Genomic DNA, 53,494 nt, shown 5'->3' on the forward strand with positions numbered 1-53,494 from the left:
CCTTGTCCCCCTTGTCCCCCTTGTCTCCCTTGTCCTCCGACTCCCGACTCCCGTACGGACGGGTTTGGAAACCCCCCCCTTCCGCCTCCCGTCAAAACTGCCGCAAAATCCCCTTGACCAATCCCTTCAATCCGGCCAAACCATTATTTTTCGCCAATTCCACTGTTGTGTTTACAGCGGCAGAGGAGGGGATTTGAGTCAGATAACATAGCTGGTATAAGCCAATGTGCAGAATTGTGCGTAAGTCGGGGGGTTGTTGGTGAGATTTTTTTTTGGCTAAGCGATCGATCAGAACGTCGAGCGATCGCATTCTTCTGACGCTACCGTAGACTAATTCTGTTACCAAACGGCGATCGTTAGGATTTAAATTCGATTGACTAAGTACCCGATCTAAAGCGACATCTGCATATGCATCGCGATGTACTGCCTTGAGAGCGATAAAAGCTAGTTGGCGAGGATTTTCCATGCGCGATTATAAGTTAGCTCGATCGAATACACCAACTCATTTAAGTATAGGTACTAGTATGCAGCGACTTGGCGATCGGAGAAAAATTTAGTGCTTTCTTCCTTTAGTCAACCCGCAGCACGATTTTACCGCGCGTCCGTCCGCTTTGGCTTAACTGGTGTGCTTGTGCGGCTTCGCTCAAGGGTAGTACGGTTTCGACATACGGTTTAACTTGCCCTGAGTCGATGAAAGTGGTAATTTCATCTAATTGCGCCGCATTTGGTTGTACGTGGGTAATCGCAACTCGCACGCTGGCACTTTCTGGTGGTGAACCGACAATTGAAACGAGTATCCCATCTGGTTTGAGAACTTTGAGCGATCGCGCTCTTGTTTCACCACCAATTGTATCTAGAACCACATCGAGATCGCGCACGACATCTTCAAATGGTGTTGCCTGATAATCTATGACTTCGTCTACTCCCAATTTGCGGATAAATTCAGTATTCCGAGTAGAAGCCGTACCGATAACACGCGCACCCTTGGCTTTTGCTAATTGCACGGCGATCGATCCGACTCCACCAGATGCGGCATGAATCAGAATTTTTTGTCCTGCTTCTAAGTGCGCCGTATCAAACATTGCCTGCCAGGATGTCAGCGCTGCCACTGGTAAAGCTGCTGCTTGAATAAAGTCGATACTTTTAGGTTTTAGCGTGACTTCCGATGCTTTAGCAGCGATGTATTCAGCATACGTACCTTCCCGCCGCAAGCTAGCGTAACCGTACACTTCATCTCCTGGCTTCAGTCGCTGCACGGCATCACCCACAGACTCCACAACTCCCGCAACATCAGCACCGAGAATATGGGGCAAATTGAAGGTTTTACCCACATATCCCTCGCGAATCTTCCAATCTACAGGATTAACTCCTGCTGCATAGATCCGAATTAAAACTTCATCTGCTGCGGGTTGAGGTAGCGGCACGTCTTCGTACTTCAAGACATCTGCGCCACCATAAGCGTGCATCCGAATTGCTTTCATAAGTTGTATGGAGTATGTATAGAACAGTTAACCTCCAATCGCGCCGACAGCTGCCCCTTCATAAGCTGTATTCACGGCTACGTCTTTCCAAGCCTCCATCTCTGCCTTGACTGATTCTAGTTTTGTTTCAATTGCATCCACGGCATCTGCACCTAAAGCGAGTCTTAAAGGTGGGTTGTCGCTATTTACGGCTTGAATCATTGCCTCGGCTGCTTTAACGGGATCGCCTGGTTGCTTGCCATCCATATCTTGCAGCCACTGACGGAAACCACCAACTATAGGTTCGTAGTCGGCAATTTGAGTATCGGCTAAAACGAGCGATCGCCCATTAAAATCCGTCCTAAACGCCCCTGGTTCGACAATGATAATTTTAATCCCTAACGCCTCTACTTCCTTGACAAGTGCTTCAGACAAGGCTTCTAGAGCAAACTTAGTCGCGCAATAGATCCCAGCGCCAGGAAAAGACACGAAACCACCTACCGAAGAAAGGTTGAGAATGTATCCACTGCGGTGCTGTCGCATCGAGGGTAGCACTGCTCGCATCATGTTCAGCGCCCCAAAAACATTCGTTTCAAACTGGCGGCGAGTTGCTTCATCGCTGAGTTCTTCCAACGCCCCCATCGTACCGTAGCCAGCATTATTTACCAGTACGTCAATGCGTCCGAATTTAGCGATCGCCGTTTCTACTGCTGCCTTGACTTGTGCTGGCTGAGTCACGTCTAGCTGCACTGCTAGAGCGCGATCAAGATATTTTGTCTGAATATCTTCAACATGTTGGGGATTTCGTGCCGTTACTACGACTTTCTCGCCCCGATCTAATACTGCTTGGGCGATCGCTCTCCCGAACCCACTAGAACTACCTGTAATCAACCACACGCGAGAATTTTGCACAGATGTCATAAAACTCTCCAATTGCTGAATTGGTTTACTCTATGGCGCGATTGAATTGTCAGTTGTACGTTTTGGTTTGAAATTTTTAACCAAACTCAATTTGGTGCGATACAGCTAGCTGAGAACAAGAAAAGTATCCCTTAATTCTTACACTCGCTACTTTCTTAATTTCTGCTTTGTATTTTCAACGAGCGATAGTTCCTCATGCATATTTCAAGGTAGAACAATGAGAGCTATATTGTCAACTCAATTGCAGACCTATCGATCGTCAACTCGATTAAATCATATATTGATAAATCCCAATTAAGTTTCCATCAGGATCGCGTATATAAGCAGTTTTGAGATCGTAACTAGGATTAGCCATTGGCTCTCTAGTAAATTTAATTCCCTTTTGTTTTAATTCGTGACAAACTGTTTCTACATCGGCAACCACAAAAACTAACACGGCACGATCTTGACATTCTGCGTGAAGTGGGAGGCGATCGCTGCCAATTATTTCTGCCATTTCTTGCCGTTGCGAGATTGCTAGTTTCATATCTCCAGCGGCAAATTCAGCGTACCCTTCCTGAGTAGCATCTACTATTACCTTAAATTCCAAAATATCTCGATAGAAAGCAAAGCAAGCTTTCAGATCGGTAACTAAAAGTCTAGTGTAAGAGGTACGAACTTGCATAATTCAGTTATCAGTTGTCAGTTGTTAGTGTAGAGACGTTACATTTAACGTCTGTAGAAAGTTATCAGTTATCAGCAATCGCTCTATGAGATTTTGACTTTTAACTTTTAATTTTTGACTTTTACTCATGAGGTTCGGTGAAAACGACTTCGTACAGGTGAAATTCGTTTTCTGATAAACCTTGCCAATATTCTCGCACGGGGGCAAATTTTGGTTCTTTGACTAGTAGTTCAAAATTATCGAGAGTTTGCCAAAATCCATAATTCATCGTGCGCGTTCCGTCAAGCGAACGGTGAAAATTTGCAGATAATAGATCGGGGTGTTCTAACGCAATTGTGACGTTTTCTCGCTCTAGCTCTATCAAGCGAGACTGATTTTCTGGCTTCATTCTAAATTCTCCCAGGTGAATTAAGCGCCCTGGAGAAATTGTGAGATCTGCTGATTCCGGTAAAGAAATCGTTACCTCGTATACACGGGAGTCTAGTAAATGAAAATTGGCTAATTTAGCTGCTCCCCGCGCTTGTATTTCAGAGTTATTGAGGAAAGCTTTGTAATCTTCTAGAGTTTTCCACTGAGCGTAGTTTAGGACTCTGATACCGTCTAAACTTTTGTGGAGACTCGATGAAACAAAACCAGGTTGGTGCTTTACATCTGCCTCCACGAATTCCACAATTGTATTTATTAGTTCCTGCTGTTGTTCTGGTTCTACAGCAAAAATAATGATGACTGTAATAACCTCGTTGTGTTTGGCAATAGAAGGCATTTTTAAACCTCTACTCAGCTACAGCAATCCTCAATCGATCGCACCTTCGGTTACAGTCAGCTTTCTACACTGATAAGTGTCAACTGTCAACTAACTACCAATTGACGCGCCTCTATCGGTTCTCCTGTCAAACTAAAAGCCCGTACTTCGGTAATTTTGACTGTGACTAATTTACCTTTGAGCTGGATAATATCGCCATCAAAGAACGTCAGACGATTTCCTCTGGTTCTTCCCATCACTTGCTGGGGATTTTTGGGGTTTTGGTCTTCTACTAAAACTTCCTCAACTCTACCTAAATAACGCTGCGATCGCGCTTGGGCTGTGGTGGCAACTAAATGATTTAATCTTTGCAGGCGATCGCTCTTGACTTCTTCACTTAATTGTGCATCCCATAAAGCAGCGGGAGTCCCGGGACGTGGGGAATAAGCGGCTGTATTCAAATGGTCGAAACCAATATCTGCCACTAATTTGAGTGTATTTTCAAATTGCGCTTCAGTTTCCCCAGGAAAGCCGACAATCGCATCAGCGCTAATTGAAGCATCGGGCATCAGTTGCCGAATTTTATCGATAATCCGCCGATATTTTTCGTGGGTGTAACCCCGTGACATCCGTTTGAGGACTTCGTTATCGCCCGATTGGAAGGGAATGTGAAAATGCTCGCATACCTTGGGTAACTCCGCACAAGCACGAATTAATCGTTCGGTGAAATAACGCGGGTGACTGGTAGCAAAACGGAGGCGATCGACTCCTGGTACGTCGTGGACGTAGTAGAGTAAATCTGTCAGCGTGTGTAAGTGTCTGCCTTCTGGGGTTGTTCCTGGTAAGTCGCGCCCATAAGCATCGATATTTTGACCGAGTAAGGTAATTTCTTTATATCCCTGTTTGCCCAACTCTACCATCTCGGCTTTAATCGCCTCCGGCGTGCGAGACTGTTCTACACCACGCACGTTGGGAACCACGCAGTAAGTACAGCGTTCGTTGCAACCGTAGATAACGTTAACCCAAGCTGTGACGGTGCTATCGCGGCGCGGTTTCGTAATATCTTCGACAATTTGAATCGGTTCTGTTGCTACAACTTGATTGCCGTCGAATACTTGTTCTAACAATTCTTCTAAACGGTTGGCGTGTTGGGGTCCCATGACGAGATCGATTTCCGGTACTCGTCGCAGCAGTGTTTCGCCTTCCTGCTGTGCCACGCAACCAGCAACAACTATTGTCAAGTCTGCTTGTTCCTGCTTGCGCTTCGCCTGTCTGCCTAAGTAGGAATAAACTTTTTGCTCGGCGTTGTCCCGAATCGTGCAAGTATTGTAGAGGAGTAAACTTGCTTCATTCGGGTCTTCTGACCACTCGAAGCCCATATCCTCAAGGATGCCAGCCATGCGTTCGGAGTCAGCCTTGTTCATCTGGCAGCCAAAAGTGGTGATGTGATAGCGGCGGTTAGAAGCGATCATTACGTGCAGACAAGTTCGGATTTAGCTTTACATTTACCCATTATAGATTTTTGAACTATAGATTTTTGCACGGATTTTTACGGTTCTAGCTCGACTCGCAGCTAAGCCGCAAGCTATTTTAGTAAAAAATATTACTGCAAGGAAGTTTTTCTTACGCAACATTACCGTATGATAAATCTTACTACCCCTAAATTGGGTGCAAAGCTCAAAGATGACAAAAGTTTCTGTTATTGTTTTGGTTTACAAGAGTGAGCCATATATTGCAGCGACAATTCATTCAGTGTTGGCACAGACTTACAAAAACTTTGAAATTCTAGTCATTGATGACGGTTCGCCCGATCGCAGTGTACAAATCTGTCAGCAATTTGACGATCCAAGAATTAGAATTATTCGTCAAGAAAATCGCGGCGTACCAGCGGCACGAAACACGGGAATTCGTCATGCAAAAGGAGAATATATCGCCTTTTTAGATGGAGACGATTTGTGGCTGCCGCAAAAATTAGAAAAACAAATCGCGCATTTAGAATCATCTCCTTTTGTTGGCATGAGTTTTTGTCGTTCTAGTTTTATCGATGAACGTGGTAAGTGTTTAGGAACTTATCAAATGCCAAAACTAAAAGGAATTAACTTATCATATCTAATTCGTTGTAATCCAATTGGAAATGGTTCGGCAGGAGTCATACGTCGTAAAGTTTTAGAAGACATCAAATTTACGCATCAACAACATGGCAATTTTGAAGATTGCTATTTTGACGAACAATTTAGGATATCGGGAGGAGAAACCGATTTTTTACTACGGATTCTGATTCAAACTCAATGGAAAATTGAAGGTATTCCCGCAGCTTTGACGCTATATAGAGTCAATTCTGGAGGGATGACAGCAAACTTATTGAAGCGGTTAGAATCTGCCAGCCAAGAAATTGAAAAAACTCGTTTGTACGCCCCAGAATTAAACTTGCGTTGGCGGGGAGTAATAAAATCTTATTACATCAGGTATTTAGCCCGCAGTGCCGTCCGGTTTCGGAAAGGAAAAACAGCTGTTAAATTAATTCATCTAGCTTTAGCTAATTATGGGAAATTAATATTTGAGGAACCCTATAGAACTCTCTCAACCCTAATAGCCGCTTACTTGCTCCTGCTACTACCGCAAAAATTATATAATCGAATTGAGACTTTAGCTATAAAGGCAATCGGCACTATCCAAGAACGAAAAATTAAACAAGATACGTTAAATATTCGTCATTGAAAATGACAAAAGTGAAAATCATCAATTACCAATTATCAATTACCACTTACCAATCGCAAAATGAATACCAGAGAAAAAATTATCCAAGAAATTGATTCCCTCAGCGAACCTCAGTTGCAGGCAATTTTAGAATCGATCTACTCACTGAAGCGAAAGTCGGAAACAAATCATAGCAAGGCAGTACAAGCTTTCTTAGTTTCTCTTGAAGAACGTCAGGAGGTTTACCGTCGCCTTGCAGAATCCTGAATTTTTAGAACTAAATGATATTTTGATTATTCACCAAATTTTACTCGAACAGTTTGGTGGTCTGCCTGGTATCAGAGATGAAGGCTTACTTGAATCTGCCATCTTCCAACCAAAAGCAACTTTCTTTGGTGAGTTACTGCATCCTACGATTCACGCACAAGCAGCTGCTTATCTCTATCATATTGCCAAAAATCATCCATTTCTAGATGGCAATAAGCGTACTGCTTTTGGTGCAATGGAAGCGTTTTTGCGTTTAAATGGCTGCAATTTAAGCTTTTCTGATGAGCAAGCCTACCAAATAGTACTACAAGTAGCTCAAGGTGAAATTAGTAAGGAAGAACTTACCTTACTATTAAAACAACACATAAAGCCACAGTAAGCGATCGCCAGATATTTCTCGCTCGATTTGTCATATTTTCTCATAATTATAAATAATAGTGGGAGGTGCGATCGCAGACCAACAGACAACCACTCACCACTCACTACTCACTTTCCATATGAGAAATTTGCGGGGATTCATCAAACTTCTAGAAGAAAGAGGACAATTGCGGCGAATTACCGCATTAGTCGATCCCGATTTAGAAATTGCCGAGATTTCTAACCGGATGTTACAACAAGGTGGTCCTGGTTTATTGTTCGAGAACGTCAAAGGTTCGCCCCATCCCGTAGCAGTTAACTTGATGGGGACGGTAGAAAGGATCTGCTGGGCGATGAACATGCAGACACCCCAAGAATTAGAAGAACTGGGGAAAAAGCTGAGTATGCTGCAACAGCCAAAACCACCGAAGAAGATTTCTCAAGCGGTAGAATTTGGCAAGGTGTTATTTGATGTTGTCAAAGCCAAACCAGGAAGAGACTTTTTTCCCGCTTGTCAGCAAGTCGTGATTCAAGGCGACGAACTCGATTTAAATAAACTTCCCCTAATCCGTCCCTATCCAGGGGATGCAGGCAAAATTATCACGCTGGGTTTAGTCATTACCAAAGATTGCGAGACAGGTACGCCTAACGTCGGCGTGTATCGCTTACAACTACAATCGCGTAACACGATGACCGTACATTGGTTATCGGTACGGGGTGGGGCAAGACATTTGCGTAAAGCCGCAGAAAAAGGTAAGAAATTAGAAATTGCGATCGCCCTTGGTGTAGATCCTTTAATTATCATGGCGGCGGCTACTCCTATCCCTGTCGATTTATCAGAATGGCTGTTCGCCGGACTTTATAGCGGTTCTGGAGTGAACTTAGCAAAGTGCAAAACCGTAGATTTAGAAGTTCCCGCCGACTCCGAATTTGTCTTAGAAGGAACCATTACCCCAGGGGAAGTTTTACCCGATGGTCCTTTCGGCGATCATATGGGTTATTACGGTGGATTGGAAGATTCGCCCTTGGTGCGTTTCCACTGCATGACTCACCGCCAAGATCCAATCTATTTGACCACATTTAGCGGTCGTCCGCCGAAAGAAGAAGCAATGATGGCGATCGCGCTCAATCGGATCTATACTCCTATTCTGCGGCAACAAGTTTCTGAAATTGTCGATTTCTTCCTCCCAATGGAAGCTTTAAGCTACAAAGCCGCGATTATCTCCATTGATAAAGCTTACCCTGGGCAAGCGCGGCGGGCAGCTCTAGCTTTTTGGAGTGCCTTACCCCAATTTACTTATACTAAATTCGTGATTGTGGTGGATAAAGACATTAACATCCGCAATCCGCGTCAGGTAGTATGGGCAATTAGTTCTAAAGTTGACCCTACCAGAGATGTGTTTATTTTGCCCAATACACCCTTCGATAGCCTCGATTTCGCCAGCGAGAAAATTGGTTTAGGCGGACGCATGGGAATTGATGCAACTACCAAAATTCCCCCTGAAACAGAACATGAATGGGGCGCACCTTTAGAATCCGATCCTAATGTAGCAGCAATGGTAGAAAGGCGTTGGAGTGAATATGGTTTGGCAGATTTGCAACTAGGAGAAGTCGATCCAAATTTGTTCGGTTACGATATGCGTTAAATCGGTTTCGTAGGGGCACACAGCTGTGCGCCCCTACAAGTTATGGTGTAGATTGCGATAGCTAAATTGAATTCAATCAAAATTTTTATTGGAAAAAGCGATCGTAATCATAGCTTGTCGTAATCTAAAGGCTGTGCTAATCCTTCAGCAATCTCTTGTCTAGCCCGTTTAGCAGCAGCAATCAGTTTAGGTTGAGTTTTCGCAACTAAATTATCCCACTCAAGCTTATCTTCTGAAGGCTAGTAAGTATCTACAACTAATAGTTAGGATGAGCATTGCCCATACGATCTTTACTTCTCATCACCAGAGAAATCTATACATTTCTTTGCGCCTTTGCGTCTTTGCGTGACATTAATAGCTTAAATCTATGCAAGTAGAAAATATGTCTGAGGAATTTAAATCGCAACTTCAGCAAATGACAAACGAGGAACTGATAGACTTTGCCCTAGAACACGTAGGAGAAGAACACGACAGCATTCGCAAAGCCGCACTACAAGAACACTATTTGAGAATTAAAGACGATCCTAATACAGTTACCGCTCCACCGGGAGACATTAAAATTTTAAAATCATACCTATCGCGACTCCAAAACAAATAAAAAAAGTTTCCCCACCACTTGCTAGCAACCTGACATAAAACCTGCCACAGTCACTACCAAGAGTGGGGAGACATTTGCTGATATTAAACCAAAACAAATTTGAGCTAATTTAGCAAACTCAAAAACTATGACATCGCCTGAATGATATAGTCAAAATAAGGTGCTGCTTCTGCTGCTTCTTCCGCACTCAATAGAGACAAAGAAGCATTCTTCAAACAGCGAATTGACTCAACCATACCAGGAACGGGAACGCCCAGAGAATTATACATTTCTCTGACACCGACCAAACCGATCTTTTCAATCGGCTCTTTATCCCCAGCTAGCACGCCATAAGTAATTAGACGCAGATACCAGCCGTAGTCCCGCAAACACAGCGCCCGCTGACGTTCGCCATAGGCATTTCCACCAGGGGCGATAAAGTCAGGACGTTTTTGCCACAGTTTTTTACTTGCTTCCTGAACGATTTTCTTTTCGTTTTCGGCTAGGGTTGCGGCGATGCGCATCCGCTGTATGCCTGTTTGCAAAAAGTTTTTAATGTTTTCGAGTTCGCCAGCGCTGGGATAGCGCAGCTCATCATCGGCTTTGAGAATAACTTGGCTTACTACACTCATGATTATAGGTAATGAGTCAGAATATCATTTGTAGTTTAGCGATTTCATGTCCCCCAAATAAAGGGATCTTTTCAGTTATGTCTGTTACAAGGGGACAAAATTTACAAAACATGATCGATCGCACTCCCGACCGCTGGCAACAGGGCGACTTAGTAGAAGTAACCATTACCGACTTAAATGATAGTGGTGATGGGGTGGGGCGTGTCAACAGTAGGGTTGTTTTCATTCCCGATACGACCCCAGGCGATCGCGCTAAGGTGCGTTTGGTGCGTGTCAAGCCGCAATACGCCTACGGTAAACTCCAAGAACTCCTCGAATCTTCTAGCGATCGCATTCGTCCGCGCTGCATCGTAGCTGATAAATGCGGCGGCTGTCAGTGGCAGCATATCGCCTACGAACATCAACTGGAAGCCAAGCGCCATCAAGTTATCCAGACATTAGAACGAATTGGCAGCTTTGTTAATCCCCCTGTCGATGCTGTTTTAACAGGGAATGCCGATCTCGGTTATCGTAACAAAGCTACATATCCTTTAGGAAAATCGGCTACAGGACAAATCCAAGCAGGCTACTACCAAAAAGGCAGCCATCAGTTAATTAACCTAAATCAATGCCCCGTCCAAGATCCTCGCCTCAACCCTCTACTAGCAGAAGTCAAACAAGACATTCAACAACGGGGATGGCGGGTATATGACGAAAAACACCACAGAGGACAAGTACGCCATTTAGCCTTACGAATCGGTCGCCGTACGGGAGAAATGCTGCTAACTCTAGTAGTAAAAGATTGGGACTTACCTGGAATTGAAACCCAGGCGCAAGAATGGTTAAACAGGTATCCGCAGCTAGTCGGAGTCTCGTTAAATCGCCAAAGCGATCGCACCAACGTTATTTTTGGCAGTGAAACCCGATGTATTGCCGGACACCCGTATCTACTAGAAATTTTTGCGGATTTAAAGTTTCATGTGCTACCCGATACATTCTTTCAAGTGTATACGGAGGTGGCTGAGGCACTCTTGCAGGAAATTACTCAACACCTGAATTTACAAGGTGACGAAATCTTAGTAGATGCATATTGTGGCATTGGCACTTTAACCTTACCCCTAGCCCAAAAAGTGCGACAAGCAATCGGTTTAGAAGTTCAATCCGCCGCTGTTGAACAAGCCCAAAACAACGCCCGACTCAACCAGATTACCAACACTACATTTCAAGTCGGAGAAGTCGAAAAACTGCTGCCCCAACTCGAAACGACTCCAGATATTGTACTGCTCGATCCACCCCGCCAAGGATGCGATCGCGCCGTCATTGAAACTCTACTGCAAACCCAGCCGCAGCGGATCGTCTACGTCAGTTGTAAAGCCGCCACCCTTGCCCGCGATTTAAAATTGCTCTGTCAAAATGGCAAATACCGCCTTACCAGAGTCCAACCAGCCGACTTTTTCCCCCAAACCGCCCATGTGGAGTGTGCAGCCTTCTTGGAGAGGGAGAGTGGGGTGTAGGGTGTGGGGTGTGGGAACAAGGAGGACAAGGGGGACAAGGGGGACAAGGGGGACAAGGGGTCCCCGCGACCGAAGGGAGTGGGGATTAGGGGGCGAAGGGGGACAAGGAGGACAAGGGGGACAAGGGGGACAAGGGAGACAAGGAAGACAAGGAAGAATTTCTAGTCACTAGCCACCAGCCACTAGCTACTGATAACAATTACCCATTACCCATTACCCATTACCAACTCCCCTATTAGGTATAATTACGATAGATCCGCATAAATGTGTAGGATAGAAGATAACAAAGATGCTAATATTGATTAAGAGGCAGCTGCCAATTTTAATCTCGATCAATACAATTCAAGTGAAAATACAGTCAACGCATATATAACGCATATATAAGGTTGGCTGTTGTTTTTGAAGGTTGGCAGATATCCAAGGGGCTATATGCTGTTGAGGAAGAAAGGCTGGATTCGCTCGATTGGTTGTCTATATGGAGTGGCGATCGCAGATCGTACGCACAAGTTTTTTACAGCTTCGCAGTAGTTCTTTCAGCTATTGCACGTCAGCAACGTTTGCTTTGACTGCACACAAACGAAGTAAATCGTACCTAGCGTTTGTTAATTCGTTATGTTTGTCGCTCAGCAAGTTCGTGTCATTAATAGCCGGAAGCTACGGAGTTTTTTGTAGTGATTACTATCTCATCGCGTCCAGTTGGGCGTAACTGGAGTACGATTAGCTTTGCCTCTACGCTCTATTTGTGTTCTATCCTCGATTTACTCTTAGCAGAAGTACCGTGTCGGTTACAAGCAGAACTACGCCTGGGTTTGCAGGAAGCACTAGTTAATGCAGCTAAACACGGGAACAAGCTAGATCCCGGTAAGGTTGTCATCGTCCGATTTTCTTACACGGACGACCATTACTGGTGGATTATTTCCGATCAAGGTTGCGGTTTTGAGCGTCCTTGCTGTGAGTGCGACACTCTCGATCCTGAAGCGTATTTGCCTTCAACAGAATCGGAAAACGGTCGCGGTACTTGTATTTTATACAAAATATTCGATCGCGTCATTTGGAACGCAGCCGGAACAGAACTCAGACTTGGTAAGCAAATGGGTAGCCGCTTCCGATTACCCCTGCTTAATTAGGGGCAAGGAGTGAGGAGCGAGGAGCGAGGGGAATTCAAAATTCAAAATTCAAAATTTGGAAGTCGGAAAACCTCAGAAATTTCTCCTCTGCTCCCCTGCACCTGAAGAAGCTCCTTTGTCCCCCTTGTCTACCCTGTCTCCTGGTTCTTTCTCCCTTACTCCTCACTCCTCACCCCTTTTTGATGAGTAGGGCAAGGTGGAGCAGAGATCGAGCGGTCTAACCAGCCAACTGCCTGTTGTAACCTTGGTAATGCTTCTTCTGGTTGGTCTTTAAGTAAAAAGACGATCGCCGCCGCTGCTTGTTCGTTGGCTCTAGCTTTACGATTAGACTTAAGCTTGTGCCACTCATCAGGGGAAATTGACAACCTTTCCAGCAAAGCTTGGGCTAGTTCCTGCGTGCTAAATTCGCTTAACGATGATTTTCGATCCAACTTGGTAGGTTGAAGCATACTGGTGGGCATATTAGTTTCGATCGCTAATCTAACAAATATCGATGCAACCGCCACAGCCATCAGAATCACCTGCACCATCAGAGGATGAGTTGGAAAACTCGATCGCCGAAGTTGAGCGATCGCTTGTTGCCCTGAAACAACGCTACGCTCAAGTAAAACAAGACAAACAGCAGCAAGCAGAACTCCAGCAGCAATTAAAACAGGTTAAGCGAGACATCGAACGATCGCGATCGCCACACTCAAAAGTACAGTTAAAGGCAGAACTAAAGCAAATTCAAGCACAACTAGAAACCATAGAAGTCAACCTCGAAAGCCAATTATTTTCTTGGGGAAGCCTGAAAGCCCCTTTCTGGCAAGCTGTCCGCTTCGGTGGGTTAGGAGTTATTGTAGGCTGGATATTAAAGTCATGTACTGGGTAATGGGTAATTGGTAATGGGTAATCGGCAAGTCAAAAGTCAAAAATGAACGGTTAAAACGATTGACTACCCACTACTCCCTACTCCCTACTCCCTACTCCCTACTCCCTACTCCCTTTTATGAAGCGACGCATTATTGAAATTTTACGCAACGGACAATCAGATGAGTCTGTGACAGTTCAGGGTTGGGTACGCACCAAACGCGATTTAAAAGGGTTTGCGTTTGTAGAAGTGAACGATGGATCGTCCCTGGCAAGTTTGCAAGCGGTACTGAAGGCGGAAATGCCAGACTACGAAGCAACTCTGAAGCAGATTAATACAGGCGCTTCGGTGGAAATTAGCGGGGTGCTAGTGCCTTCGCAAGGTAAAGGGCAAAGAATTGAATTGCAAGCCGAAACCGTAAAAGTGTTCGGTGATGCCGATCCCGAAACATACCCATTGCAGAAAAAACGCCACTCATTTGAATTTTTGCGGACAATCGGACATTTGCGATCGCGTACCAATTCGTTAGGGGCAGTTTTTCGCGTCCGTAACGCCTGTGCGACGGCAATCCATCAGTTCTTTCAAGAACGGAGTTTCTTGTGGGTTCACACCCCTGTGATTACCCGTAACGATTGCGAAGGCGCGGGGGAACTATTTACAGTTACGAGTTTGGATCTGAAAAAGATTCCGCAGACTGAAAATGGCAAAATCGATTACAGCCAAGATTTTTTTGGCGGACAAGCTTTTTTAACTGTCAGCGGACAATTAGAAGCTGAAGTCATGGCGATGGCGTTTAGCAACGTCTACACATTTGGTCCTACATTTCGGGCAGAAAATTCTAATACATCTCGACATTTAGCAGAATTTTGGATGGTGGAGCCAGAAATGGCTTTTTGCGATTTAGTGGGAAATATGGATTTAGCAGAAGCGTTTTTAAAGCATATTTTCAAATATGTTTTGGAAACTTGTCCAGAAGATATGGAATTTTTCAATCAGCGAATTGATGATTCTGTGTTGGCAACGGCTGATAATATTATCAACAACCAATTTGAACGAATTACTTATACAGAGGCGATCGCGCAGTTAGAAAAAGCCACAAAAACCTTTGAATATCCGGTTGAGTGGGGATTGGATTTACAATCGGAACACGAACGCTACTTAGCAGAAGAATTATTTAAAAAGCCGGTTATCGTTACCGATTATCCCAAGCAGATTAAAGCCTTTTATATGCGGGTAAACGATGACGATAAAACCGTTCGTGCTATGGACGTTCTCGCGCCTAAGATTGGCGAAATTATTGGTGGCTCTCAACGGGAAGAACGGTTAGAAGTTTTAGAAAAACGGATGCAATCTCAAGATATCAATCCTGACGATTTGTGGTGGTATTTAGACTTGCGCCGTTATGGTACTGTGCCTCATGCTGGTTTTGGTTTGGGGTTTGAAAGGTTAGTCCAATTTATGACGGGTATGGGCAATATTCGCGATGTTATTCCCTTCCCGCGTGCGCCATTGAGTGCCGAGTTTTAATTTTGTGGTGGGCATTGCCCACCCTACAGCTAAGCTGTCTATAAACATGATTGAGGTTGAGCAAGTGGTTAGTGGCTACTGAGATTTAGATACATTGTTTGAGTAAGACAGATGCTGATAAAATATATTGAAACTGCAATGCATCAAGCAACATATGAGTTGCTAGAAGATGGAACTTTTTACGGTAGAATTCCTGATTGTCAAGGTGTGTGGGCAAATGCAGAAACTCTAGAAGCTTGCCGAGACGAGCTACAAGAGGTTTTAGAAGGCTGGATTCTTTTGGGGTTACAGCTTGGACATCAGCTTCCCGTGCTAGATGATATCGATCTTTCTTTTAAAAAGGAAGCTGCTTGATGCCTCTTTTTGAACCAATTAGCCGCAAAGACTTAATTACCTGCTTGCGTGCTTTAGGTTTTGATGGATCTTATTCAGGCAAAAAACACCAATTCATGATAAAAGGAACCCTGCGCCTACGAATACCTAACCCTCATAGAGGTGACATTAGTAAAGGGTTGCTGGCTCAGATTTTACCTGAAGCAGGTATTAGTCGCGACGAATGGGAAAGTATTTAAAGTTAGCAGTAGAAGTAGGCAGCGTTACCAACCTACTCGCTGCGATCGGGCAAAATAGCAAAAGGGATGGCAGAATAGCAAAATGCCGCGATCGTACTTAAACTAAAACGCAAGATGAAGTTTCAACCGCCTCTGATTGGCATCACCACATCGGGACAGATGCTTACAGGCAATTTCTCTCTATCTAAATTTTATGTGGAAGCAATACGCTCGGCAGGAGGTGTACCGATACTAATTCCAGCAGGAGAACCTAACCTCGCTGCTATGTTTGCTCAGTTAGATGGTTTAGTTTTCTCTGGTGGAGGTGATATCGATCCCGACATGTATAATGGGGTGTGTCATCCTACAATTTACAATATCGACCCAGAACGCGATCGCTCGGAAATTTCTCTAGCGCAATTGGCTTTGGCTACTGAAATACCAATTTTGGGTATTTGTCGCGGCTTAGAAATACTAGTGGTAGCTACTGGTGGTAGCCTGATTCCTCACTTACCCGATGAGTTTGGCGAAGTTATAGCCCATCGAGCTGACCAAGCGCTTTCAACTGAGCATACTGTAAAAATTGCTCCAGATACTCACCTAGCCCAAATTGTCGGTACGTTAGAAGTACCTGTCGTTTCTTGGCATCATCAAGCAGTTGGTACTATTCCCTCTGAGTGGCGGATTGCGGCAAAAGCACCGGATGGAGTCATCGAAGCTTTAGAACACGGAAATCATCCTTGGGCGATCGCGCTACAATGGCATCCTGAAATGTCTATTCAAGATTCATCCCAATATCGGATCTTTCACGCTTTTGTCACTGCGGCAAGAACGAGAATGGGAATGTGGAAAACTGCTTAATCAACGAATAGGGTGTGGGGTGTTGGTAAATGGTAATTGGTAATTGGTAATTGGTAATTGGAAAGTCGTAAATTGAACTTCACTGGTAACTGGTAACTGGTAACTGGTAACTGATTAGCGGCGGCGCTGTTGGAGTTTGCGGTAAACGTCTTTCAAATCAACGTGGTGATGTGCTAGGGCGACTAAAGTATGGTATAGCAAATCTGCTACTTCCCCCGCGATCGCATCTGGTTCGTCGTCTTTAAATGCCATCACTACCTCAGCCGACTCCTCGCCAATTTTCTTTAAAATTTTATTGTCTCCCCCTGCTAAGAGCTTGCAAGTGTAAGAACCTTCTTGAGGATTATCGCGGCGATCGCTAATGATGGCAAATAATTGAGACAGAGTGTCTGCTGGTGGTGGAACAATCTGTCCATCTTCGCGGTGAAAACAACTCCGTTCCCCTGTATGGCAAGCAATATCACCGATTTGTTCGGCACTGATGAGAATTGCATCGCTATCGCAATCGTAACGGAGCGATCGCACTTTTTGGATGTGTCCTGATGTCGCTCCTTTATGCCATAGTTCTGTACGGGAACGACTCCAAAACCAAGTCTCGCCAGTCTCCAAAGTTTTTTGCAACGACTCGCGATTCATCCACGCCAACATCAACACCGTACCGTCTAAATAGTCCTGGACGATGGCTGGTACTAATCCGCGTTCGTCATAGCGAATTTTGTCCAGCGGAATAGCTTGAGCAAAAGAATTTAATTCTGGATTGGAGGACATATAAAAACCCTGACACGATCGACAGTGGCATACTCAATTCAAGATACCACTGCCGATCTATTATCAGTTGTTGATTGTCAGTTATTGATTGTCAGTTCTCAGCCAGCAGCGATCGCTGGCTGGAAGAGTTGGGAGTTAGAGTGTTTCACCCACCACGCACCACTCACCACTGAATGATTAAACACTTGTGACTAAATTTCTGGCAGAATAGATCTTTACGGCAGTTAGAGCTGCTTTATGAGCTTGTGCTGTTTCTCCATACCATTGAATGGTTGAATTATAAGCAGCTCGATACAAATCTTGTGCTGCTTCAGGTAAGCGATCGCGGATTTCCGCAGGTAAATCTTGATTGGTTCGGTATAACATAATTTTATTCTTTTTTTATCGTGTAATTTATTACCTTAGGTGTTTTGAATTGAACCCACAAACCCCAAAAGACAGAGTTTTAATATTCAACTTAGGAGAGAACCTTGGTTAATACCAGCATTAAAACCACCAAATCAGAAGAGATTTTTGCCGCTGCTCAGAAACTCATGCCCGGGGGCGTTAGTTCTCCAGTTCGAGCTTTTAAATCTGTAGGCGGACAGCCGATCGTATTCGATCGCGTTGAGGGGGCATATATTTGGGATGTCGATGGCAATAAATACATCGATTATGTCGGGACTTGGGGTCCCGCCATTTGCGGACACGCTCATCCAGAGGTGATCGCTGCTTTACACGCCGCCTTAGAAAAAGGTACGAGCTTCGGTGCGCCTTCTGTTTTGGAAAACGTGCTAGCGGAGATGGTGATTGATGCCGTCCCTAGCATTGAAATGGTACGCTTCGTCAACTCTGGTACGGAAGCTTGTATGGCAGTCCTGCGCTTGATGCGAGCTTTTACAGGACGAGATAAGATTATCAAATTTGAAGGCTGCTATCACGGTCATGCCGATATGTTTCTGGTGAAAGCTGGTTCTGGGGTTGCTACCCTCGGTTTACCAGATTCTCCAGGTGTACCTAAGTCTGCTACCAGCAATACTCTGACTGCGCCTTACAACGATCTAGAAACGGTCAAAGCATTATTTGAAGAAAATCCCGATGAAATTGCTGGTGTCATTTTAGAGCCAGTTGTCGGTAATGCTGGCTTTATTTCTCCCGATGCCGGCTTTTTGGAAGGATTGCGAGAAATTACCCGCGATCGCGGTGCGTTGCTCGTGTTTGATGAAGTCATGACAGGCTTTCGGATTGCCTACGGTGGCGCTCAAGAGAGATTTGGCATCACCCCTGACTTAACTACGTTGGGTAAAATTATCGGTGGCGGTTTGCCTGTAGGCGCTTACGGCGGACGCAAAGATATCATGTCTATGATTGCCCCAGCAGGTCCTGTCTATCAAGCTGGAACGCTTTCTGGTAATCCCCTAGCAATGACAGCAGGGATTAAAACTTTGGAATTGCTGCAAAAGCCTGGGACATACGAAGCGCTCGATCGCATCACGAAAAAGTTAGCTGATGGAATGCTGCAAGTTGCCAAAGAAACAGGACACGCCGCTTGTGGCGGGCAAATTAGCGGGATGTTTGGTTTCTTCTTTACCGAAGGACCAGTACATAATTACGAAGACGCTAAAAAGGCAGATTTAATCAAATTCAGCCGTTTCTATCGCGGGATGTTAGAGCGAGGAATCTATCTCGCGCCTTCTCAATTTGAAGCTGGCTTTACCTCTTTAGCTCACACCGATGCGGATGTAGAGCAGACTTTAGCCGCTGCTAGAGAAGTGCTAATGTCAGTGACCAGTTACCAGTGACCAGTGACCAGTGATTAGTGACTCCTGAGTAGTAGCCACTCGCTTTCACAATTTAACCTGTTGTAACGAAAGCACACCTTTTCCTTTCTTCACCACCGCGATCGCCCAGCGCCTTCGCGGTTTGTTTTCACATCCTGAATTAGTACATCTGTATTAAGATAAAAAACAGAGAGTTCAAGGACTGCAACTCACTCCCTGCTCCCTGCTCCCTACTCCCTATTCTTTCGGCAACATCGCCCAAATTTGTTCGACAAACTGCTGGTGATCCACGACTGGTTTTGAAATGTAACCGTCTGCACCGCTTTGGCGCAGAAAGTTTTCGCGATCGCCTTCCATAACGTGGGCTGTGACGAGGATAATTGGTAACTTAGCAGTTTGCGGATTTGACTTTAGCATTTGGGTAATCTTGATCCCATCCACGGCTTTACCCTGATAAACGCTGCGCGAAAGAGAAACATCCATCAAAATAATATCGACTTGTCCAGATGTCGCAATCTCCATGACCTCTTCTACATTTTCCGTATGCTTTGTCTCTAAGCCACCACGTTTTGTCAAAATTTTGGCAAAAACGCGAGCATTTATAGGGTCATCCTCTACAATCAAAACGGTTTTCATCATAACTTTGTTACAGGAGATTGCATATTAAATTGACAGCGGACGTAAGCTATGACAGCATTCTCTGGCTGTTGTTAAGGTACGAATAAAATTTTCCTTTAGTAGAATTGCATACTTAAAGCGAAAAAACAGGAGTGGGTAGATTGAAATCTAAGCGCGATCGTCGCTAATCCAGAATAATACTGGGAATTACTCATCGGCTACTATTAGTATCTTTTTGTAAGCAAATAAATTAGGATGCTGAGGGTAAGCTTTGTAAAGATACTATTAAATTTTTGGCGTTTGTCGTTATCAAGTAGGAAACATCACTCATGGCAAAACAATTAAACCTTCTCCCAGCGGGACAGGTGATTCCCACAGCCCTGCATACAGAAATGCAACGGTCTTATCTGGAATATGCCATGAGCGTAATTGTAGGGCGGGCATTACCAGACGTACGTGATGGGTTAAAACCAGTTCACAGACGAATTTTATATGCCATGCATGAATTGGGTTTAACTCCCGATCGCCCTTATCGTAAATGCGCCAGGGTAGTAGGTGACGTACTCGGTAAGTACCATCCCCACGGCGACCAAGCGGTATACGATGCTTTAGTCCGTCTCGTACAAGACTTTTCCAGCCGCTATCCCTTGCTGGCGGGACACGGTAACTTCGGTTCGGTAGATAACGACCCACCAGCAGCAATGCGTTACACCGAGACTCGCCTCGCACCAGTTGGGAATGAGGCGATGCTGACTGAAATTGGCGAAGAAACAGTTGATTTTATCGGCAATTTCGACAATTCTCAACAAGAACCAGTCGTATTACCAGCTCAACTACCGTTTTTATTGCTCAACGGTGCGTCAGGAATTGCTGTGGGGATGGCGACAAATATTCCTCCCCATAATTTGGGAGAAATCATCGATGGTTTAGTTACGCTGATCGACCAACCAGAATTATCAGACGACAAGCTATTTGAGTTAATCCCTGGACCCGACTTTCCCACTGGGGGCGAAATTATTGGCAGTACGGGAATTCGCGAAGCTTACACCACTGGACGAGGTAGTATTACCATCAGAGGGATTGCTCAAATTGAAGAAATTCAAACTGGGGTCAAACGATCGCGCCGCACGACAGCAATCGTCGTGACAGAATTACCTTATCAAGTTAATAAAGCAGGTTGGATCGAAAAAGTCGCGGAATTAGTTAATCAGGGTAGGATTGAGGGCATTGGCGACTTGCGAGATGAAAGCGATCGCCAAGGGATGCGGGTAGTGATAGAACTCAAACGAGATGCCGATCCGCAGGTTGTTTTGCGCCAGTTGTACCATCACACTTCCCTGCAAACAAATTTTGGGGCAATTTTCCTCGCTTTAGTAGATCAACAACCGCGTCAACTTTCCTTAAGACAGTTATTACAAGAATTTTTAAATTTCCGCGAACAAACTCTGATTCGGCGCTACACTCACGACTTGAATCGCGCCGAAAGTCGCGCGCATTTGGTAGAAGGGTTGCTGACAGCTTTATCCCATTTGGATGAAGTCATTACAATTTTGCGGCAGGCAAGCGATGGTAGTACGGCTAAAATCACCCTGCAAAATGAGTTGCAATTGAGCGAAGCCCAAGCCGATGCAATCTTAGCAATGCCCATGCGTCGCTTGACGGGTTTGGAACAAAAGAACCTGCAAACTGAATTTGAATCTCTCAGCGAACAAATTCAAACTTTGCGACGGTTGTTAAGCGATCGCCACGAGTTATTAAAAGCATTGAAAAAAGATTTGCGATCGCTCAGACGTAAATTTGCCGACTCTCGCCGGACTCGCATTGGCACTCAAGAAGCAGAAGAACAGAGCAAGAAAAGCTCATCAATTCCGAATTCGGAATTCGGAATTCGGAATTCGGAAGAAGTTGCTTTAGAGTTTACCCAAAAAGGGTATGTCAGAAGGTTAGCTGTTAATGGTAATAAGCCAGGAAGGAAGCCGAAGTCAGACAACGGTTTGATGGAAAATGACTTTGTGATTCAAACCACAACCGCTAAGACAGATGAGAATTTAGTCGTGTTTACCAGTGGTGGAAAGGTTTACCCGTTGCAGGTGGGCGATATTCCTCCTAGTAGCGGGCGATCGCTACGGGGTACGCCATTGATTGGTTTGCTGCCAGGATCGGCTGCTAACGGTACGGAAAGTATTGTGACTCAACTGCTATTACCCGCAGAAACAGAAAACATCCAAGCGCTGTTCATGACTCAATTAGGACGAGTGAAGCGCTTAGCTGCATCGGAGTTACAAAATCTGACCAATCGCGGTTTGACAGTGGTGAAGTTCAAGGATGAAGACCGCTTGTTAGGCGTGCAACCGATCGAACCAGGACAATTTTTGATCCTCGCTTCAGCGGGAGGTAGGCTGTTAAGGTTTGGTATAGATGACGAGCAATTGCCAATTCTAGGACGCACGGCAATGGGAATGCAAGGCTTGCGGCTGCGAAAACAAGAAGAAATGGTTGGCGGAGTGGCAATAGACGATCTCAAAACTAATTTGTTGCTCGTCACCCAAGAAGGATATGCGAAGCGAATACCCGCCCATGTATTGCGTCAAGGCAATCGCGGCGATATTCCAACTCAAGCTTTAGCTTTTAGCAGCAAATCGGATCGGCTGGCAGGAATTGTATCGGCAACAGTAAGTGAGGTCGCTTTGCTTACCAGCAATCAACGGATCGTGCGCCTACCTGTAGATAAAATAGGCAAGTGGGGCAAAGAAGGTACGGGCGATCGCCTCCGCGATATTAAGGACAACGAAAGAATTGTCTCTGTTATTGCCATTCCAGCTACCAACTCATTGATAGAGTAATATTTTTGAAACACAAATCCCAACTCCCATGTTCAAATCCAGTGAGTTTTACAATTTTGACTTTTGACTTTTCACTTTTGACTTACTGAATCGTGATCCAAGTTGCTTTAGAAAACGTCAGTAAGATTTACGGCAAAGTCCAAGCCGTGCAGTCTGTCAGTCTCGACGTGCAGCAAGGAGAATTTTTCACGCTGCTGGGGGCTTCTGGTTCGGGAAAAACAACTTTATTGCGGCTGATTGGCGGTTTTGAAACCCCCGATACTGGCTGTATTTACATTGGGGGCAAAGATGTGAGTCGTCTGCCTGCCTATAAACGTAACGTCCATACGGTGTTTCAGGACTACGCCTTGTTTCCCCACCTATCGGTATTTGAGAATGTGGGTTATGCTTTGCAGGCAAAGCGATCGCCTGTGGCAGAAATTAGCCAACGAGTTACGGAAGCTTTGAAACTCGTCCAACTCGCAGAAATGGCGCAGAGGCTACCTGCTCAACTTTCCGGCGGACAAAAACAACGGGTAGCTTTAGCACGGGCAATTGTCGATCGCCCTGACGTATTACTTTTAGACGAACCGCTTTCAGCTTTGGATGCCAAAATTCGGATGGAACTGCGGCAGGAATTGAAACAACTCCAACGTCAGACGGGAATTAGTTTTATTTATATCACCCACGACCAAGAAGAAGCCCTAGCTTTGAGCGATCGCATAGCAATTTTGAAATCTGGCAAGCTATTACAAGTCGGCACGCCTTTAGAAGTCTACGAACAGCCTGCCGATTTATATGTAGCTGAATTTATCGGACGGGCAAATTTTCTCGATGGCATGTTGTTAAGCGTAGATGGTAATCGGGGAAGAGTGCAAATTGGTGAGACAGCAGTAGTTGAAGGAACAGTAGTTGAAGGAACGACCGCAGCGATTTCTCCTGGTAATGCAGTACGATTAGTCGTGCGTCCAGAAAATATTTGCCTAAATCACGCCAATATTGGTCATGCAACCACAATTATTCAAAGTCAATATCTCGGTTATGCTACGAGTTATTTAGTTCAGGCGATCGGACTCAATTTTCATGTCATGGAACTGCGACGACGCGGAACTAGCCCCTACAAAGAGGGAGAACGAGTTTTTATCTCTTGGGAATGGATGGAAGCATTGATTTTTTCTACAAACTAAGATGCCAAAACTCAGTATTATCATACCGACACGCGATCGCCCGCAACTATTACCGCGTGCAGTGCAAAGTGCTTTATCGCAAACCATGACAGATCTCGAAGTGATTGTCGTTGACGATGCTTCGACTCAACCGGTGGATTTACCAGCAGATCCGCGTTTGCGAATCATTCGTCTATCTACCCCTCGTGGGGGTGCGGGGGCGCGGAACGTGGGTACGGAAGCGGCGCAGGGGCGCTGGATTTCCTATTTAGATGACGATGACTGTCTTTTACCCGAAATGGCAGTTGTATCCTTAGAGGCGATCGCCAAAGCAACTTTACCTCCACCTGTCGGCGTTATTTCTGGGATCGACGTGGTTGATGATAGCGGGAAAACTCTAGAAACTCGCCTTCCGCCTCCCAGTCGTCCCCGTGGCTGTCATTTTGCTCTAGAAGTTTTAGAACCGGGCAAATCTTACAACACAAAACAAACTCTAGTAGTGGAACGGGATGTCATTTTACAGATAGGAGGCTGGGATGAAACGTTTCGTTCCCGCGTCCATACCGAGCTTTTTTTGCGGCTGAATCCCGTCTGTTCGATCTTGGGTTTACCCATCGTTACCTATCAACTTTACGAGCATCCAGGGGCGCGAGTGTCCCGCAATACAAAATTGCGTCAGGAAAGTTTTCAACGTTTGATTGACAAGCATCAGGCAATTTTTCGCGCTCATCCGCAGATGTTTGCAAATTTTGTCTACGATCACGCCCTAATGTCCTATCGGATGGGGCAAAAATCCCAAGCCTTATCCAGTGTTATTTGGGCAATACAGATCGATCCGTTACGGACGATGAAAAAGACGATAAAACAGCTAGTGCAACGCTTTTAATTTTCTTCGATCGCTCCTTCTGCTTGATGGGCGATCGCTCGTAACTTATCTATAATCTCTGGTGTCACTTGCCACAATCCTCGCTGCTTGGCTTCGATTAACCTTTCTGCCATATCTCGCAATGCCCAAGGATTTTTTTGCTGCACGAAGTCTTGGATAGCTGGATCGAATAAATAAGCTTCGGCAATGCCTTGATACATATAATCTTCAACGCAATGAGCTGTAGCATCGTAGGCAAATAAATAATCTACTGTTGCTGCCATTTCAAAAGCCCCTTTATAACCGTGACGCATCACCCCAGCAATCCATTTCGGATTAACGACGCGGGAACGATATACCTTGGCAATTTCTTCTTTTAAATCACGAATGCGAGGGTTTGCCGGAATAGAATTGTCACCAAAATATGTCTGAGGATTTTTACCGCGAACGGCGCGCACGGCAACAGTTAAACCACCTTGAAATTGATAGTAATCGTCAGAATCGAGCAGATCGTGTTCGCGATTGTCTTGGTTGTGCAAGACAATTTGCATTTCACCCAAACGTTGCTCGAACGCTTCTGGGGCGGCTCGTCCTTCTGAATTACGGGAATAAGCGTAGCAACTCCAATTGATATAAGCATGAGCTAAATCGCGATCGCCCGTCCAATTTTGCGCTTCAATTAATCCTTGTAACCCAGCTCCATAAGCCCCTGGTTTAGAACCAAAAACACGGTAAAGCGATCGCTCTTTTGCCTGTTCGGGTGTCAATCCTGCTGAGTACCAAAACTGGGTTTCGTGTTTCACTTTGGCAGCAAGCGGATTTTGCTCTGCTGGTTCGTCCAACTGCGACACGGCAATAACGGCACTATCAAACAAATCGATTAAATTAGGAAAAGCATCGCGGAAAAAACCAGAAATTCTTAAAGTCACATCCACGCGCGGACGCGCCAACACCGATAGAGGCACAATTTCAAAATCTACCACCCGCCGAGAAACCCCATCCCATACCGGACGCACTCCCAGCAAAGCCAACGCCTCAGCAATGTCATCTCCCCCAGTCCGCATGGTAGAAGTTCCCCAAATCGACAAACCAAGAGTTTTGGGATATTCTCCGTTTTCCTGCGTGTAGCGTTCGATTAAAGCTTCAGCTGCTTTACGTCCGATGTCCCAAGCTGTTTCTGTCGGAATGGCGCGGATATCCACCGAGTAAAAATTTTTTCCCGTCGGTAATACTTCTGGACGACCTCTCGTCGGCGCACCCGATGCCCCACTAGGAACGTATCGCCCATCTAAACCACGTAATAAATTGGTAATTTCCTGTGGAGTTTGTGCTAAAGCGGGTAAGAGGCGATCGCGAATCCAATTTAAGGTATTGGTAATGGGTAATGGGTAATTGGTAATTGGTAATTGGGTTTTTTCTCCCTCAGCTCCCGAGAGCCTCCCCAGCTCAAGAGCAGCTCTTTTCTCCGACTCCCGACTCCCGACTCCCGATTCCCCAATCAATACTTCCACCAACTCAGCCGCATACTGTTCTAACACTTCGATCGCATCGCCGATTATATGACAGGGTGTTTGAGTTTTTGCTGATAAAATTCGAGCGCTTGTCTCTGAAAGTTGAGTGCTGAAATCTGTCGTGAGGGGATCGAAATCTAATTCCCAGGCTTGAGCAATTGCGCGAGTGATTCCTGGTTGGTAGGAATTAGGTTGACGGGCGATCGCTACAATTAAATCTCGTAATTGTTCTCCTTGCGGGCATTGTCCAAATATATGCAAACCATCGCGAATTTGAGCTTCTTTGAGTTCGCATAAATAACCGTCGAGTTGGTTAATGGTTAATGGTTGTTGGTTGTTGGTTGTTGGTTGTTTTTCTCCCTCAGCTCCCTCAGCTCTCTTTCCCCCCGACTCCCGCTTCATGCCCAAGTCTAAGTGTAAATTTTCCTGAACGATTAATTGCCAAATGCGATCGCTAATGGCTGGCAATCGAGTCGGATCTAGACTTTGAGCTTCGTAATACTCGTCAACTAAACTTTCTAATTGGTGTAGCGCTCCGTAGAGTTCTGCCCGCGTCATGGGAGGCGTTAAATGGTCGATAATCACTGCTTGAGCGCGGCGTTTTGCTTGCGAACCTTCCCCAGGATCGTTGACGATAAACGGGTAGAAATGGGGCATAGCACCCAAAGCAATTTCAGGATAACACTGACTTGATAGCGCCACACTTTTACCTGGGAGCCATTCCAAATTACCGTGCTTGCCTACATGTACGATCGCATCAGCACCAAAATGCTGTCGCAGCCAATAATAAAAAGCCAAATAAGTATGCGGTGGTTCTAAGTCAGGCGCGTGGTAATTTAATGCCGGATCGCGATCGTATCCCCGTGCTGGTTGAATACCCACGAAGACGTTACCGAGTTGAATGCCTGGAATTGGTAATTGGCAATTGGTAGTTGGTAGTTGGTAATTGGTTGTTACTCCCTCAGCTCCCTCAGCTCTCTTCTCCCACCGATTGACAATCTCCTGCTGCGCTGCTTCGGGAAGGGTGGCAAAATATTGTTGATACTCTTGCCAACTCAATTGTTGTGGGTGCGATCGCCACTGACTATCAGGATCGTTTGTGACTCCAGATGTCAGGCGTTGGATCAGTTCGTCTCCAGTTTGCGGTAGATTTTCTACTTGATATCCCGCTTGTTGTAAAGATTTGAGAATTTCTATACAACTAGCAGGAGTATCTAATCCAACTCCGTTTGCCAAACGTCCGTCACGATTGGGGTAGTTTGCCAAAATGAGAGCGATTTTGCGTGCTGCTGGCGGACGAGAACGCAGCTGCACCCAACGCTGCGTTAGTTCAGCAACAAATTCAAGGCGATCGCGCACCGACTCGTAAACGACTACATTCGTCTCTAGAGCTGTATTCCAGCTCTGTACTGCTTTAAACGACACAGCACGGCTAATAATGCGCCCATCCACTTCTGGTAGTGCCACATTCATGCCGATATCCCGTGGCGATAGCCCTTGAGAACTTGTCTCCCAGGTTGAAATTGAACTGCTACTAAAAATAACTTGCAGTATTGGTATATCTAGTTGTTGCCACAAGTTAGCGGCAGTCGGGAGTCGAGAGGAGCCAGTCGCTTGCTCATTTTCCCCCGCTCTTGCGAACTGGCGTTCGGGAGTCGGAAAAATACGTGTCAGAGAAAAACTCGTTGTATTTAATAAGACTTGAATTTTTGCCTCATCTTTAGGCTGGAAGTAAGATAGGACATCTGCTTGCACTTGTGGATCGCGCAGCGAAGAAACGAAAACTGGTACTGGTAATAGATTTCTAGCTACTAATGCTTGACAAAGATCGTCAATTACACCCGTGTTACCTGCTAAATAGTGAGCGCGGTAGAACAGAATGCCAATTTTTGGTAATTGGTAGTTGGTAATTGGTAGTTGGTAATTGGTAGCTGGTAATTGGTAGCTGGTTGACGGTTGTTTTTCTCCCTCAGCTTCCTCAGCTCCCTGGGCTTCCTCAGCTCTCTTCTCTCCGACTCCCTTCCACCCATATAGCCCCACACGCGGAACCACCTGCGGAGGTTGAGGATTGTATGAAGTATGAAGGCAGAAATCGGCAGTGAATAGCAGCGCATTGACGGCATTTTCTACTCCACCTTCTAGAAAGTATCGCCACAGTCGATCTCCCACTGCTAACGGAACAGTCGAATGTGCGATTAAATCGGGGTCGATCGCGTCATCTCCTGGGATAACTATCAGTGCTGCACCAGTCCGCCGTGCTGTTTCCCGCACCACTTCTAAACCATAAGACCAATACGATCGTCCCCCCAAAAGCCGTAGTATAATAACTTGAGCTTTTTCTAAAACGTCTTCTGCATAAGTATCTATAACAATCTGTTGCTGTAATTGCAGCAAATTAGCAACTCGAAAAGTAGGAAAGCCCATCGGTAATTTAGTCGCTGCTGCTGCCAAAGTTTGAATATCGGTATCGGTAGCAGTAAGCAATACCAAAGGAGCTGGAGTTTGGGCAAACAAAACGACACCATCAATTTGAGGATTCCAATCTCCAGGGGTGGTACTGATACGATGCATATAACTCTCTGTTCGGCTTAGACTAGTGGTTAAGCTGCATGGGAAAACTTTCTTAGCCTATCATCCAAATCTTATCTATCTCAATCTGCGAAAATGTCTAGTTCTCAGGACTTGAGCTTCCATCAACTTTTGCCCCTGACAATTTTTCAGCAATTAGGGCAACTTCTTCAACAGATGGCTCAAGAATTGGGAAATGAGGCTTTGATAGTTACAGAAGAAGCACTGGTTTCAATTCCGACACGACCTGAAGCAACAGATCTGTTTACATTAGTCGTGTCACAACAATTTAGCGCTTTGCTAGTAGCAGAAAGAAGACAGGAGACAGGAGATAGGAGACAGCAAGAAGAACTTACACTCAAAGAGTCAATAATTTTAAACTCAGTCAATTCGGAACTTGGTACAGAAGCTTACGTTACACTGCAAGAGCGAAACTCCGAATTACTCAACGTCAAATTAACATTTGAGCCAGCAGCGATCGCCCAATTTTTGCAACACCTCAACGGCTGCTTAGAAGACAATTCTCTTGCCCGCGCTACTCTAGCTCGATATAGCCAAGTCATTCAACCCAACAACGCTACCCTTCAAGGGAAATTTACGTTAATGTTGCTATCCGTGCTAGCCCCAAGCTCGCACCAAAATGACGCACAAGAGTCGATTTACCCTTTTGTTTCGGTCTGCCAACCTGTAGAAGAGGCTTTGCACCAACAAATTGCCCACGAGCGTTTGCTCAACCAAGTGACGACTCAGATCCGTCAAAGCTTGGAATTACCGATCATCATCTCAAATGTAGTAGAACGAGTACGAGAGTTTTTGCAAGTCGATCGCCTAGTAGTTTATCAATTCGAGCAACAAGAATCAGCGATCGGGGAGCAGTTACCAGTTATCAGGGAGCAGGGAATCTTCAATTGCGAATTCCGTCAGCCGAAGGCGAAGCGAAGCGTTATTCCGAATTCCGAATTCTCCACTCACGGCTGTGTCATCTACGAAGCCCGTGCTAGCGCGTCAATTGATTCCGTACTCAATTATCGAGAAGAAAATTGCTTCATTCCCGCTTCTGGGTGTTGGGAGAAATATCGCCAAGGTTTTACGCTGGCGATCGCAGATGTTGACAAAGCTTATGTTTTATCGTCTTGCTTGCTTGCCTTTTTGCAGAAAATTCAGGTACGAGCCAAGCTAATCGCTCCAATTGTATTTCAGCAACAACTTTGGGGTTTACTCATCGCACACCAATGCTACGAACCGCGCTCTTGGCAGGAAAATGAGAAAAATTTACTGCGGCGAATAGCGGAACAACTGGCGATCGCGATCTATCAAGAAGAGTTAATGCGATCGTTGAAGCTGGAAAAACAAACCCTAGAACAAAGAGTGATCGAGCGGACACAAGCATTGCATGATGCTCTACTTGCAGCTCAAGCAGCTAGCCGCGCTAAAAGTGAATTTCTGGCTACAATGAGCCATGAATTACGCACTCCCCTCACTAGTGTCATCGGGATGTCATCTACCTTACTACGTTGGCCCTCAGGAGAAATGAGTCAGCGCCAACGTCAGTTCCTACAAACAATTCACGATAGTGGCGAACATCTTCTAGCACTCATCAACGACATTTTAGAACTGACGCAGTTCGAGTCAGGCAAGGCAGTTTTAAATTTAAGCGAATTTGCTTTAGCGCAACTAGCGGAAGCTAGCTTGCGATCGCTCAGCGATCGAGCAACGCGCCAAGCAGTTAATATCATGCTCGATCTCAAAATCTCTCCCGACTATCGGCTGTTTGCCGATCCCCAACGAGTTAGTCAAATCTTATGGAATCTACTCAGTAACGCGATTAAATTTACTCCCGAAGGAGGAGAGGCAATTTTAAGGATTTGGAGCGAAAACGACTTTGCCGTAATTCAAGTAGAAGATACGGGAATTGGCATTGCTGAAGAACATTTACCTCTGATTTTTGAAAAATTCCAACAACTCGATTCTCCTTACCAGCGTCATTACGATGGGACGGGACTGGGTTTAGCCTTAACCAAACAACTCGTCGAACTCCACCAAGGTCGGATTGAAGTTGAATCGACTTTAGGTAAGGGTTCTATTTTTACTGTTTGGTTGCCTAATAACAGGGAGCAGTAATCAGTGACCAGTGACCAGTGACCAGTGACCAGTTGTCAGTCAACAAATGACCAATGACCAATGACGAATCAAATATAAGCAATCAGGCGACCGCAAACGATCGCCACAGCCCAGAGCAAGAGGGAGAAGATCGCGATCGCTCTCACCCCGACTGGCGCTCGAATACCTCGATTCCACCGCTGAATTGACCTGGAGTAGTATAGGTGAAACATAGCTGCATTAACACCAGCAAGGGCGATCGCCCCTAGTTTCAAACGAAAGGCAGGATTAGCCGCGATCGCTTCCGCGTCAGATGCAAATAAGAGGAAACCTGTCAAGAGGGCGGAGCCAAAACCGATGTAAGTCCAGGGTAAAAGATGCCCTGCCATGTCAGTCACTAGCAAATGGCGAGAAAAGCCTAGCAACCGCAGGTCGAACATGGCGATCGCTCCCACTAGAATGGCAAAGCTGATAATATGCCCGATTTCGACTGCTGGATAGAGCCACGCCCACTGTCGCATTGCCGCAGACAAGGCACTCTCTTGGAGCCAAGTCAACCAGCTTTGATGCTCAAGCATACTGTTTAGCGCAGCGGTATAGTTTTGTCGCCGACTATAATCTGCTCTGCTCGCATCTCATTTTTCTCGCTACGGTGAGGATAGCCTACGACGTTAACCGTTTCTCCAACCTGCAATTGCTTTGGTGGTAGTCCTCGGTTTTGCAGTCGTGAGGGTGGTGCAAGGACGGCTTCCCATAACTGCTCTTTGGTTTGCAGTTGTAAGACAACATGTGGGTTATCGTAGCCTATTGCTTGAATTTTTCCTGACAGATTGAGCGTTTTACTGTTATCGTATTCGCTCCATCCGTGGTGCGCTATTGCCGTGCTTGTCCAAGTAGCCATGAAGATTGCTACACAACAAGCCGTGATTATCATCCGCATCATTTTCGTTTTCAGCATTTCTCTAGCCTCCGACAAGCGTAAGGTACTAGCGAATAATTTTGCGATCGCATTAGGGTCTAGTATGACTGACAAATATGACGTGGATGTGTCAGTTCCAAGTGGAGTCTAATTATGAATTATCTGAAGGTGCGATCGCCTCATATAAGGCAGAATAATCTGTATCGGCTAAGCCTCGATCGATCGCAATTTCTAGTATTTGCCGGACTCCTTCTAAATGATTTACGTTAAGTCCTTGAGATCGCGCTTCAGAAATAAAGAAATTGGTATCTTTGAGTAAATGCTTGGTGGGAAAATTGGGATTGTCGTAATTGCGATCGAGCATTCGCTGTAATTTTTTATCAAATGTGGGTGCGTAAAGGGCGCTTTGACGAAGGATTTGCATGAAAATCTCCACATCAATTCCCTGACGCTCGATTAAACTTAAACTCAGGGCAAAGGCACTCGTGAGAGAGGCTATGAGTTGATTGAGTGCTAGTTTCACAGCCGCCGCACTCCCGACATCACCGATATGCAATGGTTCGGAACCAAAGTTTTGTAGCAAACTCAACCATCGCTGAAACTGTGCTGGCGAACTTCCTACCATCACAATTAATTTTCCTGTTTGTGCTTCGGGAATACTCCCCAACACGGGTGCTTCGAGATAATCTCCCCCAGCCGCAGTAACTTGTTGCTGAATCTCTTTGCTATGGGTGGGGGTAATAGTTCCCATCTGGATGATGGTGCGTCCCGCCAAGTGTTGCTGCGCTGTTGAAGATAGCAAGACATCTCGAATAGCACTAGCATCCGTCAACATCAAAACAATACACTCGCAGGCAGCTAACACCTCATCTGGACGAGTTGCGATCGCCACGCCAGCCGATTTGAGCGGAGCTAATTTTTCTGGGGTACGATTGTAGGCAACCAGCTCTATATTGGCAGCTAATAACCTTTGTGCCATCGGCAATCCCATCAACCCAGTCCCGAGAAATCCTACCTTCACTACTTTCCCTCCCAATATAGGGATATTACATGTAGAGAGGTTACATGTAACGTCTCTACATGTAACGTCTCTACATAATCTACAATCTCAAATCCTCAAGTCCTATCGCCAATAAGGACGACCTTTCCAAAATACCCCGATGACAATAGCAATTAACTGCATTTCGTTGTTGTATATACTGACTAATCTTTCGGGAATGGGTAGAAATGACCTGACTAACAAGCAGAGAGTCAAACACAACACCAAAGCCCAAAGCACGCCAGTGTTAACAGTTATATTGGCGAAAAATTTTTCTAGCAGGTAAACTGCTAATGCTCCAACACCGACAACGCCAGCAAATTGTACTATGACACCTAAACTGCCACCATACATTAAGCCGACGATCCGTGCTAATGCTGGCGATAAGTCAGAGCCGACAATAAAGAAGAAATCTATAACGACAACAATCAGCGTTACAAGGATAGAAAGTAGGAATAGCGATCGCCACGGTAAAAATTTTAAGCGCCGGAGAGGACTTGACATGGTTTAGAGCTGTTATTTAAAGTACTTGAATCATCAACTACCAACTACCAATTACCATCTACCAATTACCAATTAGAAACAAAACGACGATACAAACGGTAGGACTTGCGGACAATATTTAAAATAAAATAAGGCATTCGCAGCCGTAGCGGGCAAAGAATCGGCAGATATAACCAGTAGTAAGCTTTCTTCAAATCTTGCCATGCCGAGCAAGCCTCTTCATGCAAGAAATCAGAAACATCGACTACAAATCCCCTGTCTTCCCACATCATAATATTCCGACCGTGGACATCGTGGGGATGCAGTTTGCGCTTACGGGCGTAGTCTAAAGCTGCGTCGATGTCTTTAATGACTTGCTTTGGAATTGGTATTCCCTGGTGCATACAGTCGTATAGAGTCATGCCATACAACCGCTTCAGAACTAACCAGCCTTCCTCAGCATATAAACATTCAGAAAAAGCAGGATGGGAACCCAAACGGTGGTAAACTTCTACTTCCTCCGTCCAACCCGGACGATTGGGTGCATAGACCTTCACGACTCGATCTGGCTGGCTGGGGTGATAGAATACTGCGGCATAATTCCCCGTTCCTAGTAATTGCCAAGGAGAAGGAACTTTACTGACGACTACAGGGTTATGGGGTTCGATGCTGTCAATCTGTAATCCAGGCAGTAATTCCCGCTCGCTCAGCTCGATTAACCAATCCAGATGCGTTTGTTCCATATACAGTTTGCCAGGGATGGCAAGATTGCTCCCATGCTAACTTGGTGCAGTGCGAGTGTTCTTGTTCGATCGCTTGCCACCGCGATCGCAGTCTATTCATCGTTAGGTGGCAGTGCGTCCAAAATACCATTTTGTATGACTACCCTGGGGTAAATGAAGAGAAAAAAAGTCATCCAGGTGAGTACGGGTATGGCAACGAGAATCGTCAGCCACCAAGTTTTAAGTAACAACCAACTACCGCTAATGAGCGTTACACCTGTAAGGAAAATTGACCAAGGCTGACACCACCAAGGCTTATAATTCCAAACGCTGACGGGTTTGCGATCGGGGAGTTGATGCATGGGATTAACTTCTGATGGGATTAACTGCTAATGATGAAACTTCTTGTACAGCATAGCAGTGACGGGTTTCCCCTCTCTAAGGTGGCGTTGGGCGATCGCCAAAACTTCATCAGCACGTACCCCGCAATACCAAACCTCTTCTGGCAAAACTAATACCATTGGTCCCATACCGCATTGTCCCAAACAACTACTACTCTCGATTTCCACCCCAGGAACTAACTGCGCTTGAAATGCTGCTAGCACCTTACGCGCACCTTGCTTGCGACAAGTACGGTTTTGACAGACTAAAACTCGCTGACGAAAATTAGCTCCATTCCCCATGAATTTATCCAAACACAACACGTAGGGGCGCAATATGTAGAGGCGCACAGGTGTGCGCCCCTACATGAAACCAATTATGATGAAATTTGCCTTCAGCTGCGCAAGAACCAAAATTTCAAATTCCTACAGATGCTTCACTTCCGATACTAACTTCGCTACGGCATCTTTAGCACTACCAAAAAACATCATGGTTTTGTCTTTGTAGAATAACTCATTGTCTACCCCTGCAAAACCCGTACTCATGCCTCGCTTAATCACGATTGTATGCTTTGCTCTGTCTACTTCTAAAATCGGCATTCCATAAATCGGACTCGCGGTATCGTGCCGTGCGGCAGGATTGACAACATCGTTTGCACCAATTACCAAAGCCACATCAGTTTGATCGAACTGGGGGTTGATATCATCCATGTCGTACAACTGGGTGTAAGACACGTTTGCTTCTGCCAACAACACGTTCATGTGTCCCGGCATCCGTCCCGCTACAGGATGAATGGCATATTTGACTTCTACACCCAATCTGTCTAGTTGATCGGCAAGCTCCCGAACGGTGTGCTGTGCTTGAGCTACTGCCATCCCATAACCAGGAACGATCACTACAGAACGAGCATAACCCAACATCATTGCGGCTTCTTCAGCATCTACAGAACGGGTAGCTCGATCGCCTGCGGCAGCACCACCAGCACCACTAGCCGAGCCACCGCCACCAAAAGCACCGAATAAAACGCTAATCAGGGAGCGGTTCATCGCTTTACACATGATCTCCGTCAGGATCAATCCCGAAGCGCCTACCAATGCACCAGAGATGATCAGCACGTTGTTCATGACTACGAAACCAGCCGCACCTGCTGCTAAACCAGAAAAGGAGTTCAACAGCGAAATCACCACAGGCATATCGCCTCCACCGATGGGGACGACGAACATCACCCCTAGAACCAGGGAAACAGCGACTAATCCCAAAAATACGGGTAAATTAGTCGGATCGACCAACAAAAAGCCGCTACCTACGATGTAACTAATTAGCAGCAGAGCGTTGATTGGTTGCTGCAAGGGAAATGTAATCGGGGAACCACTAATCAGTCCTTGTAGCTTGGCAAAAGCCAGCATACTACCCGTGAAGGTGATGCCACCGATAAAGACATCTAGCAGCATGGAGATATTGGCATCGAGCGGCACTGGTTCGGCAGTTCCCAACAATCGCCAAAACTCGGCAACTGCCACTAAAGCAGAAGCAGCACCACCTAAACCGTTGAGCAAGCCTACCATTTGAGGCATTTCAGTCATTTGGACTTTGTAAGCCGCGATCGCACCTATTGCCGAACCGATCGCCAAAGCCACTACAATCATTTGATAGTTCAACACCTGGCGATCGAGCAGCGTTGCCACGATCGCCAGTAGCATCCCGATCGCCGCCAACAGATTACCGTTACGCGCTGTTGCAGGCGAACTCAGTTTTTTCAAACCAATAATAAATAAAGAGGCAGCGACTAAATAAGTTAGCTGAATCCCAGTTGGCAGAAAATCGCTCACGCTTTCACCTCTTTTTTCTTAAACATTTGCAACATGCGATCGGTGACTAAAAAACCACCGACAACGTTAATTGTGGCTAAAATCACGGCAATCAAGCCCAAAATCACTGATAAATTTGATTCTTGAGGACCAGAAACCAGCAAAGCACCGATAACCGCAATCCCTGAAATTGCGTTAGAACCAGACATCAAAGGCGTGTGCAGTGTCGGCGGGACTTTATTAATCACCTCAAATCCTGCAAACGATGCCAAAACAAACACAAATAAAGCGGCAATTAAAGCTTCTGTCATGAATTAATCCTCCTTTTGGTAGTCGGGAGTCGGGAGTCGGGAGTCGGAATTATTTTTGACTTTTGACTTTTAACTTTTGACTTTTGTTTTACCCATTACCAATCCCCACTAGTGTTGCTAAGGCTTCCTTTACCCGTGAATTGCGAATTTCTCCAGCGTGGGTAATACAGGCTGCTTCGATGATGTCGTCTTCAAAGTTGAGCTGAAGGCTTTTATCTTCTTTATTAATCATCAACTGCACCAGTGACAGCAGGTTTTTGGCATACAATTGGCTGGCGTGGATGGGTACGGATGAGGGGAGATCGATCGTGCCGATGATGGTAACACCATTGCGCTGTACGTCTTTTCCTGGCTCTGTGCAAGCGCAGTTACCACCTTGTTCTGCGGCTAAATCGACAACTACCGAACCTGGCTTCATCTGCGCTACCATTTCTTCTGTCACGAGGATCGGTGCTTTTCTACCAGGGACTTGTGCAGTGGTAATAACTACGTCTGATAGCTTGACGTGTTCCGCGATCGCTTGTTGAGTGCGCTGTTTTGCTATTTCCGAAACTTCCTTTGCATAGCCGCCAGCAGCTACAGTTTCTTCTTCTAACTGCACTTCAACAAACTTGGCTCCCAAGCTTTGGACTTCTTCTTTCACCGCCGGACGAATATCAAAAGCTTCTACAACTGCTCCCAGTCGTCTTGCAGTGGCGATCGCCTGTAATCCTGCTACTCCCGCACCAATTATGAATACTTTGGCTGGGGCGATTGTCCCCGCCGCTGTTGTTAACATGGGAAAGTACTTGGGTAAAGCTGCCGCTCCAATTAGCACTGCTTTGTAACCCGCGATCGAAGCTTGAGAAGACAAAGCATCCATGCTCTGCGCTCTAGTCGTGCGGGGGATCATCTCCATGCTAAAGGCTGAAATTCGCCGTTCTGCTAGCCGCTTGGCGATCGCAGGTTCTCCCAAGGGATTGAGGAAACTAATTAATACAGCTCCTTCCCGTAACATTTCCACTTCCGAGCGTCCATCTTCGCGTTCTTGGGGGACTCCTACTTTCAGCAACACGTCTGCTTCCCACCACAGATATCCCGGATCGCTAACGATTTTGGCTCCTGCGGCTTCGTAGGCTGCATCCGAGAAGAAAGCGCGATCGCCAGCTCCCGCTTCTACCCACACCTCTACACCTTGTTTTACCAATCGGGCAACGACATCTGGTACTAGAGCGACCCGACGCTCTCCAACTTCGATTTCTTTTGCCACCGCTATTTTCATGACTTCTCCGTTAACACAACAGCTAAATTCTTCCTCTCATGCGATCGCAAATCTTTGCGCTTTGTTAGCAGTTTTCTCGCGATCGAGTAATACTTAATCTCCCTACTCCTCTTTTACCAATTGCAATCTATTTTGGGCATCATAACAATGCAAAAATTGCAGATCTTGCGATCGATCCTCACATTTTTTCGATCTTATGTTGCGCTTCAAAGCTGAGATCTACCTCTTTAACTTCTTTTAGGAATTGCCAGATGAAAGTGAATGACTACCTCTGCTGACAAGCCTGCTGTAATCTTTTTTCTTAACATATCAAGCAATTGTAATAGCACCCGATTTAGTCTGCGTTTTGTTCGGGTTTTGTCTAGAACTAAGATAAAACTATTAAATAAAACTTGCTCAAAAGGTATCTTGATGACTGTAGCGTAGACAACTATCAATTGTGTGACTCAACAACTCAATTTTTATAACAAAAAGTTTATATTTCGTAATTTGTAATTTGTAATTCGTAATTGAGCGAGCAATTGTCAGTTATCAGTGACCAGTAAAGAATGGGGGGTGGGAAGTGTGGGAGGACACAAGGGAGAATTTTTTCCCCCTTGTCCCCCTTGTCGCCCTTGTCTCCCTTGTCCCCCTTGTCCCCCTTGTCTCCCTTGTCCCCCTTGTCGCCCTTGTCGCCCTTGTCCCCCTTGTCCCCCTTGTCGCCCTTGTCGCCCTTGTCCCCCTTGTCCCCCTGCTCCCTGCTCCCTGCTCCCGACTCCCGACTCCCTGCTCCCTGACAACTGCAACTAATAACTAACACGCAGCGTCTGTAGAGAGCGAGCGAGTTCTAGTAAATTAGACTTAGTAACGCACTATTCTTGCTTGTGAGGAGTGCGGCTCATTACAATTGTTGTCCGAAGGAGATTTTATGCGTCGCCTACTTGCCTCGATCGCCGTTTCTGGCTTATTACTAACTGGGTTGCCCCTTGTATCATCCGCTCAGGGTACATCAGGATTTACTCTCTGGAGTGGCGTAAAGCGCGAGAATCAACTCCCCTACAAATTAGACTTTGGCGGACAAACTAGCGGCTGGGATCGCTATCGGTTGAGAATTCCACAGAAAAAGCTGAACTTGGCAGTATCGCAGTTTTCTATTTCCTACCCGGACTATTTTAAAGGTAAATTTGACACCGATCGGATTGAGGTGCGGATTAAAGGCGATAAAGTGCCGTTGCAAGAAGTTGTTTGGGATAAGGAAAATCATAAAGTCGATATTTATCCTAAAGAACCCGTTCCAGCTGGTAGCAGAGTGGAATTGGTCTTCTCGAACGTGAAAAATCCTAGCTCTGGTGGTACTTTCTACTTTAACTGTCAGATTCAAACACCTGGAGACGTACCGCTACTGCGCTATCTGGGAACGTGGATCGTTACTATCAGTTAATCGGCGATCGGCGGTTGTTGTAGAGACGTTACTCGTAACGTCTCTACAACAACTATCTGGTTACGAAGGTTTCATGCTAAAATTGCAGATTGTGACTTTTTTAGCTAAAAATTCCGAATAACTGAGAGAGCAGATTTATGAAACGCACGCTGGAAGGTACTAACCGCAAAAGAAAGAGAACATCTGGGTTTCGCGCTCGGATGCGTACCCCCGACGGACAAAACGTGATTAGAGCGCGCCGCAGAAAAGGTCGTCATCGCCTCACTGTCTAAAGTCCCTAATAGAAGTGGCTGAATCAGTGAGTAGTGAGTGGTAATTGGTAATTGGCGCTTTTGCAAGAGACAATTAACTAGCTGCTGACAACTTTTCCCTACTCCCTGCTCCCTGCTCCCTACTCCCGTTCTTCACTGATAACTGGTCATTTGGGTTTGTCAAAAGTAAATCGGCTCTCAAGTAGAGAAGACTTTCGCGCCGTATTTCGAGCTGGAATACGGCGCAACAGCGATCGCATGACTTTGAGAGCTTTGCGAATGCAAAATGCCACAACTTCAGTAGCAGATGGCAAGCTAGCCACAGCTACGCATAAAGTAGGTGCGCCTACACGGATCGGTATTTCCATCAGCACAAAAGTGAGTAAAAAAGCAGTCGTTCGCAATCGGATTAAGCGACAACTGCGGGTTGCCTTTCGCTGTCTATTGCCGCGAATTTCACCTGGATGGTTACTGGTAGTTATCGTTCACCCATCAGCAGCACGACAGGAGTGCGTAACCAAACAATTTCTGCAAGAATTAGAGCAGTTATTGGTAGCAGCCGAGGTGCTTAATGGGAATTCGTGAAGAAGTTTACTACGAAGGTGGTCCTCACGTTGGGGATCTAATTATTAACCTGCTCATCGGGCTGACGCTGATTGGTATCCCCTTAACAGTTGGTGCAATTGTACGGGCATTGTGGTTGCGCTACCGCATCACAAATCGCCGTATTTCTGTTACAGGCGGCTGGATGGGGCGCGATCGCACCGATATCATTTATGCTGAAATTGTCAAAATTGTGAAAGTGCCGCGTGGCTTCGGTTTATGGGGCGATATGGTACTAACTTTAAGAAACGGTAGCCGTTTGGAAATGCGATCGGTTCCCAAATTCCGCGAACTATACGACTATATCAGCGAAAAGGCAGCCGAAAAAAATCCTCAAGTCAAAACCAAAGCTACAACTTGAGAATATTATGTAAGCAATTAGTAGTTCTCTGTTGTTAGTTATCGATCGCTTGTCATTGGTTGGCAAATGACTGATGACAAATGACCGATGACTAAAATCGGATAGATTAGATTCAGACGAATGACAAATTATTTCAGGTTGACTTCAAGATAATGGATTTTGGTATAGGGTTTCTTTCCAACAACGTCATGTTGCCGATCCTAGATTTTTTCTATGGGATCGTGCCGAGCTACGGGTTGGCGATCGTAGCCTTGACACTGGTGATTCGCTTTGCGCTCTATCCGCTGAGTGCCGGATCGATTCGGACAATGCGCCGCACGCGAGTTACTCAACCTTTGATGCAAAAGCGCGTCAAAGAGATTCAAGAGCGTTATAAAGACAATCCTGCCAAAATGCAGGAGGAAATGGGCGCTGTTTACAAAGAATTTGGCAATCCATTGGCAGGATGTTTGCCAGTCTTGCTGCAAATGCCCGTACTGTTCGCCCTATTCGCGACGCTGCGGGGCTCGCCGTTTTCGGATATCAACTACAACGTCAACCTGCAAGTCTTTCCCCAAGAACAGATCGAACGCATTCAGCCGCAGGCTTTTACCACTCCGCCGCAAAACATTTACATTACCGATGGCGTTCACGCTCGCGTTGCGGCGATCTTGCCCAGTGGTAATAAATTGGTGGTCGGGGACAAAACTAAAATTGATTTTCAAACTCCAGAGGGCAAGCCTTTCTCAGCCCTAGCAGCAGAGTATCCCGACACCAATCTCGTCCCCAAATGGAAAGTCACTAAAGGGGAAGAAAGGATAAAAATTGATGAAAACGGTACTATCGAAGCCCTCCAACCAGGTGATGTGACAATTCAAGCAACAATCCCTGGACTTGCAGCTAACAAGGGCTTTTTATTTATTGATGCCCTCGGCAGAGTTGGCGCTTTTGATGAAGACGGAACGATCCATTGGGATATTGTGGCAATGGTGATTGGTTTTGGTCTAAGTCTCTATCTCAACCAAGTGCTATCCGGTCAAGGTTCTACCTCTAACAATCCCCAACAAGATACAGTCAACAAGATCACCCCAATTATTTTCTCAGGGATGTTTTTGTTCTTCCCGCTACCTGCTGGCGTGTTGATGTACATGCTGATTGCGAATATATTCCAAACACTCCAGACATACATTGTTTCCCGCGAACCCCTGCCAGAAAACTTACAAAAGCTTGTCGAAGCAGCAGATGCTAAAGCAGGAGACGATGCAGGTCGTCAGTCGCTTCCTTTTGAACCAGGGCGGAAGAAAAAAGAGAAACCTTCAGGCTAAATCATGAGTGACGAGCAGATCGGGCAGCGGGGTCAGCAATGGCTAGAGCAACTCCTGCAACTGTCAGGAGTCTCTACTCAAGTTACAGCTAAACTGCAAACCCCAAAGACAGCAAACAGCGACCCAGAAGAACACGATAGTTATTGGCTGACAATCGAGCAAACTAGTTTACCACCAGAGCAAGTCCAAGCTTTGATTGGTGCGGAAGGTTCGGTTCTAGATGCCATTCAGTATCTTGCTAATGCTACCCTGAATTTAAACCAACCTCAGGAACGGCAAGCCGCTTATATAATTGAGCTGGATGGCTATCGTTTGCGGCGACAAGCAGAAATTCAAGCGATCGCCACCTCAGCGATAGAACAAGTCCGTACCACAGGACAAGAGGTGGAGATCAAATCTCTTTCGTCCGCTGAAAGGAGGCAAATTCATACTTTTTTGAAGGATTTTCCCGATTTAGAAAGTTTCAGTCGTGGCAAAGAACCGCATCGTCAGTTGGTGATTCGCACGATCGGTAGTAGTTAGACTGGAAATGAATTCGGAATTCGGAATTCGGAATTCGGAATTGAGGATTTGAGATTATTTAATCTACAACTTGGCAAGCCCTATGGAGGCAATTTACATTCCTCATCTGACCACAGCACCGCAAAAAACTAGGGTCATCGAGGTTGATGAGTTCTTACCCGATCTAGACACCCTAACTCCGGTGCGTGGCCAGGTGCGCGTGCAACACGGTGGCAACTACTTAGAGGTTTCAGCTCAGGTAGAAACCATCGTTACCTTAACTTGCCATCGCTGTTTGCAACAGTACAACCATCGCCTGAAAGTAGAAGCTTCAGAAATTATTTGGCTAGATCCAGAAGCAGGTAAAGAAGAAACTGCGATCGAGTTAGAAGTCGCATTTGAAGATCTGGTCGAAACTTTACAGCCTACAGATCATTTCGATCCTGGGGAGTGGTTGTACCAGCAGTTATGTCTAGCCATGCCTCAGCGTCAGTTGTGTGACAGTCTGTGTCAGGGCATTCAACTATCGCCGCAGCCAGAAGAACCGTCAGAACCATCAAGCGATCGCCGCTGGGCATCTTTAGAATCCTTGAAAAATCACTTGTCTAATTAGGGACACCTGATATGAGCTTCCGCGAAGAGTTTGCACTGTTGCTACGCGCCCGCTACCCAATCGTCTATATTCCTACCTATGAGGAAGAACGAGCCGAAGTAGCAATTCGGGAAGAAGCCCGCATCCAAGGAAATCGCGCTGTCTATACTTGGGATTTTGTCGATGGCTACCAAGGTAATCCTAACGATGCTGGTTTCGGTCGTCGCAATCCTCTACAAGCTCTAGAATTTGTCGAGAAACTGCCTGCTTCGGCTCCGGCAGTTTTTATTTTGCGTGATTTTCATCGCTTTTTAGAAGATGTTTCCGTGTCGCGCAAACTCCGCAACTTAGCGCGGGTACTCAAATCGCAACCGAAAAATATCGTCTTGCTGTCGCCACGAATCGTCACTACGGAAGAATTGGGTGAAGTTTTAACCATTTTAGAATTTCCCCTACCCGCAGCCGCTGAGATTAAGTTGGAGGTAGAACGCCTTTTGGCAGCCACAGGGCAATCTTTAGAGGCTAAAACGGTAGATGAACTCGTGCGTTCGTGCCAAGGATTATCGATCGAACGGATTCGGCGGGTACTAGCAAGAGCGATCGCCTCTCACGGAGAGATTCAACCGGAAGATGTCGAATTGGTTTTGGAAGAAAAGCGCCAGACCATTCGCCAAACTCAAATTCTTGACTTTTACCCTGCCACTGAAAAAATTTCGGATATTGGCGGTTTAGACAATCTCAAAGATTGGTTGTTACGTCGGGGTGGAGCATTTAGCGAACGCGCTAGGGCATATGGTTTACCCCATCCACGCGGACTGATGTTAGTTGGAATTCAGGGAACGGGTAAATCGCTAACAGCTAAGGCGATCGCCCATCACTGGCACTTACCTTTGTTACGCTTGGACGTGGGGCGATTATTCGGTGGTTTGGTCGGAGAATCGGAATCTCGCACCCGACAAATGATTCAAGTCGCAGAAGCTCTATCTCCCTGTATTCTCTGGGTAGATGAGATTGATAAAGCTTTTGCCGGGTTGGGAGCAAAAGGCGATGCTGGCACGACTAGCCGCGTCTTTGGAACATTTATCACTTGGTTGGCAGAAAAAACTTCTCCCGTGTTTGTCGTTGCTACTGCCAACGATATTCATGCTTTACCACCGGAAATGTTACGTAAAGGCAGATTTGACGAAATCTTTTTTGTTGGTTTACCGATTCAGGAAGAACGCAAAGCAATTTTCACCGTCCATTTATCTCGCCTGCGATCGCATAATCTCAAAAGTTACGATCTCGATCGCCTTGCCTACGAAACTCCTGATTTTTCTGGGGCAGAAATCGAGCAAACAATCGTGGAAGCCATGCACATCGGCTTCAGTCAAAATCGAGACTTTACTACTGACGACATTTTAGAGGCGGCGAGTCAAATCATTCCCCTTGCCCGTACTGCCCAAGAACAAATTCAGTTTTTGCAAGATTGGGCAGCGGCTGGAAAAGCCCGTCTTGCCTCTAAACACAGCAGCCTGAGCAACCGAATTCAGCGGCAATTGCAGTAGAACAGTTATCAGTTATCAGGGAGCAGGGAGCAGAGGGGCAACTACCAATTACCCATTACCCATTACCAATTACCAATAATTAAAAAATCTACTACATTCAGACGATTATGCTAGGATTCGTGCTGTAGTGATTATGGGACAATAGTAGGGTATCGCCATGACTTTGGCAGGAGCAGCTAAATTTGTCCTGGGTGTTAGCTTAGCGCTGGCGATCTTGGCTGGTGGTAGCGCCGCAGTTGCTTTATATTTTATGTATAGAGTCACAACTCATCCGCCTAAGCCGACTTTTGCTAACGAACTCAACCAAAAACCAAAAGCTGTGCCTGCTCCGAAACAGCAAGCACAGCCTGAAATATCTAATCCCGATAATACTAATAACGCTGAATCTACGACCGAGAAAGCGGATTCTGACACTAATTCTACTGAGCCTCTAGCGCCAGGAACCTATAGAGCTAGGGTGTCTTGGGAAAAAGGCTTAAGTCTCCGTGCCGAGCCTGGAGCGGGTGCTGAACGCATCGGCGGGTTGGAATACAATCAACAAATCGTAGTTTTAGAAGCAAGTCCAGATAAAAATTGGCAAAGAGTTCGCTTATCGGATAGCGATCGCGAAGGCTGGATCAAAGCAGGTAACATTGAGAAAATCCAGTGAAGAGCAAGCTGCGCTCGACAACCGACAACCAATAACACCAAGATTCTAGATCGGCAACAACGCTCTTTGACAAGAAGGACAAACAGCATGAATTGTTAGTTGGCAATCGAGCAAATGATACCCTTCCTTTTCAGCTGTTTTTGAGCCAATTTTTAAGATGGAATCGTTTTTAAACTCGATTGTTTTATTGCACCTAACACAAATTAAATGGTGGTGGTGGTGAGGGTAAGGCTGATTGATCTCGTAATGTTTATGTCCCTCTCCTAACTCCAGCTCACGCAGAATTCCCATCCGCGCCATTAACTTTAGAGTGCGATAAATCGTTGACAGACTGATTCCTGCTGTTTGAGTTTCTAATTGTTGGTAAAGCTCTTCCGCACTTAGATGTTTTCCTCTAGGCAGTTCTTGAAAAACCTGTAGGATCGTTTCGCGCTGCGGTGTGAGTCGCCAACCCCGCTCGTTGAGTTCTGCCTTAAGTGAGGTAGCTGAGTATGCAGTCATAACCACCTTTTTAAGCAAGCTTAATAATTGATAAGTATAGTCAATTATTGGTTGAAGTGTCAACAAGCTATAACTATTGAGAATGATTTTTAAGAAAAGAGAGTCGTAGTTTACAGATAATAAAAATCTTCTGGCTAAAAAATAGGCAGAAGAGGTGAAGAACGAAGAATGAAAGTGAATCTAACTAGGTTGTAAAAAACACGGTCACGATCCTTCACCCGATCGATGTTGTTAGCTCAAATTGTTAGCTCAAGGACTCTAAGTAATCCCGCACGCGATTGCGTCGTTTGGGTTGTCGTAGCTTTTGTAGTGCTTTAGATTCAATTTGACGCACTCTTTCCCGTGATAAGTCTAAAGCGCGTCCAATTTCGGCTAGAGAGTAACAGTGTCCGTCTCCCAGACCAAAGCGCATCAAAATAACATCCCGTTCGCGATCGGTTAAATCTGCTAAAAGTTGCTGTAAATCTCGATGGAGAGCTTCACGCATGAGCAACTCTTCAGGGGAAATACTGTCGTTTTCGAGTAAATCTCCTAACTCAGTATCTTTTTCCTTCCCAACTTTTGTTTCCAAAGATACGGAACGAGGAACTCTCAGTAGCACTTCCCGTACTTGAGGCGCAGTCATCTCCAATTCGAGCGCAATATCTTCGATTGTAGGGGTACGACCTTTTTCTTGCGCCAGTTTTCGCTGAGCTTTCTTAATTTTATTCAGTTTTTCTGTAATGTGAACTGGAAGACGGATGGTACGGCTTTGGGTGGCGATCGCGCGGGTAATACCTTGACGAATCCACCAATAAGCGTAGGTGCTGAAGCGATAACCTTTGGTAGGATCGAACTTTTCTACCGCTCTTTCTAACCCCAGAGTACCTTCTTGAACCAGATCTAGCAGTTCCAAACCGCGATTTTGATACTTTTTCGCAACTGAAACAACTAGGCGTAAATTCGCCTTGATCATGTGTTCTTTGGCATGAATCCCGTCGTTTTGAATTTGCTCTAATTCTTCGACGGTAATTTTGGCAATTTCAGCCCAACGGCGCTTCCCAACTGCCAAAGCGGGTTTGAGTTCCATCACGGATATACCAGCGCTAGCAGCCCATCGTTCTAAAGAGGGGCGGTGTCCTAGCTCGGAGGTCAGGCGCTCTTGGGCTTCAATTAGGGTGATGTATGTTTTGATAATCGAGTCGTCCTTTGCTGCATGACTGACGCACAGCGCCCGCATTCGCAAATAACGCTGCACTTTTTGAGCTTCGGAAACTTCTTCATCTCTTTCTAGCAGGTGGACGCGACCGATCTCTTGCAGGTATAAACGAACTAGGTCTGTAGTCCGACGGGTAACACCAGGTTGTAGGCTCTCCCGCTCGTTAGAGTCAATATCCAAAGTCAGCAGGTCATCTACGCCCAGATCGGTATCATCTTCTGGATAATCTGACCGAAAGCGCTGGGGTGCTGATTGGGGTTCGTAGGCTGCGTCCGCGTAAAAAGATAGTGCTTGCATAGGGGTTATCTCAACTGCTCCAGGTGACAATAGACTTCACTCGGTTGCTTCTTGTTGCTGATGCTATTGTTCCCAGCGATCTTGGCGAACTAACATCTTGCTGCTAGATTTACGAGGAAACTTGACGATCGCGCCCACTAACTTCAGGAATAACTCCAAATTTTCTAGTGAATTCAAGTACGAACTGATACTGCTACGGATGTTAGGATTGCGGATACTTAAAGCAGCAATTTGGTTTCAATATCTTGTTGAAAGGCTGAAAAGTATCGCAAAATAAGCGTTTCAAGAATAAACGCGATTTAAGATAAATGTGTGAGATCGCACCCCAGTGTAAACTACAATTTTTGCCTGAGAAATTTCGGAGAATCAGCCGCGCTCGCGTAAAGTTTTATAAAATTTGCGTGGATTTACGTAGGAGCGATTCGGTCGAACCATCGCCTCTACAATAATTCCGATTTGAGGTCGCGCAGCATCAGTGCTTCCAGCGCTTGCTTGGGTGTAATTTCCGCTTGCAGGAGACGATAAACTTCAGCCGTAATCGGCATATAGATGTCTTGCTGGCGAGCGCGTTGCATGAGTACCTGAGTCGTATTCACGCCTTCAGCTGTTCCTTCTAGGTGAGCGAGAATTGCGGACAGGGTTTTACCTTGGGCGAGTTGATATCCAACTTGATAATTACGACTGAGGGGACTGTTACAAGTTGCCAGCAGATCGCCCAAACCAGATAGACCGTAAAAAGTTTCTGTTTTTGCTCCCCAGCTGTTGCCGATGCGGATAATTTCCGTCAGTCCACGGGTAACGAGTGCAGCTTTAGCATTTGTACCCAACTGCAAACCATCGCAAACACCCGCCGCGATCGCCATCACATTTTTCAGCGTTCCCCCCAACTCTACGCCCAAAGGGTCGGAATTGGTATAAACGCGGAACTGCGGTGAAGAAAATACTGCTTGCACTGCTACTGCGGCGTTGTCGTCAGTACTACCAGCAACAGTTGCAGCGGGTAATCCTTGTTGAATTTCCTTGGCTAAATTAGGACCGCACAGTACAACTACCGAGCGATCGGGAAAAGCCGCCTGCCAAATCTGGGCTGGGGTGAGAGTTGTGACCGGATCGAGTCCTTTGGTTGCCGTGACAAAAATTGTTGTCGGCAAGAGGGGTAAAGTCTGAATTTCTCGAACGACTGTTGCTACACCCTGCATTGAGACAGCAGAAACAACTACATCCGCACGTTCGATCTCGCTAGGCGAAATTGCCCCATCGCGCCGCGATCGCACTTGCACGCGATGACCATTAGCTGCTGCGAGAGATGCTAACGTCGTTCCCCAAGCCCCAGCACCTAGAACCACCACCGATCTTGGATTTTGAGTTGAGTGTTGGCGATCGCTAGCGAGAGACTGGGATTTTGGATGAATCACAAACCTAAAATCTCAATTATGACTCAATTTTTAGAGCGGATTTTACCTGAGAGCCTCGCTCTCTAGTCTAGGTTAACTCGATCGATCCGCCCCAGTCTATTGAGGGTAACGAAAGAAAACTGGTAGAGCGACACAATGTCAGTGTCAGTAGCATAGAGACACCATACTCGGTCGAACTCCACAATGGGACGTTCCATGTCGAAAGTTTGGGAGTTGAGTCAGGAGCAAGCGATCGGCTGGCTATTTTCGCTGAAGTCGCAATAAGTTTTGTATTAAGAATTTTAAACTACCAAGATAAACTTTAAAATTTATTAATGAAGCCCCTCGAACTCGATCGAGATTTTGAAGCGTTATTAGACTACCTCAAACGCAACCAGAGTTGTGACTTTACAGGCTACAAACGCCCTACCTTAATGCGGCGTTTCTCTTGCCGAATGCAGCAGCTCCACATTGAGCGCTATCAGGACTATTTACAGTATTTGCAAAGCCATTCTCAAGAGTGGATTGAGCTTTTAGACTCCATACTCATTAACGTTTCTAGTTTCTTTCGCGATCGCGAAGCTTGGGATTATCTAGCCAGCAATATCGTGCCTCAAATTATTGCTAGCAAACAGCCTGACGAACCGATTCGCGTTTGGAGTGCGGGCTGTGCTTCTGGGCAGGAAGTTTACAGTTTACTCATTTTGTTTGCAGAAGCTTTGGGAATTGAGTCGTGTTTGCAGCGAGTTCAACTCTATGCTACCGATGTGGATAAAGTTGCCCTTCAACAAGCACGACAAGGGGTCTATCGCGCGAATGAAGTGAAAGGACTTGCTCCAGATTTACTCAAGAAATACTTTGAGCCAACCGAGCAAGGCTATGCTTTCGATCGCAGACTTCGCCGTAGGGTCATCTGTGGTTGTAATAACCTAGCTGAAGATGCACCGATGTCCAAAATCGATTTGCTGGCGTGCCGTAATACCCTAATGTATTTCAATCCAGATATCCAAGCAAGAATTCTGGTTCGCTTTCATTTTGCGCTGAAAAACAACGGCTTTCTCTTTCTAGGTAAGCATGAAACACTGACCGCTCAAAGACCGATTTTCATGCTAGACAATATCAAGCATCGAATTTATATCAAAGGACTACATTTGGAGTTAGGCGATCGCCTCTCAATCACTCCTAAATTTCGCCTAAAGGAAGCTAGCGATTCACTAGTCTCCCAACTATGCTTTTGGCAAGCTGCATTTGAGACAAGTCCTTTTGCTCAGCTATCGGTCGATCTGAATAATCGTTTAGTTGCTGCTAACGAACAGGCAAACTTTTTATTTAGATTAACGCTCTCCGATTGGAGCCTTCCGTTTTCAGAACTTTTACCCGGAAAGTTAGTGAGTTCCCATGTTGCGATCGGCAAATTTTACTGCGATCGTCGTCCAGTCAATTTGAAAAATATTAAGTGGATAACTTCAGAAGGAACAAAGTATCTCGATATTTTTATCGCACCTGTTTTCAGCACAAATAATGATTTGCTGGGAGTTAACTTGACGTTCATCGATGTCAGCGATCGCCAACAAATCATAGAAAAACTAGAATACAAATATTCGGAATTAGCCAGAGCTTCGGAAACATGTCAGGAAACAAAAACGGCACTTGATACAACTCGTATCGAGCTGGAAGAGACTCAAAAAGAATTAGAAGCCTTACATCAAGAAATACAATTTATCGAAAGAGATATGCAATTTAGAAATTGATGGCAATTGCGATCGCTCTGCCTGACTTCATATCTTAAATTACGGGACTGGTACGTCTCGAACGCGCGACATAGCGCTTTAGGAGGCACTATTTATATAATAAATTCACAGGCATTCTAGCCTAGAAAAACTTACATCTGGTGGCTGCGCCGTACTTCTGTAATCTGATCTGCCACATCGAGTACGGGTTGAGGCATATTCGAGCCAGTCAAAATCACATCGACGTGCTTGGGGCGATTTTGAATAAAATCTAAGACTTCTGCCAGAGGGATTAAGCCAAATTCGACAGCCACGCTTAATTCATCTAATACTACCAATGAGTACTGCCCTTGGGAAACAACTTGGCGCGTATGCTGCCACAGTTCTTGTAAAGAACGGTTTTCGGATTCGTCTAATTGTGGCGTGTCAATGCAACGGGGAAGATTGCAGCGAATCCAATCCAAGTTTTGCCCCAACTTAACTGGATGACAATGACCCTGATTTATCCCACCTTTAAGAAATTGGACGATGAGCGCTGGAGTCCCTTGACCGGAAACCCTTAAAGCCTGTGCCATCACGCTTGTCAAAAAGGTACGACGAGAGCAAGTAAAGACTTGTACTAATCCTTCAACTGTGTATGGTGGTTGACAAGGAGAATGAACGGTTGGGGTCTCTAGCTGAGCAATCATAAAGTCACTTTTATCCAGATGCTTGAGTTAAAGCTGAGTTCGGAGAAACTGCAATATGCGATATATAGTGTAGTCTTGCAGAATACTCCTTAGTGAAACACTACATCTATGTTTTAGTCAATAGGAAACTATCCTCTGGGTCGCAATATCGCTACTATAAGTCCCAGTTGGCGGAGATTCTGTTGCAGCATTTTGACTTTTGACTTCCCAGCATAGCGATCGCCCTCCACATGTTCCACGCCAAAAGTTTACAAAAAATTAAGCCTAGCGAAAGTGTTAACTGTATGCTCGACCCTGTATTCTGATTTAGGTCACTACAGCTAAGAACCATGACCTGGGAGCGTTTGGATAATCGGTTAGCAAATCAACTGCGTCCTATCAGTTTTACACGGGATTTTACTCGTTTTGCCACTGGCTCTGTTTTAGCTCAGTGCGGCGATACTCAGGTGTTGTGTAACGTATCGATTCAGCCTGGAGTCCCTAGATTTTTGGAAGGTTCGGGTAAGGGTTGGCTGACGGCTGAATACAGAATGCTTCCTACTGCTACCCACCAACGCCAAGAACGAGAAACCTACAGGCTGTCTGGACGCACGCAGGAGATTCAAAGGTTAATCGGACGCAGCTTGAGAGCCGGACTCGATTTAGAAGCATTAGGAGAGCGTACAGTCACCGTAGATGCTGACGTATTGCAAGCGGATGCAGGTACGAGAACCACGGCAATTACAGGCGGGTTTGTGGCGCTTGCCGATGCGATCGCCAAGCTTTTAGAACGGGGAGATCTGACGCGATCGCCCATCCGTCACCAAATCGCCGCCGTTTCTGTAGGTTTGCTTGAAGGTGTGCCATTTCTAGACCTCAACTACCAAGAAGATGTCGCTGCCGATATCGATTTCAACGTGGTCATGAACGACCAATTAGAAATTATCGAACTCCAGGGAACCGCCGAAGCAGGTAGTTTCAGCCGCACTCAATTGGATCGAATTATGGATTTGGCAGAACTTGGAATTAAAGATTTACTAGCAGCACAACGTCAAGCCTTGGGCGATTTCAATCTTTAGGTGCAAGCTATTGTTGATAGGTTAAAAACATAAGGGGGCGGGATAGAATATGGTTCGCAGTTGTGGTAGTATTTACTTTATAATGGGAATATTTTTGATTTTTAAAAAAATGCTTAGATTTCCATTATGAAGTAAACCATCTAGGTAATTGATAATATAGTATCACGAGCGATCGCATTACTAATTACATATTTGTACAGGAATATTGTCATAGGAATCCCAGAGTAGGGTGAGCAACGCCCACCTTACTAAATGATTATTTCACGCCGTCTAAATCGGTAGAAAGCGTCTTCAAGCTAGTCAAAACAGTATCTCGTGGAGGCTGTGCTTTGCTCAGTCCAGAATTCACATCTTGCACCCCTGCTTCTAGCCTTTGGTAAGTATCGGGAGATTTTTGTTTCACGCTACCACCAAACTCATACCAGGTTTGGCGAGCAGCACCAAAAGCAGTTTTTGCAGTTGCAAAATCCTGCGATTCTACAGCAGTAGTTGCCTTAGCCAGTTCATCTTTCATGGCTAATAAGTTGCTTTGAATAGCCGTAGCATTGCTATTTGCTGTCTCCGTGGTGCTAGTGTTAGTAGCAATTGCAGAAGTGCTATTAGTTACAAGACTATTGAATGCAGTTGAAAGTCTCTGCAATTCTGTCGTGAGTTTTGCCACATTTGGCGAACCCGATTTCAGATCTGTGGCAATAGTTGTAATTTTCTCGCCAATCGTTTTGGTAGCATCGGGGGAGACTGTCTTCAGAGTACTTTCTAATCCTTTCCAGCCATCTTGCAGCTTAGTAAATTCCGTTTGTGCTGCTGTAAAGTTACCAGCTTTTACAGCAGATAGAGTTTGCGCTGCGCCATCAGTCAGAGGACGAATGGTTTCTTTGAGATTCCCCAGATTGCCAAGCGCAGTTGTTGTTTTGCTAGCAACATCTTGTGCTTGCTGAGCTACATTTTGAGCTTGATTAGCTTTGTCTTTGAGTTGTGAAGCTTGTTCTTGCACTCCCGTACAGGATGCTAGGAATAAGGAAACAGCTAATAAACCTAAATTTGTCAGAATTGGTTTCATAATTCAAGATTTTGTCAGAATTTTCACTCTAGACGAGCATCTTACAAAATGAATTATGGTTTGCATATAGTTGATTGATTAGCTTGATTTATCAGTCATTTTTTCATTTCAAAATAAAAACTGCTTAGATTTAAAATGCCGCAAATTGCAGTACACATATTACTGTTTTATAGGAACTCAGCATTCTAAATAGGCGATTCATTTTAATTTCTTATAAACTGTTTTTGCAAGAGAGTTAGTAGAGAAAACTTCATTTTTTTTTACTTAAGTTAAGATTTGCATGAACTGTTGAATCTAATAAGTAGATTCCAGATTTCAGTTTATTTGCCTAACGCGATCGCTTAGATGCAAAGATTTATACATCATGTTTACGCAATGCTTCAATACTTTCAATCGGATGGTGGCTGCACGTTCAAAATAGAAAATATTGTTTATACAAATATTCATCCAGATTATTGACAGTCTTCAGCAGTATGATAACTTTTGGATTCATCGTGAACTATAAAAATTGCCCCTCGTTCGATCAAATCACGCCTCTGCGTCTCAGACAGCCAGTAATCATCATCAAAACGAGCGCCTTTGACAATTGCACCATTCAAGTTAGTGTTGCCCCACTTAACAAAACATAGAAGTGAATTGCTCAGATTTGCATTACTTAAGTTAGTATTAACTAAATTAGCTCCAAATAAGTTGGCATTACTCAAATTAGTACCTCTAAAATCTGCATTACTTAAGTTAGCTGTATGAAAATAAAAGTTTTTCAAATCCATATTTTGAAAATTTGTATTGCTCAACGTGAGTTCGACGGCTCAAAAAATAGTAGGAGGTAGAGCTGGCAAGCCATGAGGATGGATATCTAAAGACG

General features: G+C 45.4%; 61 protein-coding genes and 1 pseudogene. 31 read left to right on the top strand and 31 right to left on the bottom strand.

Translation table 11 applies throughout. The features are described 5' to 3' along the window. Positions 1 to 94 precede the first annotated feature (94 nt). From DSM107010_RS22540 to miaB, 6 genes and pseudogenes are all read right to left on the bottom strand, one after another. Positions 95 to 466 (bottom strand): annotated as a pseudogene (locus DSM107010_RS22540) (transcription antitermination factor NusB); the annotation flags it as partial. A 103-nt stretch (positions 467 to 569) separates the two neighbouring features. Next, complete coding sequence (locus DSM107010_RS22545; protein WP_106168612.1) at positions 570 to 1,481, bottom strand: NADP-dependent oxidoreductase; 912 nt, start codon at positions 1,479 to 1,481, stop codon at positions 570 to 572. A gap of 27 nt (positions 1,482 to 1,508) precedes the next feature. After that, positions 1,509 to 2,381: an oxidoreductase gene (locus DSM107010_RS22550; RefSeq protein ID WP_106168613.1), complete on the bottom strand. Its 873-nt coding sequence runs from the start codon at positions 2,379 to 2,381 to the stop codon at positions 1,509 to 1,511. Positions 2,382 to 2,649: 268 nt separating this feature from the next. Next, the gene (locus DSM107010_RS22555; RefSeq protein ID WP_015152404.1) at positions 2,650 to 3,045 is read right to left on the bottom strand and encodes a VOC family protein; all 396 of its coding nucleotides are present in this window, start codon (positions 3,043 to 3,045) and stop codon (positions 2,650 to 2,652) included. 121 nt (positions 3,046 to 3,166) lie between these two features. Further along, complete coding sequence (locus DSM107010_RS22560) at positions 3,167 to 3,808, bottom strand: antibiotic biosynthesis monooxygenase family protein (RefSeq protein WP_015152403.1); 642 nt, start codon at positions 3,806 to 3,808, stop codon at positions 3,167 to 3,169. A gap of 86 nt (positions 3,809 to 3,894) precedes the next feature. Continuing rightward, on the bottom strand, positions 3,895 to 5,259 hold the full coding sequence (miaB, locus tag DSM107010_RS22565; RefSeq protein ID WP_106168889.1) for a tRNA (N6-isopentenyl adenosine(37)-C2)-methylthiotransferase MiaB: 1,365 nt from the start codon (positions 5,257 to 5,259) through the stop codon (positions 3,895 to 3,897). Positions 5,260 to 5,470: 211 nt separating this feature from the next. Here miaB and DSM107010_RS22570 point away from each other — a divergent pair, with 211 nt between their 5' ends. The 5 genes from DSM107010_RS22570 (at position 5,471) to DSM107010_RS22590 (ending at position 9,352) form a co-directional block, all read left to right on the top strand. Beyond that, complete coding sequence (locus DSM107010_RS22570) at positions 5,471 to 6,505, top strand: glycosyltransferase family 2 protein (RefSeq protein ID WP_106168888.1); 1,035 nt, start codon at positions 5,471 to 5,473, stop codon at positions 6,503 to 6,505. Positions 6,506 to 6,565: 60 nt separating this feature from the next. Continuing rightward, positions 6,566 to 6,751, top strand: coding sequence for a hypothetical protein (locus DSM107010_RS22575; RefSeq protein ID WP_015152400.1), 186 nt, complete (start codon positions 6,566 to 6,568; stop codon positions 6,749 to 6,751). Next, the gene (locus tag DSM107010_RS22580; protein ID WP_106168887.1) at positions 6,738 to 7,130 is read left to right on the top strand and encodes a type II toxin-antitoxin system death-on-curing family toxin; all 393 of its coding nucleotides are present in this window, start codon (positions 6,738 to 6,740) and stop codon (positions 7,128 to 7,130) included. Before DSM107010_RS22575 ends, DSM107010_RS22580 begins: the two co-directional genes overlap by 14 nt. A 118-nt stretch (positions 7,131 to 7,248) precedes the next feature. Continuing rightward, positions 7,249 to 8,754, top strand: a complete 1,506-nt coding sequence (locus tag DSM107010_RS22585) for a UbiD family decarboxylase (protein WP_127024024.1) — start codon at positions 7,249 to 7,251, stop codon at positions 8,752 to 8,754. A gap of 367 nt (positions 8,755 to 9,121) precedes the next feature. Beyond that, the gene (locus tag DSM107010_RS22590) at positions 9,122 to 9,352 is read left to right on the top strand and encodes a hypothetical protein (protein WP_181246447.1); all 231 of its coding nucleotides are present in this window, start codon (positions 9,122 to 9,124) and stop codon (positions 9,350 to 9,352) included. Between the two features lie 125 nt (positions 9,353 to 9,477). On the opposite strand, the gene DSM107010_RS22595 is transcribed toward DSM107010_RS22590, so the two are convergent. Further along, positions 9,478 to 9,963 carry an allophycocyanin subunit alpha-B gene (locus DSM107010_RS22595; protein WP_015152396.1) on the bottom strand — a complete coding sequence of 162 codons (486 nt, stop codon included), beginning with the start codon at positions 9,961 to 9,963 and terminating at the stop codon, positions 9,478 to 9,480. A gap of 77 nt (positions 9,964 to 10,040) precedes the next feature. Here DSM107010_RS22595 and rlmD point away from each other — a divergent pair, with 77 nt between their 5' ends. From rlmD to DSM107010_RS22605, 3 genes are all read left to right on the top strand, one after another. Beyond that, entirely contained in the window at positions 10,041 to 11,456 is a 1,416-nt protein-coding gene (gene rlmD / locus DSM107010_RS22600) for a 23S rRNA (uracil(1939)-C(5))-methyltransferase RlmD (protein ID WP_181246446.1), read from the top strand. A 10-nt stretch (positions 11,457 to 11,466) separates the two neighbouring features. Continuing rightward, complete coding sequence (locus tag DSM107010_RS38650; RefSeq protein ID WP_158631845.1) at positions 11,467 to 11,628, top strand: hypothetical protein; 162 nt, start codon at positions 11,467 to 11,469, stop codon at positions 11,626 to 11,628. A 499-nt stretch (positions 11,629 to 12,127) separates the two neighbouring features. Further along, positions 12,128 to 12,583, top strand: a complete 456-nt coding sequence (locus tag DSM107010_RS22605) for an ATP-binding protein (protein WP_106167451.1) — start codon at positions 12,128 to 12,130, stop codon at positions 12,581 to 12,583. 155 nt (positions 12,584 to 12,738) lie between these two features. On the opposite strand, the gene DSM107010_RS22610 is transcribed toward DSM107010_RS22605, so the two are convergent. Next, complete coding sequence (locus tag DSM107010_RS22610; RefSeq protein WP_015152393.1) at positions 12,739 to 13,032, bottom strand: DUF6439 family protein; 294 nt, start codon at positions 13,030 to 13,032, stop codon at positions 12,739 to 12,741. Between the two features lie 44 nt (positions 13,033 to 13,076). On the opposite strand from DSM107010_RS22610, the gene DSM107010_RS22615 reads away from it, so the two are divergent. The 5 genes from DSM107010_RS22615 to DSM107010_RS22635 all read left to right on the top strand — a co-directional run bounded on the left by DSM107010_RS22615 (position 13,077) and on the right by DSM107010_RS22635 (position 16,372). Then, positions 13,077 to 13,454, top strand: coding sequence for a sll0565 family protein (locus tag DSM107010_RS22615; RefSeq protein WP_015152392.1), 378 nt, complete (start codon positions 13,077 to 13,079; stop codon positions 13,452 to 13,454). Between the two features lie 117 nt (positions 13,455 to 13,571). Continuing rightward, on the top strand, positions 13,572 to 14,960 hold the full coding sequence (gene asnS / locus DSM107010_RS22620; RefSeq protein ID WP_106167452.1) for an asparagine--tRNA ligase: 1,389 nt from the start codon (positions 13,572 to 13,574) through the stop codon (positions 14,958 to 14,960). A gap of 111 nt (positions 14,961 to 15,071) precedes the next feature. Next, a complete protein-coding gene (locus DSM107010_RS22625; protein WP_015152390.1) occupies positions 15,072 to 15,314 on the top strand; it encodes a type II toxin-antitoxin system HicB family antitoxin in 243 nt (80 codons plus the stop codon). After that, entirely contained in the window at positions 15,314 to 15,532 is a 219-nt protein-coding gene (locus tag DSM107010_RS22630; RefSeq protein WP_106167453.1) for a type II toxin-antitoxin system HicA family toxin, read from the top strand. Before DSM107010_RS22625 ends, DSM107010_RS22630 begins: the two co-directional genes overlap by 1 nt. A 114-nt stretch (positions 15,533 to 15,646) precedes the next feature. Beyond that, on the top strand, positions 15,647 to 16,372 hold the full coding sequence (locus tag DSM107010_RS22635) for a gamma-glutamyl-gamma-aminobutyrate hydrolase family protein (protein ID WP_015152388.1): 726 nt from the start codon (positions 15,647 to 15,649) through the stop codon (positions 16,370 to 16,372). A 114-nt stretch (positions 16,373 to 16,486) separates the two neighbouring features. Here DSM107010_RS22635 and hisIE read toward each other — a convergent pair whose 3' ends face one another. Next, positions 16,487 to 17,140, bottom strand: a complete 654-nt coding sequence (gene hisIE / locus DSM107010_RS22640; RefSeq protein ID WP_015152387.1) for a bifunctional phosphoribosyl-AMP cyclohydrolase/phosphoribosyl-ATP diphosphatase HisIE — start codon at positions 17,138 to 17,140, stop codon at positions 16,487 to 16,489. 24 nt (positions 17,141 to 17,164) lie between these two features. On the opposite strand from hisIE, the gene DSM107010_RS38655 reads away from it, so the two are divergent. Beyond that, on the top strand, positions 17,165 to 17,317 hold the full coding sequence (locus tag DSM107010_RS38655) for a hypothetical protein (protein ID WP_158631846.1): 153 nt from the start codon (positions 17,165 to 17,167) through the stop codon (positions 17,315 to 17,317). Here DSM107010_RS38655 and DSM107010_RS22645 read toward each other — a convergent pair whose 3' ends face one another. Next, on the bottom strand, positions 17,318 to 17,506 hold the full coding sequence (locus DSM107010_RS22645) for a ChaB family protein (RefSeq protein ID WP_015152386.1): 189 nt from the start codon (positions 17,504 to 17,506) through the stop codon (positions 17,318 to 17,320). It lies immediately after the preceding gene. 104 nt (positions 17,507 to 17,610) lie between these two features. On the opposite strand from DSM107010_RS22645, the gene hemL reads away from it, so the two are divergent. Beyond that, positions 17,611 to 18,921, top strand: coding sequence for a glutamate-1-semialdehyde 2,1-aminomutase (gene hemL / locus DSM107010_RS22650; RefSeq protein ID WP_106167454.1), 1,311 nt, complete (start codon positions 17,611 to 17,613; stop codon positions 18,919 to 18,921). 216 nt (positions 18,922 to 19,137) lie between these two features. Here hemL and DSM107010_RS22655 read toward each other — a convergent pair whose 3' ends face one another. Further along, a complete protein-coding gene (locus DSM107010_RS22655; protein ID WP_041462315.1) occupies positions 19,138 to 19,536 on the bottom strand; it encodes a response regulator in 399 nt (132 codons plus the stop codon). 311 nt (positions 19,537 to 19,847) lie between these two features. Between DSM107010_RS22655 and gyrA the strand changes: the two genes are divergently transcribed. The 3 genes from gyrA (at position 19,848) to DSM107010_RS22670 (ending at position 24,392) form a co-directional block, all read left to right on the top strand. Then, positions 19,848 to 22,361 (top strand): DNA gyrase subunit A, encoded by a 2,514-nt coding sequence (gene gyrA / locus DSM107010_RS22660; protein WP_015152383.1) that lies wholly within the window; start codon positions 19,848 to 19,850, stop codon positions 22,359 to 22,361. A gap of 92 nt (positions 22,362 to 22,453) precedes the next feature. Continuing rightward, the gene (locus tag DSM107010_RS22665) at positions 22,454 to 23,527 is read left to right on the top strand and encodes an ABC transporter ATP-binding protein (protein ID WP_106167455.1); all 1,074 of its coding nucleotides are present in this window, start codon (positions 22,454 to 22,456) and stop codon (positions 23,525 to 23,527) included. 1 nt (position 23,528) lies between these two features. Further along, positions 23,529 to 24,392, top strand: a complete 864-nt coding sequence (locus DSM107010_RS22670; protein ID WP_015152381.1) for a glycosyltransferase family 2 protein — start codon at positions 23,529 to 23,531, stop codon at positions 24,390 to 24,392. On the opposite strand, the gene cobN is transcribed toward DSM107010_RS22670, so the two are convergent. Further along, entirely contained in the window at positions 24,389 to 28,453 is a 4,065-nt protein-coding gene (gene cobN / locus DSM107010_RS22675; protein ID WP_127024027.1) for a cobaltochelatase subunit CobN, read from the bottom strand. The genes DSM107010_RS22670 and cobN overlap by 4 nt on opposite strands. 93 nt (positions 28,454 to 28,546) lie before the next feature. Here cobN and DSM107010_RS22680 point away from each other — a divergent pair, with 93 nt between their 5' ends. Beyond that, positions 28,547 to 30,571 carry a GAF domain-containing sensor histidine kinase gene (locus tag DSM107010_RS22680; protein ID WP_106168102.1) on the top strand — a complete coding sequence of 675 codons (2,025 nt, stop codon included), beginning with the start codon at positions 28,547 to 28,549 and terminating at the stop codon, positions 30,569 to 30,571. A 68-nt stretch (positions 30,572 to 30,639) separates the two neighbouring features. Here DSM107010_RS22680 and DSM107010_RS22685 read toward each other — a convergent pair whose 3' ends face one another. Together DSM107010_RS22685 and DSM107010_RS22690 are read right to left on the bottom strand one after the other, a co-directional pair. Then, a complete protein-coding gene (locus DSM107010_RS22685) occupies positions 30,640 to 31,128 on the bottom strand; it encodes a hypothetical protein (RefSeq protein ID WP_015152378.1) in 489 nt (162 codons plus the stop codon). A gap of 5 nt (positions 31,129 to 31,133) precedes the next feature. Beyond that, positions 31,134 to 31,451: a DUF6152 family protein gene (locus tag DSM107010_RS22690; RefSeq protein ID WP_199197539.1), complete on the bottom strand. Its 318-nt coding sequence runs from the start codon at positions 31,449 to 31,451 to the stop codon at positions 31,134 to 31,136. Here DSM107010_RS22690 and DSM107010_RS39945 point away from each other — a divergent pair. Then, on the top strand, positions 31,450 to 31,620 hold the full coding sequence (locus DSM107010_RS39945) for a hypothetical protein (protein ID WP_181246386.1): 171 nt from the start codon (positions 31,450 to 31,452) through the stop codon (positions 31,618 to 31,620). The two genes, DSM107010_RS22690 and DSM107010_RS39945, sit on opposite strands and share 2 nt — an antisense overlap. On the opposite strand, the gene DSM107010_RS22695 is transcribed toward DSM107010_RS39945, so the two are convergent. From DSM107010_RS22695 to DSM107010_RS39950, 10 genes are all read right to left on the bottom strand, one after another. After that, positions 31,621 to 32,490, bottom strand: a complete 870-nt coding sequence (locus DSM107010_RS22695; protein WP_106168101.1) for an NAD(P)-dependent oxidoreductase — start codon at positions 32,488 to 32,490, stop codon at positions 31,621 to 31,623. A gap of 102 nt (positions 32,491 to 32,592) precedes the next feature. Beyond that, positions 32,593 to 33,012: a hypothetical protein gene (locus tag DSM107010_RS22700; RefSeq protein WP_015152375.1), complete on the bottom strand. Its 420-nt coding sequence runs from the start codon at positions 33,010 to 33,012 to the stop codon at positions 32,593 to 32,595. Positions 33,013 to 33,077: 65 nt separating this feature from the next. Further along, a complete protein-coding gene (locus DSM107010_RS22705; RefSeq protein WP_106168100.1) occupies positions 33,078 to 33,734 on the bottom strand; it encodes a serine/threonine-protein kinase in 657 nt (218 codons plus the stop codon). Then, positions 33,664 to 33,834 (bottom strand): hypothetical protein, encoded by a 171-nt coding sequence (locus DSM107010_RS38660; RefSeq protein ID WP_158631847.1) that lies wholly within the window; start codon positions 33,832 to 33,834, stop codon positions 33,664 to 33,666. Before DSM107010_RS38660 ends, DSM107010_RS22705 begins: the two co-directional genes overlap by 71 nt. Beyond that, on the bottom strand, positions 33,827 to 34,075 hold the full coding sequence (locus DSM107010_RS22710) for a DUF6737 family protein (RefSeq protein ID WP_106168099.1): 249 nt from the start codon (positions 34,073 to 34,075) through the stop codon (positions 33,827 to 33,829). The genes DSM107010_RS38660 and DSM107010_RS22710 overlap by 8 nt, the downstream gene beginning before the upstream one ends. A 27-nt stretch (positions 34,076 to 34,102) precedes the next feature. Then, complete coding sequence (locus DSM107010_RS22715; RefSeq protein WP_015152372.1) at positions 34,103 to 34,396, bottom strand: (2Fe-2S) ferredoxin domain-containing protein; 294 nt, start codon at positions 34,394 to 34,396, stop codon at positions 34,103 to 34,105. A 123-nt stretch (positions 34,397 to 34,519) separates the two neighbouring features. Next, positions 34,520 to 35,923, bottom strand: coding sequence for an NAD(P)(+) transhydrogenase (Re/Si-specific) subunit beta (locus DSM107010_RS22720; protein WP_015152371.1), 1,404 nt, complete (start codon positions 35,921 to 35,923; stop codon positions 34,520 to 34,522). Further along, on the bottom strand, positions 35,920 to 36,213 hold the full coding sequence (locus DSM107010_RS22725) for an NAD(P) transhydrogenase subunit alpha part 2 (protein ID WP_015152370.1): 294 nt from the start codon (positions 36,211 to 36,213) through the stop codon (positions 35,920 to 35,922). The genes DSM107010_RS22720 and DSM107010_RS22725 overlap by 4 nt, the downstream gene beginning before the upstream one ends. An 88-nt stretch (positions 36,214 to 36,301) precedes the next feature. Next, positions 36,302 to 37,474 carry a Re/Si-specific NAD(P)(+) transhydrogenase subunit alpha gene (locus DSM107010_RS22730; RefSeq protein WP_015152369.1) on the bottom strand — a complete coding sequence of 391 codons (1,173 nt, stop codon included), beginning with the start codon at positions 37,472 to 37,474 and terminating at the stop codon, positions 36,302 to 36,304. Between the two features lie 524 nt (positions 37,475 to 37,998). Then, positions 37,999 to 38,259: a hypothetical protein gene (locus tag DSM107010_RS39950; RefSeq protein WP_241994309.1), complete on the bottom strand. Its 261-nt coding sequence runs from the start codon at positions 38,257 to 38,259 to the stop codon at positions 37,999 to 38,001. A 122-nt stretch (positions 38,260 to 38,381) separates the two neighbouring features. On the opposite strand from DSM107010_RS39950, the gene DSM107010_RS22740 reads away from it, so the two are divergent. From DSM107010_RS22740 to DSM107010_RS22780, 9 genes are all read left to right on the top strand, one after another. Beyond that, positions 38,382 to 38,894, top strand: coding sequence for a DUF2808 domain-containing protein (locus tag DSM107010_RS22740; RefSeq protein ID WP_015152368.1), 513 nt, complete (start codon positions 38,382 to 38,384; stop codon positions 38,892 to 38,894). Positions 38,895 to 39,031: 137 nt separating this feature from the next. Next, complete coding sequence (gene rpmH / locus DSM107010_RS22745) at positions 39,032 to 39,166, top strand: 50S ribosomal protein L34 (RefSeq protein WP_015152367.1); 135 nt, start codon at positions 39,032 to 39,034, stop codon at positions 39,164 to 39,166. 150 nt (positions 39,167 to 39,316) lie between these two features. Then, positions 39,317 to 39,730: a ribonuclease P protein component gene (gene rnpA / locus DSM107010_RS22750; protein WP_015152366.1), complete on the top strand. Its 414-nt coding sequence runs from the start codon at positions 39,317 to 39,319 to the stop codon at positions 39,728 to 39,730. Then, on the top strand, positions 39,717 to 40,109 hold the full coding sequence (locus DSM107010_RS22755) for a PH domain-containing protein (RefSeq protein WP_015152365.1): 393 nt from the start codon (positions 39,717 to 39,719) through the stop codon (positions 40,107 to 40,109). The genes rnpA and DSM107010_RS22755 overlap by 14 nt, the downstream gene beginning before the upstream one ends. Before the next feature lie 152 nt (positions 40,110 to 40,261). Continuing rightward, positions 40,262 to 41,413 (top strand): membrane protein insertase YidC, encoded by a 1,152-nt coding sequence (gene yidC / locus DSM107010_RS22760; protein WP_015152364.1) that lies wholly within the window; start codon positions 40,262 to 40,264, stop codon positions 41,411 to 41,413. Between the two features lie 3 nt (positions 41,414 to 41,416). Beyond that, positions 41,417 to 41,935 carry a Jag family protein gene (locus tag DSM107010_RS22765; protein WP_015152363.1) on the top strand — a complete coding sequence of 173 codons (519 nt, stop codon included), beginning with the start codon at positions 41,417 to 41,419 and terminating at the stop codon, positions 41,933 to 41,935. An 82-nt stretch (positions 41,936 to 42,017) separates the two neighbouring features. Beyond that, complete coding sequence (locus DSM107010_RS22770) at positions 42,018 to 42,527, top strand: YceD family protein (protein WP_106167556.1); 510 nt, start codon at positions 42,018 to 42,020, stop codon at positions 42,525 to 42,527. An 11-nt stretch (positions 42,528 to 42,538) separates the two neighbouring features. Further along, positions 42,539 to 44,053, top strand: coding sequence for an AAA family ATPase (locus DSM107010_RS22775; protein WP_106167557.1), 1,515 nt, complete (start codon positions 42,539 to 42,541; stop codon positions 44,051 to 44,053). Positions 44,054 to 44,210: 157 nt separating this feature from the next. Then, entirely contained in the window at positions 44,211 to 44,702 is a 492-nt protein-coding gene (locus DSM107010_RS22780; protein ID WP_106167558.1) for an SH3 domain-containing protein, read from the top strand. 45 nt (positions 44,703 to 44,747) lie between these two features. On the opposite strand, the gene DSM107010_RS22785 is transcribed toward DSM107010_RS22780, so the two are convergent. The 4 genes from DSM107010_RS22785 to DSM107010_RS42380 form a co-directional block, all read right to left on the bottom strand. After that, positions 44,748 to 45,203 carry a Fur family transcriptional regulator gene (locus DSM107010_RS22785; RefSeq protein ID WP_015152359.1) on the bottom strand — a complete coding sequence of 152 codons (456 nt, stop codon included), beginning with the start codon at positions 45,201 to 45,203 and terminating at the stop codon, positions 44,748 to 44,750. A gap of 244 nt (positions 45,204 to 45,447) precedes the next feature. After that, a complete protein-coding gene (gene sigC / locus DSM107010_RS22790; RefSeq protein WP_015152358.1) occupies positions 45,448 to 46,698 on the bottom strand; it encodes an RNA polymerase sigma factor SigC in 1,251 nt (416 codons plus the stop codon). 440 nt (positions 46,699 to 47,138) lie between these two features. Then, positions 47,139 to 48,110 (bottom strand): NAD(P)H-dependent glycerol-3-phosphate dehydrogenase, encoded by a 972-nt coding sequence (locus DSM107010_RS22795; protein WP_051033319.1) that lies wholly within the window; start codon positions 48,108 to 48,110, stop codon positions 47,139 to 47,141. A gap of 65 nt (positions 48,111 to 48,175) precedes the next feature. Continuing rightward, positions 48,176 to 48,310 (bottom strand): hypothetical protein, encoded by a 135-nt coding sequence (locus DSM107010_RS42380; RefSeq protein WP_258183880.1) that lies wholly within the window; start codon positions 48,308 to 48,310, stop codon positions 48,176 to 48,178. A gap of 117 nt (positions 48,311 to 48,427) precedes the next feature. On the opposite strand from DSM107010_RS42380, the gene DSM107010_RS22800 reads away from it, so the two are divergent. Then, positions 48,428 to 49,843: a CheR family methyltransferase gene (locus DSM107010_RS22800; RefSeq protein ID WP_106167559.1), complete on the top strand. Its 1,416-nt coding sequence runs from the start codon at positions 48,428 to 48,430 to the stop codon at positions 49,841 to 49,843. A gap of 131 nt (positions 49,844 to 49,974) precedes the next feature. Here the strand turns inward: DSM107010_RS22800 and DSM107010_RS22805 are convergent, their stop codons facing one another. Then, the gene (locus tag DSM107010_RS22805; RefSeq protein WP_015152355.1) at positions 49,975 to 50,511 is read right to left on the bottom strand and encodes a P-loop NTPase family protein; all 537 of its coding nucleotides are present in this window, start codon (positions 50,509 to 50,511) and stop codon (positions 49,975 to 49,977) included. 329 nt (positions 50,512 to 50,840) lie between these two features. Between DSM107010_RS22805 and rph the strand changes: the two genes are divergently transcribed. Continuing rightward, complete coding sequence (gene rph, locus DSM107010_RS22810; protein WP_106167560.1) at positions 50,841 to 51,569, top strand: ribonuclease PH; 729 nt, start codon at positions 50,841 to 50,843, stop codon at positions 51,567 to 51,569. Positions 51,570 to 51,825: 256 nt separating this feature from the next. Here rph and DSM107010_RS22815 read toward each other — a convergent pair whose 3' ends face one another. Both DSM107010_RS22815 and DSM107010_RS22820 read right to left on the bottom strand, forming a co-directional pair. Further along, positions 51,826 to 52,629, bottom strand: coding sequence for a hypothetical protein (locus DSM107010_RS22815; protein ID WP_106167561.1), 804 nt, complete (start codon positions 52,627 to 52,629; stop codon positions 51,826 to 51,828). A gap of 452 nt (positions 52,630 to 53,081) precedes the next feature. Further along, a complete protein-coding gene (locus tag DSM107010_RS22820) occupies positions 53,082 to 53,423 on the bottom strand; it encodes a pentapeptide repeat-containing protein (RefSeq protein WP_241994310.1) in 342 nt (113 codons plus the stop codon). Positions 53,424 to 53,494: the final 71 nt, after the last annotated feature.

Origin of the sequence: Chroococcidiopsis cubana SAG 39.79 (genome assembly GCF_003991895.1) — a bacterium.
In the GTDB taxonomy this organism is placed as follows: domain Bacteria; phylum Cyanobacteriota; class Cyanobacteriia; order Cyanobacteriales; family Chroococcidiopsidaceae; genus Chroococcidiopsis; species Chroococcidiopsis thermalis.

Coding starts and splice junctions, on each gene's coding strand:
- DSM107010_RS22545 (WP_106168612.1), bottom strand. CDS start 1,481: ATGAAAGCAATTCGGATGCACGCTTATGGTGGCGCAGATGTCTTGAAG.
- DSM107010_RS22550 (WP_106168613.1), bottom strand. CDS start 2,381: ATGACATCTGTGCAAAATTCTCGCGTGTGGTTGATTACAGGTAGTTCT.
- DSM107010_RS22555 (WP_015152404.1), bottom strand. CDS start 3,045: ATGCAAGTTCGTACCTCTTACACTAGACTTTTAGTTACCGATCTGAAA.
- DSM107010_RS22560 (WP_015152403.1), bottom strand. CDS start 3,808: ATGCCTTCTATTGCCAAACACAACGAGGTTATTACAGTCATCATTATT.
- miaB (WP_106168889.1), bottom strand. CDS start 5,259: ATGATCGCTTCTAACCGCCGCTATCACATCACCACTTTTGGCTGCCAG.
- DSM107010_RS22570 (WP_106168888.1), top strand. CDS start 5,471: ATGACAAAAGTTTCTGTTATTGTTTTGGTTTACAAGAGTGAGCCATAT.
- DSM107010_RS22575 (WP_015152400.1), top strand. CDS start 6,566: ATGAATACCAGAGAAAAAATTATCCAAGAAATTGATTCCCTCAGCGAA.
- DSM107010_RS22585 (WP_127024024.1), top strand. CDS start 7,249: ATGAGAAATTTGCGGGGATTCATCAAACTTCTAGAAGAAAGAGGACAA.
- DSM107010_RS22590 (WP_181246447.1), top strand. CDS start 9,122: ATGCAAGTAGAAAATATGTCTGAGGAATTTAAATCGCAACTTCAGCAA.
- DSM107010_RS22595 (WP_015152396.1), bottom strand. CDS start 9,963: ATGAGTGTAGTAAGCCAAGTTATTCTCAAAGCCGATGATGAGCTGCGC.
- rlmD (WP_181246446.1), top strand. CDS start 10,041: ATGTCTGTTACAAGGGGACAAAATTTACAAAACATGATCGATCGCACT.
- DSM107010_RS22610 (WP_015152393.1), bottom strand. CDS start 13,032: ATGCTTCAACCTACCAAGTTGGATCGAAAATCATCGTTAAGCGAATTT.
- DSM107010_RS22615 (WP_015152392.1), top strand. CDS start 13,077: ATGCAACCGCCACAGCCATCAGAATCACCTGCACCATCAGAGGATGAG.
- asnS (WP_106167452.1), top strand. CDS start 13,572: ATGAAGCGACGCATTATTGAAATTTTACGCAACGGACAATCAGATGAG.
- DSM107010_RS22625 (WP_015152390.1), top strand. CDS start 15,072: ATGCTGATAAAATATATTGAAACTGCAATGCATCAAGCAACATATGAG.
- DSM107010_RS22630 (WP_106167453.1), top strand. CDS start 15,314: ATGCCTCTTTTTGAACCAATTAGCCGCAAAGACTTAATTACCTGCTTG.
- DSM107010_RS22635 (WP_015152388.1), top strand. CDS start 15,647: ATGAAGTTTCAACCGCCTCTGATTGGCATCACCACATCGGGACAGATG.
- hisIE (WP_015152387.1), bottom strand. CDS start 17,140: ATGTCCTCCAATCCAGAATTAAATTCTTTTGCTCAAGCTATTCCGCTG.
- DSM107010_RS22645 (WP_015152386.1), bottom strand. CDS start 17,506: ATGTTATACCGAACCAATCAAGATTTACCTGCGGAAATCCGCGATCGC.
- DSM107010_RS22655 (WP_041462315.1), bottom strand. CDS start 19,536: ATGAAAACCGTTTTGATTGTAGAGGATGACCCTATAAATGCTCGCGTT.
- gyrA (WP_015152383.1), top strand. CDS start 19,848: ATGGCAAAACAATTAAACCTTCTCCCAGCGGGACAGGTGATTCCCACA.
- DSM107010_RS22670 (WP_015152381.1), top strand. CDS start 23,529: ATGCCAAAACTCAGTATTATCATACCGACACGCGATCGCCCGCAACTA.
- cobN (WP_127024027.1), bottom strand. CDS start 28,453: ATGCATCGTATCAGTACCACCCCTGGAGATTGGAATCCTCAAATTGAT.
- DSM107010_RS22680 (WP_106168102.1), top strand. CDS start 28,547: ATGTCTAGTTCTCAGGACTTGAGCTTCCATCAACTTTTGCCCCTGACA.
- DSM107010_RS22685 (WP_015152378.1), bottom strand. CDS start 31,128: ATGCTTGAGCATCAAAGCTGGTTGACTTGGCTCCAAGAGAGTGCCTTG.
- DSM107010_RS39945 (WP_181246386.1), top strand. CDS start 31,450: ATGAAGATTGCTACACAACAAGCCGTGATTATCATCCGCATCATTTTC.
- DSM107010_RS22690 (WP_199197539.1), bottom strand. CDS start 31,451: ATGGCTACTTGGACAAGCACGGCAATAGCGCACCACGGATGGAGCGAA.
- DSM107010_RS22700 (WP_015152375.1), bottom strand. CDS start 33,012: ATGTCAAGTCCTCTCCGGCGCTTAAAATTTTTACCGTGGCGATCGCTA.
- DSM107010_RS22705 (WP_106168100.1), bottom strand. CDS start 33,734: ATGGAACAAACGCATCTGGATTGGTTAATCGAGCTGAGCGAGCGGGAA.
- DSM107010_RS38660 (WP_158631847.1), bottom strand. CDS start 33,834: ATGAATAGACTGCGATCGCGGTGGCAAGCGATCGAACAAGAACACTCG.
- DSM107010_RS22710 (WP_106168099.1), bottom strand. CDS start 34,075: ATGCATCAACTCCCCGATCGCAAACCCGTCAGCGTTTGGAATTATAAG.
- DSM107010_RS22715 (WP_015152372.1), bottom strand. CDS start 34,396: ATGGGGAATGGAGCTAATTTTCGTCAGCGAGTTTTAGTCTGTCAAAAC.
- DSM107010_RS22725 (WP_015152370.1), bottom strand. CDS start 36,213: ATGACAGAAGCTTTAATTGCCGCTTTATTTGTGTTTGTTTTGGCATCG.
- DSM107010_RS22730 (WP_015152369.1), bottom strand. CDS start 37,474: ATGAAAATAGCGGTGGCAAAAGAAATCGAAGTTGGAGAGCGTCGGGTC.
- DSM107010_RS22740 (WP_015152368.1), top strand. CDS start 38,382: ATGCGTCGCCTACTTGCCTCGATCGCCGTTTCTGGCTTATTACTAACT.
- rpmH (WP_015152367.1), top strand. CDS start 39,032: ATGAAACGCACGCTGGAAGGTACTAACCGCAAAAGAAAGAGAACATCT.
- DSM107010_RS22755 (WP_015152365.1), top strand. CDS start 39,717: ATGGGAATTCGTGAAGAAGTTTACTACGAAGGTGGTCCTCACGTTGGG.
- yidC (WP_015152364.1), top strand. CDS start 40,262: ATGGATTTTGGTATAGGGTTTCTTTCCAACAACGTCATGTTGCCGATC.
- DSM107010_RS22765 (WP_015152363.1), top strand. CDS start 41,417: ATGAGTGACGAGCAGATCGGGCAGCGGGGTCAGCAATGGCTAGAGCAA.
- DSM107010_RS22770 (WP_106167556.1), top strand. CDS start 42,018: ATGGAGGCAATTTACATTCCTCATCTGACCACAGCACCGCAAAAAACT.
- DSM107010_RS22775 (WP_106167557.1), top strand. CDS start 42,539: ATGAGCTTCCGCGAAGAGTTTGCACTGTTGCTACGCGCCCGCTACCCA.
- DSM107010_RS22780 (WP_106167558.1), top strand. CDS start 44,211: ATGACTTTGGCAGGAGCAGCTAAATTTGTCCTGGGTGTTAGCTTAGCG.
- DSM107010_RS22785 (WP_015152359.1), bottom strand. CDS start 45,203: ATGACTGCATACTCAGCTACCTCACTTAAGGCAGAACTCAACGAGCGG.
- sigC (WP_015152358.1), bottom strand. CDS start 46,698: ATGCAAGCACTATCTTTTTACGCGGACGCAGCCTACGAACCCCAATCA.
- DSM107010_RS42380 (WP_258183880.1), bottom strand. CDS start 48,310: ATGGAACGTCCCATTGTGGAGTTCGACCGAGTATGGTGTCTCTATGCT.
- DSM107010_RS22800 (WP_106167559.1), top strand. CDS start 48,428: ATGAAGCCCCTCGAACTCGATCGAGATTTTGAAGCGTTATTAGACTAC.
- DSM107010_RS22805 (WP_015152355.1), bottom strand. CDS start 50,511: ATGATTGCTCAGCTAGAGACCCCAACCGTTCATTCTCCTTGTCAACCA.
- rph (WP_106167560.1), top strand. CDS start 50,841: ATGACCTGGGAGCGTTTGGATAATCGGTTAGCAAATCAACTGCGTCCT.
- DSM107010_RS22815 (WP_106167561.1), bottom strand. CDS start 52,629: ATGAAACCAATTCTGACAAATTTAGGTTTATTAGCTGTTTCCTTATTC.